Genomic DNA, 57,671 nt, shown 5'->3' on the forward strand with positions numbered 1-57,671 from the left:
TTGTCGCTGGCGATAGATTTTTGGAATTCGCTGGGGTTTCAATGCCCACGGGGATTTGTGCCTCCAACATGGTATGGCAATGCTTATTTGCGAAAGCAGGTTCTGGCGCAATTTGATTTTTTTGAAGACCGCTTTTTCATTTATGCAAAAGGACGCAAATTTTTTTCGCCTGCGCTTAGTTTTGCGGGATTGCCTCGTCTTTCGCTTCAAGTGGCGCAAAGAGGTTCTTGTTTTGTTTTGCAAAATTTTTCCGGTGTTCCCCGGCTGGTTTTTCATCCTGTAGATTTTGAAACGCTAGGGGAAAAACGCATTTTGAATTTAATCCGTTTTGCAGGCGTTAAGCGTGAACAGGTTTATTATCGTTCGCTGCTTTGAAATTTTTTTGCAAATAAAAAACGGCGGTTCTTTTTGAACCGCCGTTTTCGCTTGAATCTATGTTAAGCTTTTTGAGAGCGTTTCGCCTTGAATTTGGCGACCTTTCCTTTTGCCTTGCTGAAAATCGCATTCGGCAGCCAGAAGAATGTGGGCACTAAATACATCGTAAGAATTGCCGAAATAATCAAACCGCCGACACTCGCCACGCCCATCGGTTGAGTGGATGTCGCAATATCGCCGCCGATGGCCAAAGCAAGCGGCATTTGGGCAATAACGGAAGCCGCTGAAGCCAACATAATCGGTTGGAATTTTTCTTTTCCTGCGGTGATAATTGCGGAGCGACGTCCCATTTTTCCAGAGCGTAGGTTGGCGTTTGCGGAGTCCAGCAATAGAATGGCGTTGTTCACCACCACGCCGATCAGCATAACGATGGCCATAAATGCAATCATAGAAAGCGGGAATCCTGTCAAAACCAGAGCGAGAACGACACCGATAGCACCCATCGGAATTGTGGTCAGAATGACAAACGGTTGTGCGAAGGATTCTAGCAGGGCGACCAGAAGGATGTAGGTCAAGAGGATTGCCATGATGATGGCGACGGTAAATTCCTGCACCATGTCATTTTGCATATCCGCGTTGCCGCCGAATGAAAATTCGATGTCTTGCGGAATACCTTCCCAATTTTTAGACGCTTTCATCACATCGCTCATAATTTGTCCGGATGTATATCCTGGCAACAGGTTCATGCTGATTTCCACTTGGCGCTTTTTATATTGGCGCATAATTTGTGTCGGAGCTTGCGAGTTTTCCGTATCGAAGAGCGTCGTCATCGGCACGTAGCCTTTGGAGGTGAGAATCGGCAAGTCCAAAAGTTTTTGACGGGAATCGCGGTCGCTTTCTTGCAGACGCAGATAGATGTCGTATTCTTCGCCGTCTTCCGTATATTGGCTGACTTCCAAACCGCTCACATAAATGTATGCGGACAAAGAAGCTGATTGCATTGCCATTCCATAATCCGCCAGTGCCGAGCGATTCGGGATAAAGGCGATTTCGGATTTTCCCGCTTCATAGGAAGATTTTACTTCCGTAACGCCTTTGATGGATTTAACATATTCCGTCGCAATTTCGGACGCTTTCACTACGGAATCGCCATTCAGTCCACGAACCTGGAATGTTACGTCACCGGATTGGTTGCCGCCCATTTCCGTTGCCGAAGAACTCTTGATGGCGATATACAAATCGGGAATGTCCGCAAGAACTCCGCGCAGGGAGTCAATGATGTCGTCCGTATTTCGAATGCGGCCTTCTTTCTTATCGATGAGGGTAAGGCGCATTGTCGCCTGGTTTACGCTCGTATTGCCGGATTCGCCGCCGACGGTCGCGGAATAGCGCGCGAGTTCAGGAATACCCTGAATGCGGCTTTCAACTACTCGAGTGATGCTGTCCATCGTTTCCACATTGGTGCCAGAGGGCATTTCCAAGGTGATTTTGATGACGCCTTCATCGCTTTTAGGCATGAGTTCTACCGACATGAACTTGGTAACCAGCAGGAACGTGCCGTAAATCAACGCGATTAGAACAAAGGTCTGGAAAATCACGCCGGGAATGGAAAGGGCGAAGGATAGAGTTTTCAGGTAGATTTTGCGTAATTTATCAATGATAATTGGGAAAATGCTGAATGCACGGGCGATAATCGAAGGCTTTTCTTCCACAATTGTGCCATCGGCGTTTTTCTTCTTGCCTTTAAAGAGATAAGCGGCCATCAAAGGAGTCAAGGTAAAGGTCAAGAGGAGCGAAACGACCGTCGCAAAAACCATCGTCAAACCGTAGTTCCTAAAGAACGAACCGGCAATGGATTTCATAAAGGCAATCGGCACAAACACGCAAACATTGGTCAGAGTCGAAGCCATGATAGCGACCATGATTTCGCTGGTGCCCTTATAGGCAGCTTCTTTGGGATCAAGCCCTTGCTCTAGCTTCATGGCGATATTTTCTAGAACGACGATGGAGTTGGTCACAAGCAGACCCACCGCACTCGAAAGCGCCATCAACGTCATCAAGTTGATCGAGAAGCCCGCGAAATACATCAGCGTAAACGCACCGACAACCGAAATCGGCATGGTCACAGCAGCAATGAACATCGTGGAGAACTTGCCGAGGAAGAGGAGCAAAATCACGGCTGTGAGGACAATAGCAATCATGATATTGTTAATCACGTTGTCAAGCGATTCCTGCACTTTTTCCGCTTGGTTGTACACGAGTGTCAGCTTATAACCATCTGGAAGCGAGGCGTTGATCTGATCAACTTTTCGCAGCACGTTGTTCGCTACAGCCACGACGCTCGCATCGCTTCTCTTTTTAATATCAAATCCGATGGAGTTCTCGCCGTTATAGCGGGAGTAAGAGGTGATATCTTCAATGGTGTCTTTGACAGTTGCAATATCTCCCAATTTGATGACGCCTGTCGAGGTGGGAATATCCATCTGGCGAATTTCTTCTAGGCTGGTAAATTTACCTGTGGTTCTAGAACCGGTATTCTTTCGGATTCCACGAATATCGCCTGCCGGATAATTCAAGTTTGCCGCTTGCAAGATGCCCATGACAGTCGCCGGATCCACATTTCGGGAAAGCATATCGTCTTTGCGGAGTTCTACAGCGATTTGCCGGATTGTTCCACCGAAAAGATCCACGCTGGCTACGCCCGAAGTCGCCGTCAGGAGCGGTTTGATTTCGTCTTCTGCTTTTTGTCGCAATTCCGTAGAAGAAACCGGACCTGTAAAAGCGAAGTTCATGATGGCACTGGCGTTAATGTCCATTTTGGAAATAATCGGCTCTTCCACGGCATCCGGGAAGTCTGCCGAAGCCTGGCTGATTTTATCGCGCACGTCGGCTGCTGCTACGTCCACGTCCACGCCCATTTCGAACATAATGACGAAAATGGCATAATGTTCTCGGCCATAGGCTTTGACGTAGTCGATACCGTCGATGAGTTCCACTTCGTCTTCAATCGGTTTGATGACGGTGGATTCCAATTCTTCTGGGCTGGCTCCTGTATATCGGACCGTTGCCGTTACTACCGGCACTTCAAAGTCCGGCAACATGTTGACAGGCATCATTGAATAGGTATAAATACCGAACACAACGACGGTCAAAATGACCATCAACATGGTAATAGGTTTATAGATACTTGCCTTAATCATGCAAAATTCTCCAATCGCCGCTTATTCCAGAATAAGCACTTTATCGCCGTCGTTCATTTTGGAAACGCCTTCGGTAATCACCTTATCGTTCAGTTCAATGCCCGAAAGTATCTGCGTAAAATCATTGCCGACAATTCCTAAACGGACAATTTTCCGCTTGGCTTTTCCGTTTTCATCTACAATCCAGGCGAAGTTTACGCCGTCTTTATAGACAACAGCATCGTTCGGAATGCTGACACCCTTCACGTCGCGTGCATGGATTTTGGCTTTGAGATACATGCCGGGCAAGAGCTTGCGGCCTTTGTTCGGGAATGTAATTTCCACCGGGAAGAATCGCGTCTTGGTGTCGGCGGCGAGCGGAATCATGCTAACGCGACCCTTCAGCGTTTCGCCGTTTAAGTTGATGGTTGCTTCGGCCCCTTTCTTGAAAAGTCCGATGTCCTGAGTGGTGACGTTGAGTTTCAAAATCACTTGATCCAGCTTGGCAATGGTGAACAGTGCCGATCCAACGCTGGGGACCTCACCGACTTTGAAGCGTACATCAGTCACGGTTCCTGCTGCCGGAGCCAAAACGAGAGTGGCGCGGCGAGCTTGTTCCAGCTGCATCTTGGCAATGCTCAGTTGCGTTTCCGTGTTGTCGATGTCCTGTTGGGAAATTCCACCTTTGGCTTGCACTTCTTTCATGCGTTCCAGGGATTTTTCCATCAGTTTTACTTGGGCTTCGGCCTGTTGATAGCTGGAGTTGTCGCCCGTAAAGACGTATTCGGCAAGAACCTGATCTTTTTGAACGCTAGATCCTACTTGCACGTTGATTTTGGCAATCGGGTCCGACATTTTGGCAATGGCGTCGGTCTGGTTGGAGCCTTCGACAGTGCCGTTGAACTCTCTAAAATCGGCGAGGGTTTCATTTGCTGCTGTGACAATGCGAACCGGTTTGCCTTTTTGCGCCTGGATTTCTTCAAGGGTCGGTGCTGCCTGCTTGGCTTCTTCCTTTTCTCCGCAGGCGGCGAGGAGCATGGCGAGTGCGGTTGTGGCAATCCATTTTTTATTGACAATCTGCTTCATAGAATACTCTCCTAATATTCTCCGGTGGCTTTGAGCATGGCGTTGTAAGCCTTATTCCAATCAACGATCGCGGAAAGATAATCCAAACGAGCGTTTTTGAGACTCATGTTTGCGTCCAAAAAGTTTAGCTGAGTTTCGCGGCCAGCTTTGTATGCCGCTTCGGTCATATCCAGATTTTTTTGTGCGAGATCGACGCGGCGCTGCTGGATTTCAATCTGGTTTTGGGCGTCTTCCAGCGTATTCTTTGCCGATTCCATTTCCAGCTGAATCCCGCGTTCCGCCGTTTCCTTTTGAATTTGCGTTTTGCGCAGGTCCGTTTTCGCTTGGACGACGGCTTCTCGGGTTTGCATGCCGTTAAAGAGGTTCATCGAAAAATTCAAATAAATCTTTTTTGAAATGTTTTTATCCCAGTCGGGAGCGGACCATTTGAAAAAGTCGTTCTGCCCATCCTGATAGGTGATAGAACCCCCGAGAACAAGGGTCGGCTTGTATCCGCCTTGTTCAATATCGATATTTTCTTCGTACATTTTGGCACTTTCGTCCAACTGCGCCAATTCCCGGCGCCGTTGCCGCACATTGCTCATCACGGTGTCCGGTGCCGCATAACCGTTTTTCGGGTCGCGCAAATCACCGGTGAACTCCGCTTCGGCATCCCAAGGAAGTCCCATCGTGTTCAGCAGGGCGTTGCGAGCGACGACGCGGTTCTTTTGCGTTTTTTGCAGGTTCGTGCGAAGTTCGTCCATGGAAATCTGGACCCGGATCAGATCCAGTTCGGTGGCGAGTCCGCTTTGGACGGCTTGCGTGACGTAATCCAAGTTTTCTTGGAGCTGATCGATGGTCGATTGCAAAATGACGATGGCCGAATCCAGATAGATGAGCTCGTCAAAAGCGACTTCGACATTGTACCGCACGTCTTGTTTCGCGGTTTCCAAGTTAAGCTCGTTTACCCGCTTGTAAGCTTTAGCGATCCGGGTTCCTGCCGAAACTTTTCCCTGTGCATAGAGGACTTGCGTCGCTGTAATGCCGATTTGGGTTCCCCAACGGTATCCACCCATAGCCGCAAGCGCATAGGAGTAATTATCGAGAATGCCGGCTAGCAATTTTTCATTTTTTGTAGCGGCATCGTCAAGCATATTGCTGATGGCGGAATTTTTTTCTACATCGTCTAGGCCGAATGTGCGCGCATAAGTGGCGCTCAAATCGACTGTGGGAAGGGCGTTGCCGTATGCCGCCGTTACTTGGGATTCTGCTGATTCTAAATTCTGCACGGCGGTTTTAATGTCGGGAGAATTTTCCAAAGCAATCCGGACAGCATCGTCACGCGTATAAGCCGACTTTGCAAACACGGGCATGGCTATGACCGCGCTTGAAAGGATTAGTAATTTTACGGTTCGATTCATTCGTTGTTCTTTGCTTTTGAGGTTTTATTAAGGCGGTGTTAAATTAGAAAAACTTTAGTTACAAAAAAGGGCGAAATTTCCCTATTTACCGCACGGAATGATGAGGCGCACAAAATAAAGATGAATGGAAAAATGTTGATGTTGAACGTTTGTTTAACAAATAGGTGAAATTTTGCGTATAAGCCCCCCAAAAAAAAGGCCTCCGCGTTTTAAAGCAATGTCTCGCTGGTATTTTTTTGTTTTGGGGTCCAACAGTCGGGTTCAAACTCTTTTTTGTCGATCCTTTTTTCCAAAAACTTTCCACGAAGACAGAGCAAATAACCGAGAACCAGCGACGCCAACACCGCAAGTCCAAGGGCTAACGAATAAGGCAATCCAAAGCCGACTGGAGCTCCTTTCAGGTTTTCGGGGCTGACCCAGAAAATGTAAGCGCAGACGATAAACGTCATGAACATACAGGGAATGAGGGCTATCCAAAAATTCCGCTTTTTCGCCCGCAGGTAAACGACTGTTACGCACAAGCTGCAAACCGCCATGACTTGATTCGACCAGCTGAAGTAATTCCACAGGATGTTGAAGCCGTCCTTGTTCAGGTTGCTCCAGAAAATAAGAATGGCGCAAATGGCAAAGAGCGGCACGGTGAGAAACAACCGTTTTTTCATGCTGGTTTGATCGATGTTGCAAAGTTCGGCGATAATCAGGCGAAGGCTGCGCAGACTGGTGTCTCCGCTGGTAATGGCGAGGATGATGACGCCCACGACAACCAGAATCGAAATGGGTGCAACAGGAATGACGGTGGAAACTAGCTCGCTCAAGATACGGACACCGGAAGCCCCCATTAAAAGTTCGGGCATTTTATTGTAGATGAACATTCCGCCGGCAGCCCAAATCATGCCGATAAGGCCTTCGATAATCATCATTCCGTAAAAAGTCTGGCGTCCCGTGCGTTCGGATTTTTCGGTTCTGGCGACAATGGGGCTTTGGGTACTGTGAAATCCGCTGATAATACCGCAAGCGATAGTGACAAAAAGCATGGGAATAATCGGCTGGTGCGCAGGATGTTTGTGGAAGTTGCTCGCCAAATCGCTTAAGTTGAATTCTTCCAGAGTATTGATTTCCGGAGCGATGCCGATAAGGATTCCGATGCTCGCCAAAATGAGCAGCCCTCCGAAAATCGGATAAATGCGCCCGATAATCTTGTCGATGGGAAAGAACGTGCTTGCAAAATAATAGGCGAAAATAATCGCAACGGCAATCCAGAAAATCGTCTGCGACGGATTGCCTTCTCCGACGATGATCGGCGTATTGATAAGGCCTGCCGGCGTGTTGGTAAAAACGGCTCCGACGAAAATCAGTGCCACGGAAATCAGAATCATTACCAGTTTGGAAGGTCCCTTTCGCAAAAATTTCCGGGCAAGGGAAGGAACATTCATGCCGTCGTTTCTCATACTGATCATTCCCGAAAAATAATCGTGTACGGCACCGCCAAAGACATTTCCAATGGGGAGTAGAATAAAAACAATCGCCCCGAATTTAATGCCGAGAATCACTCCGATGACGGGTCCGATTCCGGCGATATTCAAAAGTTGAACGAGCATATTTTTCCAGTGGGGAAGAACCATGCGGTCAACGCCGTCGGGATGTTTTGTGGCGGGAGTCTGTCTGTCGTCTGGCCGGAATACGCGTTCTACGAATTTCCCGTAAGTAAAATAGCCCCCGATCAAGATGGCGATGCCGATAAGGAATGTAATCATTTTATTTGCCTTGAAAATTTTAACGCTTGGGAAAAAGTTTTCCGAGAAGCGCACAAAATCTAGAAAATTTGGGGACGGAGCTTGAAAAATGGAATCGAGTCTGGCGATAGAAAAGGTTTTCATGGACAAAACTTCGTGATGATAACGCTTTCCTTTTAAAATTACTGCTAAAATGAGCATTATTTGTGACGTTGTCTGTGGACAATGTATAAATCAAAAAATCGGCAATTTGTTTTCCGCTGGGCTTATTTTTTCCAACGTGTTTTAGGAGAGTCTTATGCAAAAACTTTCTTGCTTGGTTATTGTATTATTTTCCCTTTTTTCCTTGGCGAATGCGGCTCGGCAAATGGAGCGCTTGGATCGCGGGCTTGTCGCCGTCAAGACGAATGATGGCGTCTTTTTGAGCTGGAGAATGTTTGGCACGGATGCGGAATCAATCGCCTTTAACTTGTATAGGGATGGAAAAAAGGTCAATGCGCAGCCTATTACAAATTCGACAAATTTTGTGGATGCTGCCGGAGCGTTAACTTCTCGGTATGAAGTTCGAACGGTGGAAGGCGGCGTTGAAAAAGAAGCGGACAAATCGGTGAATGTATGGGAAAGTCAAAAATGGACGATTCCTTTGGATAGGCCTGCGGGCGGGAGCAATGCGAGCGGAAGTTATACCTATTCGCCAAATGACATTGCGGTCGGCGATTTGGACGGAGACGGGGAATACGAGCTGGTTCTCAAATGGGATCCGAGCAATTCCAAGGACAATTCGCAAAAAGGATATACGGGAAATGTGATTGTCGATGCCTATAAATTGGACGGAACAAAACTTTGGAGAATCGATTTGGGCAAAAATATCCGGGCGGGAGCGCACTATACGCAAATTCTTGTCGGCGATTATGACTTGGATGGATTTGCCGAAGTCGCGATGAAAACGGCTCCCGGGACAAAAGACGGTTCCGGAAAATATCTTTCTAAAGGTCCGGCGGCAAATGACGACGATGGCGCGGATTATCGAAACAGCAGCGGTTATGTTTTGAGCGGAAATGAATATCTGACGGTTTTCAATGGCAAAACCGGAGTCGAAATGGCGACTGTCCTTTACAATCCGGCGCGTGGCACGGTGAAAAGCTGGGGCGATAGTTACGGAAATCGAGTGGATCGATTTTTGGCGACGAACGCTTATTTGGACGGCGTAAAGCCCAGTATGGTTTTTCAGCGCGGCTATTATACGCGAATGGCGATTACGGCTTATGATTGGGACGGTACAACCCTTTCGCAACGTTGGTATTACAACGCGGCGACGTCCGGGCAAGAATGCTATGGCCAGGGAAATCACAACATCTCTGCGGGCGATGTGGATGGAGACGGCTTTGATGAAATTATTGAAGGCAGCTGTGCAGTCGATCACGATGGAAAATTCATGTATCGTACAGGGCTTGGCCATGGCGATGCCATCCACTTGGGCGATTTGGATCCCGACAACGAAGGCCTTGAAGTCTGGCAGGTTCACGAAGACAAACCGTATGGTTATGAACTGCACGATGCGCGCACGGGAAAATTGCTCTGGCGTGAAACCAGTTCCGGAGATAACGGTCGCGGTGTTGCCGCCGATGTGGATTCGACTTCGAGAGGACATGAAATGTGGAGTGCTGCGAATTGGAACACCTATTCGGCGAAAGGAAAAATTTTGGCATCGTCCAGACCGGCTTACAATTTCCGCGTGTATTGGGATGGCGATTTGCTGGATGAACTTTTGGATGGGGTGACGATCAGCAAATGGAATAGCAGCACTTCAAAAAGCGAAACTCTGATGAAGCTGGACGGCAGCTCTTGCAATTCGACCAAAGCGACGCCGAATCTTTCTGCGGATATTTTGGGCGACTGGCGAGAAGAAATCATTACGCATGATGATTCGCATTTGTTCCTGTACACGACGACGATATTGACGGATCACCGGGTTTACACGCTCATGCACGATCCGATTTATCGTTTAGGAATTTCATGGCAGAATACCGCATACAACCAGCCGCCGCATTTGGGATTTTGGCTGGGTTCGGGGAGCATCCCCAAGCCGGATATAGAACTTGTCGGGGAAATCCTTCCGCCATCCATTGCCAAGAACGGAGCGGGTTCCTCTCGCCAGATCATTGTTTTGGGCGATTCGATTGTCCCGTTTGCTTATGCCTATTCGCATTGCTCTGGAGCGGAAGCCGCAGGATTTCCCAAAGGGATTGTTACGCAATTGGAAGGTGGGAAAATTCATATTTCGGGAACTCCGCAAGAAGTTGGAACATTCCCTTTTACGGTTAAAACTCTTGGCGGTGAAGGCGAAGCGGCGACGTTGTCTGGCGTGCTGACAGTTCTTCCGCAGCTGGAATGGGTGAAGTCGGGAAAAATCCTTTCTTATGTGAATGCGGCGTTTCCCGAAGAAGGCTCAGGAGAATATGAAGAAACGAATGCGGGATGGATAGACAGCGGTTATTACAATTTCACAAACAGCAAAGAAAGTTTTGGCGTGTGGAAGATATTTTCTCCCGAAGAAAAAGAGGCGGTTTTAACGATTCGTTTTGCAAATGGTGGAACGGTAGAACGACCAATGCTTTTAACGTGGAACGATTCTGTCATGGGGAAAGTGGCATTCCCTGCTACGGGTTGGACGGCTTATGATTCCGTGGCCATTTCGGTTCCGATTCGTCAAGGCGCGAACACGATGAGGTTGGCATCGATGACGGAGGATGGCGGCCCCAATGTGGATGAATTCGGCTTTGATGTGGCGGGAATTCGGCTATGGAATGCGGCAGATTCCTCTCTAATTCCAGAATCTTTCAATAGAATTGCCGATAAAATGATTCCCGCTTTGCTTTCTGTGTCCAGAAATGGCATTGCTTACACTCTTTCGGATGCACAAGAAGCTTCTCTTTCTGTATTTGATATTCACGGGAAAATAAGATTCGTTCAAAAAGTTCAAGGATGCGGAATGATTTCTGACAAGTGGAATGCGCTCCCGGCGGGACGTTACGTCGTGACTTTGCGAAAGAATGGGGTCCTGATTTCTAAAATGGCGGTGAAGAGATAAAATTCCGTTTTCTAAAAATTGGTTTTCAAAAATGGGAATGATGGACAATCTTCTACCAAATACTCTCAAATATTTTTCAAAGCAGCCTTTTTCTTTCACAAGGTAAACTTGGTTATCAGTTATTAGTTTTCAGTTCCAACGGTCCCTGAGCCTGCCGAAGAGCGCTAACCTTCAAGAATTTCGCTGCCATTTTCCGTTTCTAGACTACGGTAAAATTTTGTGCTGCGCTGGTTTACGGGCGCACCGATTTCTGAATTTTTTCTTGGATTTGCGCTTCGGCATTTTTTACAGCGCTTTCTTTAACGCTGTCGATTGTCGCATGGATTTTGTGAGAAACCGAGGCCTTTACGGAATCTTGAAAGTTTTGCGCCTTTTCGGAAATTCCTGTTTTTTGAATGGAATATGAATAGAGAGAGTAGGCGAGGGAAGAGTCGCGTTCCGATTTCAAATTTCCGCTCAATGGGAGAAGGTAGAGCGTCGAAAGCAAAATAACGCAGGGAATCAGGGCTTTGATGGCTCCCAGGATTCCGCCGCCGAGACTATTCAAAAGGGAAAAATGCCGCTTGATGAATTTGTTGATAAAGTGTCCCAAAATGCGGAGCGAAATGAACGGAATGAAAAATCCCAGTGCGCGCGAGAAAATGATAATCGTTGTTGCGGAAAGTTCCAGGTTTTCCGAAAGAAGCGGTTGCAGGATTTCCGGAAAGTAAATGACGCCGATGGCCCCGCCTATCCAAGCGGCTAAATGAATAAGCGTCTTGGCCAGACCAAAATACAGACCCAGTCCGACAAGGATAAGCAAAAAGGAGCCGCAAAAAATGTCAATCCAGTTGGCGGTCATTTTATTTGCAAATTAAAGCGGTGATAAAGGAGGCGAGAAGCGCTCCAGAAGCTACGCCTATGGCTACTCCGATTTTCAAAATTTGCAATTTGGAATTTTTGGGCAGATGGGGTAGCGGTTCGTTTCGCATCGTTGCCGAGAGCCATTCCCGCATGGGAATGTCGAGTTGGCGCGGGTAGCCTTCCATAATTTGAGCCAGAGAATCCGCGGCTTCTTTGGTGGACCGGAAACGATCCTGCGGCCTTTTCTCCAGGCATTTTAAAATCCAATAGCGCAACCTGTAAGGAACTTGTGGTGGAAAATTCTTGATTTTTAATTTCAGATTTAAAATATACTGCGATGTCAGTTCCATCGATTCGCCGCGAAAGGGATTGCTGCCCATGACCATTTCGCAAACGATAATTCCCAGGCTGAAAATGTCGGATGCGTAAGTGACAGTGTAACCTCGGACTTGCTCTGGGCTCATGTAGGCGGCGGTTCCGAGAACGCTTCCCGGGATGGTCATGTCTTGCCCCGGATTGGCATCGCGGGCGATTCCGAAATCGAGCAGGCGAACGCAACCGTTTTTTTCGACCATCATATTGGAAGGTTTCAAATCCCGATGGATAATCTGGTTTGCATGGACGCAGATGAGGGTGCGTAAAATTTCGTGGGTCAGGTAGAGAACCACCCAAATAGGCGGCCTGTTTTGTACGTCGAGAATCTGCCGAAAAGTGACGCCATCTACATATTCCATTGCCAAAGCGAGTTTGCCTGTGCGTTCTTGCCATAGGGCGTAAGGATGCACAATGTTCGGGTGGTGCAAAGCGGCGAGCAAAACGCATTCCCGCTTGAACCGGGCGATCAAATCTTCATATCCGCGAAGGCTCGGCAACATCTGTTTCACGACGACCCGGCGGCAAAGCGAAGGATCGTCGCAGAGCCAAATATCGCCCATGGCACCTTGTCCGATTTTTTTCAGTGGCGTGTAGCCTCCGATTTTTGTCGGCTTGGAGCGTTTGCGAGTCGCCGTTCCGTCCTTTGTTCCGCTTTGAGTGGTGTCTTCCAGAATTGCCATAACGCTTGCAAATATATAAAATCGCCGAATTGGATTTTGTCAAATTTGACATTTTGGCAGAAAACCACGATGTGATTGTAAAACATTTTTTCACAAGGAAATGAATGCCGTTCCTTTATATAAATTTGGCACTGGATGGATGTGAGAAGGCCTCTTCTAAAAATTACTTTGATTAAAAATTGCGCGTGCTTCGACTAGTCCGACAAGCTCACTAACCGGCGGTCCCTGAGCCTGCCGAAGGACAGCAACCCGATGATGTGTCATGAACGATTTTTTTGAAAATGAATTTTTATAAGTGGCCTAAAGGAGTTTTTGGTGAAATTGAAATTTGGCTTGCGTATCGGTTTGCTCTTTGGGGGATGCTTTTGCTTCTCTTTGCTTGCGGCTTGCGGTTCGGATTCTTCGTCAGGAGCGGATTCCAATGGTTCCGAGCTTTCGTCGAGTGCTGACTTGCCGATTGCGGAATCCTCCTCTTCGGGAGATGACTTGTCCTCCTCTTCGGCTCTTTCTTCCTCCTCTCTATTCGTTCATCAAAAAGGATTTTCTCCGTGTCAGTTCAATTTTGGGGCAGGCTGGCAGGCCGCTCATGAAGATTCCGCATTCTACGATGGACTCGATTATATTTCCGTCTGGCTCGGCGACAACGACTACTTCAATTCTTTTGAAGAGAGAATGTTTGATATGACGCGGGTCGTTCATGCGACGCCGATGATTTATGCTTATGTTATTGCGGAATTTGGCAAGGATCACGGGCTGGACGATTGCGACGTGAAGGATTCCCAAAATTTGTGCACCGATGGGGCCGAGCTTATGCGGCAGTATTTCCAAGATTCGATTCTTTATCGTTACCGGCAATATGCGGCAGGATTTCGCGAACATATTGAAATTTTTTATCCAGAACAAAATCCGGATACAATCCAGTTCATTTGGCTTATTGAACCAGATTATTATCAGTATTCAGAGAGCGGTTCCAATCAAAAAATGGCGTTTGATAGTATAGAACAGAGGAATGGCGGCATTCCCGATGCACAAATGGGGCTCTATTTCGCGCAGATTGTCGATACGATTCGAGCGTATTTGCCGGGTTCCAAAATCGCGATTGATATTTCGCCCTGGATTGCAGATGTTACCGAAGAACCGGATAAAATGGCGAATTGGTATGCGAATTTCGATTTGTCTAAAGTGGATTTTGCGAGTACTTCCGGCGGGCGAACTGCGGCAGCAAATGAACGGATTCGTTCTTCGAATAAGGCGACGTGGGCGGGAGTGGCTCAACTTTTGCAGCGTCCGATTCTCGCCGATGCAGGCTACGATGCGGGTGGTTATGGAACCGGTTACAATAAAGCGTGGGGTGTTGTGGAAAATTTGAATGCCCGCATTGCCGACGGCGTTATCGGGGTGACTCAAATGGATCCGGATTCGCTTTATCATGTCCGGGCGACAATAGCGAGAAATCAGTTGAATGCCATTCCCTGGTGCGCGGAATAAATTTGGGAAATTAGAAAAGTCGTTTCCAAAAATTGCTTGCATTAGAGTGGCTAGTTGTCAGTTTTTAGAGGTTGGGGATGAAATGCGCTACTTCCTCATCACTTAATATCGGTTGCTGTGCTTCGATAGGCTCAGCAGCCGCTTGCTGAACCGTCCTCGTAATGACGCTCTCTTTTCGTCATTGCGAACCCCGCAGGGGTTATACGACACTTGGTAACTTTGTTACCTTAGTGGAGTTATACTCGAAGTGTAGAAGCAATCCTTTTTCCGCAGCCAAGATTGCTTCGTCGCTTTTGACGGAATGCCTAGGGGGTTTACGCGCCTCAAAACGACTAGCAACAATAAAGTGTATGGTTGGTGAGCCTCGATAGGCGCAGCGGTCGCTTGTTGAACCGCTTTATATCATTTTGCCGCTTGAAAAGTCCGAACTTCAATATAAAAACCGCAAGAAAAATCCTGCCAAAATGCAGGTTTCAAATTTTTGGGCGTGAAATAGGGAGTAAATAGGGCTATTCTTCGCCGAAAGTCAGGATGAATTGCGAGATGGTGCGATCCCATTCGTAACGGAATTGGTAGGCGTTTCGCACGAGATAATTCCAACTGTCCTGGTTGCTGCAATAAAGCTGTTCCGCGTTTTTCAGCTTGCGGATCATCTGGTCGGGTGCGGCGGAATCGTTGACGAGCAGAGCATTGGCTGTCGAAAAGTCCGCATCGTAGTTGGAAAGCAAATTGGAACATCCGACATCCCGGCCTGTCAGGGGAACCGTTCCGCAGGCGAGGGATTTTAAAATCATGCTGGCGGACGGTTCGGTCGGGTTGGCGGCAAAAAGAATGTCGGCGCCGGCGAGAGTGGCGCGTACGGAAAGGTTATTGTTGGGAGGAATGTCGAACACCGCCATGTGGGAATTTTCTTGGCTAGCGACCGCTGTGTAATAATCCCATTTAGGACTGTTTTTCGGCGCTTTGACTACGACGAAGATGTTCAATTTGTTGATGTCGCCCAGAAGGGTTGCCAGCGTTTCGGAGGTTTTGCCGGATTCCGGACCTAGGGCGCAATACATGACCAGGCGGTTTTCAAAATCGACACCCAGGCTGGATGCCAGCGCGTCTCTCGCCTGTTTTTTGGCGACTTCTATCGGCAGATTCGTATTCAGGTTGAAGTCCCAGAAAGGGTAGTTTAGGCCGAACTGAATCCCTTTCAGTTTTTCCTTGTTCCGAACGAGAAAACCGGAAAGCCCGCCGCCCAAATGATTGTTGACGATTCCGTCGCAATAGCCGGGCGAAGGCAGAATCACTTTTTTCGCATAGAATACGCCGGCTTTGAGCAAGCTGACTTTTCCCCAAAATTCGTAACCGTTCATATTGAAATCGACCCGAGGCAGTCCAATCCGCTCGATTTCGCTTTCTTTGACGTGAAAATCGTAAGTGATGTTGTGAATGGTGAAGAAAAAGGGGATTTTGCCGAAGGATTCCGAGTAGGTCGTTTTGGCGATGGGAGCGATTAAAGCTCCTGCCCAGTCTTGTCCACAAAAGGTTGTCGGATCAAAATGGATGGCGTCCGCATAAGCGAGAGCCGCCGATGCCAGATAAGAAAAACGCAGGTGGTTGTCGCCGTAGGGGAATTTATTTTCGCCGTAGATGTCTGGCCGATTAAAGTAGTCGTCGTAGCGAATGTATGCGTAAAGGGGATTCGTTCCTGTCCACACCTCAAAGGGCATATTGCGCAGTTTTTCAATTCCTTTGAATACGCACCGGAAATTTTCCAATTCTCCCATAAGTCTGGGATAAAAGGGGGATATGGTTAAAATTTGCGTGCCCGCACGGGAAAATGCTTGGGTGAGCTGATTGACCGCTCCTGCTAGGGGACTTGGTTTTAACCATTCGCCGGCTTCCGGGCTGACAGAAAGAAACTTCAAAACGATCTCCAAAAAATTATTTACGAAACGGATGTCGCTGCAATGAAAAATTTAATTAAATTACGGAAAGGAAAATTTGAATTTTGCTTTTTTTCCGATAAAGGGTTAGAAAATGAAAACAAAAAATTTGATCGTTCTCATGGCCGCGTCTGCGGTTCTGCTTGCCGGCTGTAAAGGCGCCAACGAAAAGCGTGGAGACAGCTATTTGGAAGAGGGGCGTTATCAGAATGCCATCAATTCTTACTTGACCGCTAAGGGAAAGGGGAATGTTTCAAACGAATTTTACGATAATTTTACGCTGGCGATTGCCAAAAGAGCGGAAGTGGAAAGTAAAAAGGATCCGCAGAGCAGCTTGATTCACGGATTCTTTGAACAGGCGATTCAGAATCTGGGCAAGGTGCAGAGTGCCGAAAAAGCGGTGGCAATCGGCGAAGCCCTGTCCGCAGTCGGTCTGAACCAGATTTCTTCGGAAGGAGTGGAACTCGGTGCCGTTATTGACGGATTTGCCAAAATTGACACTTCCATTTCGCTGATCAATCGTCTTGGTGGCGACGCTTCCAAGGTGAAGGCGTTTAGGACGCAGGCGGAGAACGTCTATGTTTCCCGTACTCTTCCGGAAGCCTTGGAAGAAAGCGATCCGGTTGTCAAGGAATACAACTTGTTGGCGATTGAACTCATCGCGCCGAATAATGCGGATTTGCAGAAAGCGCATAACGCGAGCCGTATTGCGACCCGTCCGTATTTTCTCATCTTTGGCGAAAATATCCCGAACAAGTCCCCGCTGGTGGACAAATGGGGCTATGTAATGGCTTTCCCGAGCATCAAAATCGGGGCGACTTCCCTTTCTGGCGAACTCCAGTTCTGGGCTTCGACCGGAAACAACACCGAATTGGATCCGGCTTTGATCAAGCTGGTTTCGGTGAAGGGCGATTCCGTTTTTGCCAGCGGCAACAAGGGCTGGTGCGAAGCGGAAGTCATTGTCGGCAAGAAGGGCCAGGAAAAAGTGGAAAAGAAGCAGAAACCGTTTACCGGCAAGGGAAAATTGATGAACGAATTCCTGTGCTCGGTGAATGTTTCGTTCTCTTATCCCAAGGACTTTGTCCCGGATTATGTAGAATATAAAGACCAATTTGGCGTGGGTCGCAAGTATCTCGGCCAGTAATTCCGATTTTATTTGGGCAAAGGCGTCGCAAATGCGGCGCCTTTCTGTTTTTGCAAAAACGTTTTTTGTATTTTTGAGGACGATTTTTTACCCATCCTCAAAATAGGTATTGTTCACTTGTTCTTTCGCGTAATCGTTTTTCTGCTTGTTTTGGTTGCTTTCCCCATGGCGCAGCTTTTGGATGTTCCCGAAGAATTTACGACGCCTACAACGGTTCGCCATGTCCGTGCAGAAGGGCTGGTGAATATGGATGAACGCTCCGTATTGAGCCGGGTCAGTGTTCGGGATGGCCAGGCTTTTCAACCGTCCGCATTGACGGAAAAAGTGCAAAAGAGTGTTTCGGATTTGTTTGAAACCGGTTTTTTTGACGACGTGACCGCTTGGATAGATTACCAACCGGGCAATGAAAATAAAGTGGACCTGGTTTTTCGCGTTGTGGAACTGCCCGCTTTGGATACGGTCTATATCGAAGGCTGCGATGAAATTTCCGAAGAAGATGTCCGATTGAAAATTTCCCTTTTGCAAGGGCGTGTTTATAGCAAGAGCGGCTTGGAGCGGGATAGGCAAAATATTTTGTCGTATTATCGGGGCGAGGGCTATCTGCTGGCGGAGGTTGGTTTTCGGGAGACTCCGGTTTCGGATCATGAAAACTCCGTCACTTTTATTGTGCGCGAAGGCCCCAAGGTTCAAGTGGATTCCATTGTGATTACGGGAAACGACCACGTTCCGGCGACGGAAATTACCGACCACATGCTGACCAAGCGTTCGCATTGGTGGGGAGATGGCGAATTTAAGGAAATGCTGTTCGAAGCGGACCGCGATACGGTGTTGAACGCCATCCGGCATTTTGGCTATCTGGATGCGGAACTCAAGGAATATCGCGCGGAATATTTGCCGGATTCCAGCTGCAATTTCTATCTGGGGCGCACTGTTCCGAAAGGCCGCAAGCTGGAACTGCTTTACGGTCAGTTGAATCAAGCGATTTCCGATACGGCGAACATCATGAATCGTCTGGCGGGGCGCGTCAAGGAAAAATCGGCGCACTACTATCGTGAACATCGGACGAATTTTAATTCGGTTGCTCAGGCGGTTCCCGTGTTTGACGTGCAGGACGAAGAGACGGCTGTGATGATTTTGAACGGCATCATCACTTATGAAGAGCTGCGGAAAATTTGGCTGAAGAACTTGCCCAAGGACAAGAAGTGGAAAAATGCGAAGATTGTGGAGCTGATGCAGAAGGTCAGTAAAAAACGTTATGACGAAAAATTGCTGACCCGTTACACTCTAGAAGAAGTGTTCACCGCACTGACTCCTTACGACAGCGTCACCACGTCAAAATATGTGCGCATTTATATCGATGTGAATGAGGGGCAGCGCTATTATGCGGGTGGCGTGCATTTTACGGGCAATGAAGTGCTTACCGACAAAATGCTTTCCCGCAGCGTGTACCTGGACAGCGGAGAGGTCTTTGACTATTACGCATACGAGGCGACCCGAAAAGGAATTATCGACGCCTATCGGGAAGACGGCTATCTTTTTGCTCAATACGACGAAACGCGCAGCTTTGTAAATGACAGCGTGGTGACCTTGGAATATCGGCTTCGCGAAGGGCTTCCCGCCCAGATCCATCGGGTGAATATCATTGGCAATACGAAAACGAAGGACAAGGTGATCCGCCGCGAAGTGCGCTTGTATCCGGGAGACACCTACCGCCAGTCGGCGATGGAGCGCAGCTTCCGCGAAATCATGCAGCTGAATTATTTTGACATGGTTTATCCGGACATCCAGGTTGTGGGCGATCAACAGGTGGATTTGAGTTTCCGGGTTGCCGAAAAGGAAGCGGGAACGGGACAGTTCAGTGCGGGCCTCGCTTATAGCCAGAGCGACGGATTGACGGGAACATTCGGCGTTTCCATTCCGAACTGCTGCATGGGCGACGGCCAGAGCGCATCGCTGAATGTGGAATACGGCGAAGACAAAAAGAGCGCGTCGATCAGCTTTATGGAACCCTGGTTCTTGGATTATCCAATCACCCTTGGAACGAGTTTGAGTTACGCCTGGTGGCATCGCGACGACGATCCGAACATTACACGTTACGGCGGATCCATCTATGTCGGAAAGCGTTTGAAGTGGCCGGACGATTATTTCTACGGGCAAATCGGCTACAGCTGGATGATGAACAAGCAGGGACCGAATGTGGATGGCAGCCTTGTCCGTTATTCGGGCAAAGAATCGGCGTTTACGTTCAAGCTCGTCCGCGACGACAAGAACTTGCCGCAGTTCCCGACGGATGGTTCGCGCTACGTGCTTTCGGTACAATGGGCGGATGAAAAAATCGGCAGTGATTTCAACTTTGTGAAAACGGATTTGACGGTCAAGTGGTGGTTCCCGCTTATCGGCGATCGTTTGGCTTTGGCGCTGACGAACGAATACGGCTTTATGGTCGGCGACCCGCTGCAATACAGGACGCTTTACCAGATGGGCGGCGTTTTGGGCTACGACGGCATGATGCGCGGTTACAGTTCGGGTTCCATCGGCTATCGTCGTTTGGGGCGCAGTTACCAGTATATCGGCGCGGAACTCCAGTGGGGAATTGTTCCGAATACGTTCTACTTGCTTCCGCTCTTCTTTGACGCCGGCAATGTTTTCGGCAAGCGCTACGATCCCGATACGAAAGTTTCAAAGAACCAGCCGAATCCGCTTACGGAATGGGATCCGTCTAGCTTGAAGCGGGACTTTGGATTTGGTTTCCGGGTCATTGTGCCGATGCTCGGCATTATCGGATTTGATTTTGCTTGGCCGTTGGATGTGGGCGAAACCTATTCCGGCTATGACCGCACCAGTGTCGGCGACATGGAATTCAACTTTGTCATTGGGCAGGGATTCTAATGCGTAAAAAATCGATTGTCTTTCTTTTCTGCGTTTTGCTTTTTAGCGTTCTTCCGGGATTTGCCGAAGACGGTTTGCGGGTCGCCCACGTCGATTCCAAATTGATTTTCGACGGTTACAAGGGCACGAAAAAAGCGCAGGAAGAATACGACCGGCAGGTCGCCAAATGGGAACAGCAGGCGAACCTGTTGCAAAAGGAACTGGCGGCCATCAAGGAAAAACTCGCCAAGCAATCGCTTATGCTTTCCGACGAAAAACGGAAGGAACTCGAAGCGGATTACGCCAAAAAAGATACGGAGTTGAAAGAATTTATCGACCGCGTGTATGGCCGAACGGGCGAGCTGATTACGGAAAACGAAAAGGTCAGCGCTCCGATTATCTCATTGATTAAAAAGGCGGTCACGGAAATCGCTTTGCAGGAAGGCTACGACATGGTTGTCGATCGGGCGACCGGAGCCGTCCTCTTTTGGAAAGACGAAAACGATTTGACGAAAAAAGTGCTCGACTATCTGAATTCGCACTAGGGATGACGGCGAAAATCCCTGACACGGAAACGATTTAACGGAAAATTTTGCTTTGGGCGAGCCCCGCTTCGGCGGGTCGGTGTTTCACACTGGCGAAAAAAAAACGTTCGTTCCTCCGCCCGTCATTGCGAGGAGCGATAGCGGCCCATGAGCCTTGGAAGCTCTGCTTCCTTTAGGCGAATTGTCCCTTCCAGGGATACTTCCACTATGGAATCGGAGATTCCCAGTTTCAGGGATGCAAAGCCATAGCAATTCATATGGGCCCCTCGTCATTGCGAGGCGCGATAACGCCGTGGCAATCCAAGCCAGCGGTACGTCATTGCGAGCAAGGCCCCATGAGCCTTGGAAGCTCTGCTTCCTTTAGGCGAATTGTGCAAAGCCGAAGCAATCCCTGCGACCCTCCCGTCATTGCGAGGCGCAGAGCGCCGTGGCAATCTGTTTCTTTTTCGAGAATTTTTTGCAAACTTTACACCGTCATGGAACAAAGGAGATGCGATGCGGTTCAAGGAAGCGGCGGAAAAGTGGTTTGAAAAGAAGGCGGCGCTTTGGAGCGAGAGTTCCCGGGCGAAATACGGGAATATTTTGCAAAAGTATTTGTTGCCGTATTTTGGCGAAGTGGAGTTGATCGGTTTCGATTCGGCTCTCGTGCGAAATTTTGCGGAAAGCGCTCTCGGACATTTGGCAATTCCAACGCGGCGTTTCGTGCTGGCGACCTTGCAGCAGATTTTGAAAGTGTCGCTTTCGCCGGAAGATTTCAATGCATTAGACTTTCCCCACGCTGGGGCGATTCGGAAGGGGGAAGCGGTTCCCCTCTCGCCAGAGGAACTGGCCGCGCTGATTCGTGCGCTGGAAAAGAACGAAAACCCACGATATGAAAATTCGGCCCGGAGCCTCTTGCTGATTGCATTCACCGGGATGCGTCTGGGCGAAGCCTGCGCCCTGAAATTTTCGGACTTCGACTTTGTGCGGAAGACCATTAAAATTCACGGGACGCTGGAACGTTTGCCCAATGAAAATGTCTCCGCCGATATAACGAAGGAAAGGCGAGAAATTGTGAAAGCCTCAAATTGGAATGCGCTGGAAAAATCCGAGAAAAATAAAGTTGCCGACCAATCCGCGGAAACAGAAACGTGCGAAAATATAAAGCCCCCGAAGACCGTCCGCAAGCTCTGCCCGCCGAAAAGCGAAAGCGGGCATCGGGAAATCCCCATCCCGGAAAATCTGCTCCAATGGCTGAAGAAAATGGCGAGGGAAAATCCCCCGGACAGTTTTCTGGTGAAGCACGACCAGCGGACTTTGCAGAACCACTTTAAAAAGTTCCTGAAGGCGGCGGGAATTGAAGTGGACGCCCACATCCACACCCTGCGGCACAGCTTCGCCACCCATGCGCTGACTTCCGATACGGATTTGAAAACTCTCTCGGTGCTTCTCGGCCATGCCAGCACCCACACCACGCTGGATTTTTACGTGCATCCTACTTTCGAGAGCAAGCGGCGCGTGCAGGAAGCGTTCTGGGAGTTCGTGAAGAACCCGAAGCAGGCGCAAAATCCTGCTCCGCAAAGAAATTGTGATTATTGGAACGAAAATTTTGGAAAATCGGGAGGTTCCGGGCGCAAGCCGGCCCAACGGTGAATCTCGCAGAAGTGCGCTTCTGCGAAAGTTTTCATCAACAACAAGCAAAATATAAGTCGGATTTGTGAACTTGTCTATACGCAAAGGATAAAAATTCCTACCGGTTCTTTGCAAATTTGACGGAAATCAACTCCGAGGACACGAATCCTAACCCCGGCAAGCGGATTTCCCTGCCGGAAGTGTTCCAACCTGTCCCCTTTTTGCTCGGTGGTGGCTCCGAGTCGGGAAAAGTCGCATTCAAAACCTCTTCCCGAAATGTTTTTTTCGCAGAAGCGCACTTCTGCGAAAATAGGGAAAAATAAATGGCAGAACAAATCACTTGGTCTTCTGAAACGGTACTTTTTATCGGAGCCGGCGCGACCGCCCTTTTGGGCATGCCGCAGAGCGACTTGCAAACCAAGATTTTCCGTGGATTTGCAGAAAGAAAGTCTACGGATACTCTCGAGGACATCCTTTCCGACAGCACGCCTCAAAAAATTTTCGGAAAGACCCCTCCGTTCAAAGGGCGAGACCTTAAAATCATGGCTGCCTTCATCCGTTTTCTGGGCGACGACCTAAAAAAGGACTGGAATACCGTCGATGAGGAGGATATCAAAAACGGACGGATCGTATTTGGCGACGACACCGACGAAAAACTGCTCAGAAGCCGCATCATGGAACTCCGCCGCGAGTACGACTGGAACGCCCTGAAACAGATTATACAGGTCTGCCCCCACGACGAAAGGGAAGACAACCTGATTCGCGACATCTACACCATGATAGACATGAAATTGCGCGACAGGCAAGGGATAACCGTCCGGTTAAAAAATGAGAAAGGGACCCCGTCCGAAGTCATCATCGAGCCGAACCGCCTGCCCAAGGCGAGGAACTGTCTGGTGCTGTTCACCTGCATCCTCTTTGCGAACGCCTGGTACGGCCTGAGCAAGGGCGAAAACGCGGAGATGTTTCAGAAATATGTGAACTTCATGGAATCTCTCGCCCGCCTGATGCAAAAGGAAGGCGGTCGCCTTGCCGACAAGGGCTACGAATTCAACACGCCCGCCTTCTACAGGCTTTCGAACGCCGTTGTCACCCTGAATTTTGAGACGGTGTTTTTGTGGCTGCTGTTCAACGCCAACCGCAAGGTGAACCATGCCGGTTACTATCTGCCGCAGACGGCGCAGAAGGTGGAACAGTGGCTGGACTTTGGCGTGCCGGGCAAGAGCCGTAAAATCTCGCCGGACGATAATGCCAGAAAGCCGGGCGAATTTTCCTATTCGCAAAGCGAAACTTCCGTTTTCCGCGGCAACGAATACAGAACGCCGGGCTCCCCCATAGGCAGAATCGGCAGCTTCCTCTTTGCCCACGGCTGCTGCAACTGGCGCGAATGTCCCGCCTGCGGACGGATGATGTATTATCTGGGGGACGAGTGGGGCTACAAGTCTCGGCATGTGAACCCGCCTTTCCCCGTCCCCCTGTTTGAAAACAACGATTTCAACCGTACCGCAAAAGAAAAGGAATGGAAAGCGAAACTCCGCTACGACTCTCTGGAGTGCATTTCGTGCGGGGCGGAAACCAGAGCCTGCGATGCTCCCATGATCATGCAGACCATGATAAAGGGAATGCCCACTTCCTTTTTGGAGGAGGTCCAGCGGGAATCCCGGGTATTGCTCCGCAAGGCAAGGCACGTGGTTTTGTTCGGCTACCAGCTGCCGCCAGACGATATCCTTTGGCAGGAGGCTTTTTCCGAGGCCATCCGTTACCGCAAGGATACGGACGATGCCGCCTATTGCACCGTGGTGGTAGGGCATTGGGGAGACAGGCGTTGGCTCTATGGCGACGAGATGATGGAATACGTTAAAAAGTACCGCTATACCAAGGATGCCGTGAGTTATGGGGTAAAGGCCATCGTAAACGCGGTCTCCATTTTCGGCAAGGAATATGTGCGGGCCTGGTGCGGTGGGATTCCGCAGGTGTTTGCCGACGGCGATGAAGCCGCAGTTAAGGAAATTCTGTTCCCGAACCATTTTGTGAACTGGAAGGGAACGAGGCTGGAAAAATAGGGACTAAAAATACCAAGGAGAATATATGGCATATATAATTGAAGGCTTCGTGGAAAATCTCTCTTCGGACGGGGCGTTCTTTATCAAAGGGACGGAAGGGTATTGTCTGGAAAAAGAAGACAAGGCCTACAATGTGTTTTGGAAAAATCCGGAGAACGACTCCGGAAAATCCGGGGACGCGGAAAGTGATGCTGAAAATGCGGGCGTTATTCCGCAAAAGGACTTTTGGCTAAAAATTATCCCGGATGGGCGACAATGGGAATTTCAATTGCTTGCGTCCGCCAAGGCGAATCACCAAAAGGTGAGAGTGGAAGTGAATGCCGATTCAATCCATAATTTGAAATCGGCAACGGTAACCAAAGTAACTTTGTTATAAAACAGGAGACAACATCATGCAAAAACTTAAAACCCTTTTCCTGCAACTAGCTCTGTTCGCCTCCTTCAGTTTCGGGGCGGCGTGGACGGGTTCCAACAGCGAGCCGGAAAACATGAAAAAGATAGACGGCAAGAGCTTTTACGTGATTACCACGCCGGAGGAACTTGCCTGGATTGCGGCGCAGGTGAATAACGGCAACAACGCCATTAACGCCGTGCTTGCCAACGACATTGTGTTTGGCGCTAACACCTCGACCGTCAATACGACAAGTGCCTGGACGCCTATCGGGAAAGATTCCACCCATACCTTCAAGGGAATTTTGGATGGCGCTGGTTTTTCGATTTATGGAGTTTACACAAAAGGAAGCAACTATGGCGGCTTGGTAGGTGTTTTGGCGAAAGAAGGCGTTGTGCGGAATGTGAATATGAAAAAGGCTTCCATTAACGCCTTAAACTATGCCGGTGGTCTGGTGGCATATAATTTCGGCACGGTGAGCGGCTGCACGAACAGCGGAAGCGTCTCCTCCAACTACTCCTACTCAGGCGGCATCGCGGGATACAACACTGGCACAGTGAGCAACTGCACGAACAGCGGAAGCATCTCCGCCTCCTCCAAGTACTCAGGCGGCATCGCGGGATACAATAGCGGATCTTCGGCCATCATTCGGAATTCCTATTCCGTGGCTACTTCACTCAGTACTACATACGCACTCCGCGGCGGCCTTGTCGGTGAAAATAAAAGTTCCGCCCAAGTCATCAACTGCTATTACGACTCGGATAAACTCACCGGCCTTAGCGCCATCGGTAGCAATTCGGCGACCGCCACCAATGCCACCGGCTTGACCACCGCCAATATGCAGCGCGACCAGTTCGCCTGGATTCTGAACACCACCAACGGCACTGAGGCGAACAGCAAAACTTGGAGCCGGAACGGCGGCTATCCGATTTTTGCGAACGCAAGCAATTTGCCTATCTATAAAGTCATATTCAACGACGACGGCACTACCTCCAACCGCTATACCAATTACCAAGGGCTTGTCACCTTCCCCAGCGACCCGGAACCCGCCGAGGGCTATATGTTCAGCGGCTGGTTCAACAGCAGCAACGTCAAGGTCAAATCCTCCACGGTCTTTTCCGCCGACCAGACCGTAAACGCCGTCTATATCGAAGCGTCCAATGTCTATTTCGCCGTCCGCTTCTTCAACGCCGACACGACCCTTCTCGATTCGCAGTCCGTGCAATATGGCAAAACTCCCGCCTATGCGGGCACGCCCACCCTCCCCAGCACCGCGGAGTTCTCTTACGCCTTCGCCGGCTGGCACGTGGAACCCACCGCCGCCACCGAGGACTTCGACTATTACGCCACTTACACGCAGACGACCAACTCCTACACAGTCACGTTCCTGGATTATGACGGCACTAAGTTGCAGGAATCCTCCTACCTCTACGGCGCGACTCCGGGCTATGCGAAAACGCCCACCCGCGCTTCGACGGTCGCCTACGACTACACTTTCGCCGGCTGGAATCCCGCCGTGGTCAAGGTCGTCGCCAATGCGGAATACAAAGCGATTTACGATTCGACTCTTGTGAAATACACGGTCACGTTCATGAACGGTTCGGAAGTGTTCGCCACGCAGCAGGTCGCCTACGGCACCGCCGCCACGGCTCCCGATCCGGCTCCTACCCGGAATGGTTACAAGTTCATCGGTTGGACGCCGAGCTTTGCGAAAATCGTGAGTGACCTGACCGTTTCCGCGCTTTTCGAGGAGCTGATTCTGCGCTCGATTTTCATCTACGGCGATTCGGGGGAAATCCTCGATACGGCGAAAGTGGTAGAGGACGAAAAATTCGTCCTCCCCGAAGCCCCGCAAAAGGATGGTTACGAATTTGTGGGCTGGTATGACGGCGACGGCAACAAGCTGGGAATGCCCGGCGACACGATTACCGTCACGGGCGATTTGAAGATTACCGCGAAGTATGAGGAAATCAAGCTCTCTTCCAGCTCCGCGAACTCCAGTTCTTCCGTAGCACAAAGTTCTTCGAGTGCAATCGCTTCCAGCTCCTCGGCGATGCAGAGTTCTTCGAGCATGATCGCTTCCAGTTCTTCCGTATCATCGAGTTCGTTCGGCATTATGTCATCCAGCTCGGCGGTTGTGCAATCCAGCTCTTCGGCGGTGCAGAGTTCTTCGAGCGTGATTGCATCCAGCTCCTCGGAAGCTCCTAGTTCTTCGAGCGGAGTGTCGAGTTCTTCCAGTTCCGAAGATCCGGATGCTCTCCACTTTAGCGCGCATCCCCGCTTCAATCTCCACGTTCAAAACCGCACTCTCCAAATCCAGAACGCCCGCATCGGCTCCGCCTTTGCAGTACTCGATTTGCAAGGCCGCGTGCTGCGTCGCGGTGTGGTGAACTCCCCGGAATTTTCCATAGAATTGCAGAACGCTGGCGCATACATCGTCCGCATAGATTCTCAAGTCCAGAAAATCCGTGTGAAATAAGAAACAGAAACGCTATAAAATACTGGAGATATTAAGGTATATTGTAGTGGACCTGCCCAACTTCGTGAAGGAGCGCGGCGAGCTGTCCGGTCCCGAATCCCGGGAGGACCTTTGGCTCTACCTCCTCACCCACGCCGGCGAAAGGGGAAACGTCCGGGACTTCGGCGACCCCCTGGCCAGCGGCGCATTGGAACGTATCCGCGTGGGTTCGGCGCAGGACGAACTGTTGAAGGAGCAGGCGAAGGAAATGGTGACTCAGGACGAAATCGATGTGCGCATCGCCGACGGCGTTCTGCGGGGACGCGAGGAAGGACGCGCTGAAGGCTCCCTGTCTGCAAAACGGGAAATCGCCACGGCGATGCTGCGAGAAAACTTGCTGACCGAAGCCGAGATTGCCAGACATTTCGGCCTATCCCTTGCGGAAATCGAAGCGCTCAAGAGAACGCTCTAGTTTCGGATGGCGGGTTATGAAGACTGCCAAGCGAAAAATTAAGGTAGGCGTTGATCAGTTCTCAGTTACCAGTTGTTAGTCTGCTTTGACTAGTTTGACAACCGGTCCCTGCCCTTCGGCAGGCTCAGGATCCGCTGGTTGGTGAGCTTGTCGAACTAGTCGAACTAGCTGAAGGGCACAAACCAAGGTTCAGCAGCTGCTTTGCTAACTTCTCGAATCACGGAGACTCAGGAGACCGCCGTCCCTCTTTGTTCTCTCCAAGACCTTTTTCGCCTATTTCGTTGGGTTTTATATGTTGAATGTAAAGCGGCTAGAATCCGCTTTCCTTATATCTACTTCAACTCTCAACTCCCCGCTGACCTTTGACCACGCCCCACAAATTATTATTTAGGATTATTGCGCCGTATTTTGAAGCGTCCCCATTTTCGATTCCTATTTTCGTGTTCATCGGACATTTTTTCAATTATATTTAAAATGTGAAAAAAATAGATGGACGTACTCAACTGCTCGCCATCTTCGGAAACCCTGTCGGTCATAGCAAGTCGCCTTGTATGCATAATGCGGTTTTTGAAAAGCTGGGCATCAATGCGGCGTATGTACCGCTTTCTCCGGAGCCTTCCGAGTTAGGATTGGCCATTCAAGGTTTCCGCGCCATGAAGTTTTTGGGCGCCAACGTAACGATTCCCTTTAAAGAAAAGGTCGGAACTTTTTTGGACGGCGTTTCGGAAATTTCCCGGTTTACGGGGAGCGTGAACACGCTTTATTGGGAAAATGGAATTGTCGGCGGCAGGCTTTTGGGCACGACGACGGATCCTTACGGGGCACTTTGCGATTTGGAAGAACACGGAATCCATTTGAAAGGTCTGCGTGTGGCGATTCTTGGAAATGGCGGTGCGGCTCGGGCGATTGCGTTCGCCATGCTTTCGGAAGGCATTGCCGGTTTGACAATCGTCGCTCGAAGCAAAGAACGTGGTGCGGAACTTGCCGATGCGCTTTCTTCCGCGTTTCCGCAAAAAGCGGTCGGGCATATTTTATTTGGCGAGTTTGGAAAGATTCGTGAAGACGTGGATTTGGTGCTGAATGCGACGAGCGTAGGTATGGTTCCGAACGAGGGGCTTTCTCCGCTGGCGAAAGAAATGCTTTCCCCCCGCTTCGCAGTGTGCGACATCGTTTATAATCCGAAAGAAACTCGGCTTTTGCGGGAAGCGAAAGCGGCGGGTTGCAAAACAATCGGAGGCAGTGCCATGCTGGTGTATCAGGGCGCGAAAAGTTTCGAATTCTGGTTTCCGGGGAAAAAGGCCGACGTAAAAACGATGAAAGCGGCTGTGGATTTTGTGGAGGAAATGTGATGTTTGCTTTGAAGAAAACGATTTATTTTACCGGTTTTATGGCGAGCGGAAAAAGCCGCATTGGCAGGAGCATTGCCGAACGCTTGCATGCGACTTTTGTGGATACGGACGCGCTGATTGTTGAACGTCAAGGGAAAAGCATTTCAGAAATTTTTGAAGAAGAGGGCGAAGCGGCTTTCCGAAAAATGGAATTGCAGGTCATTCGAGAAATCGCCGAAGATATGACGCCGAAAGTTGTGGCGTTGGGAGGCGGCACGCTGACGCAGCCATCCGTTGTTTCCCTGATTCGTCAGACAGGCTTGATTGTGCGGCTGTGGGCGAAACCGGAAGTCCTTTCGGAACGGATTGGGCGCAAGGACACGCGTCCGCTGATGTCGGGGCTTTCTCCCGAAGAACGCCTGGAAAAAATCAAGAAGATGCTTGCGGAAAGGGAACCGCATTATGCCTTGGCCGATTTTAGCGTGGAAAGTACGAACGATTCCGAGGAAGTGGTGATTGCCGCCGTTCTTCGCGGACTGAAATTCTGGGGAACGCGAGCCGTTTATGTAGAACCTTCCGGCGGTTCGCATTATCCGATTTTTATTGGCCACCGGCTGATTTCGCAGTTTTCGACTCTCCTTTCCGGTCTGCGTTTGGCTCCGAAGGATTCCTTTCTGGTTTGTACGGATACGACGATTGCCAAAGCGCAGTCCCGCAATTTGGGGATGCTGAAGCACGAAGCGGGGGATTGCCCGGCGTTCAAGTTTCGGGCCGGCGAGATATTCAAGAATTTATCCAGCCTGAATCAACTCTACACGTTTATGCTGCGTCGCCGTTATAGCCGCAAGTCGTGCTTGCTCCAGTTCTCGGGCGGCGTCGTCGGCGATATGGCGGGTTTTGCCGCGGCGACTTATCAACGCGGAATCGATTTTGTGCAAATCCCGACCACGCTGCTCTCGATGGTCGATAGCTCTGTCGGCGGCAAGGTGGCGGTGAACCACCCCGAAGGCAAAAATATGATCGGCGCGTTTTACCAGCCCAAAGCGGTCGTGTGCGACCTGGACGTTCTCCAGACCCTTCCGCCTTCGGAATATCTGGCGGGGCTTGCCGAAGTACTCAAATACGGCGTTATTTACGACGAGAAATTTTTCGCTTATCTCGAAGAAAATGTGCAGAAAATTCTTGCGCGGGATTCCGAAGCCTTGACGCATATTGTGCGGCGCAGCTGCGAAATCAAGGCGGAAGTCGTCGGCATTGACGAAAAGGAACAAGGACTTCGGGCGATTCTCAATTACGGGCACACCTTTGGACACGCGATTGAAAACTTGCACCACTATGAATTTTCGCATGGAATCGGCGTGAGCTTGGGTATGCGGGTGGCGGCACGTCTCGCTGTTTTGCGCCGTATGATTTCCAAAGAGGAAGAGGATCGGCAGACGGCTCTTTTGGACGCTTTTGGATTTCCCAAAACGGTGGACGGCGTTCAGGCGGATGCGGCCTGGAATGCGATGGCCATCGATAAGAAAGTCGAAAAGAACAATCGGGTGTATATTCTCCCGGTGAAAATCGGCGAGGTGAAAAAAGTTGCCAATGTCGAAGAATCGCTGGTGAAAGAAGCTTGGAAAGCGGTATTGCCGGAGGTTAGCGGATGAGTATTTTGGTCACGGGCGGAACGGGAGCTCTGGGATTTCACATTCTGACATCGGTCACGAGAAACGGCGAAAAACTTTACAGCTTTAGCGACGAGCAGCCGCAGCCGTGGCAAAAAGTTTCCGATGTGAATTACCGGACGGGAGATTTGCTGAATTACAAGGATTTGGCTTCGGTCATCAAAGAAGCGAATCCGCGGGCGATTTACCATTTGGCGAGCCAGTCCAGCGTGGGGCTTTCTTACAAGAAGCCTTACGAAACCCTCAGCACGAATTTGCTGGGAACGCAGAATTTGCTGGAAGCCGCACGGCAGATTGTGCCGGAAGCCAAAATACTGCTTTTGAGTTCCAGCGAAGTTTATGGGCGTTCTTCGGAAACACTTCTGACGACTTTGCACAAGGAGTCCGATCGCCCGAATCCGCTGACTTCTTATGCGACATCCAAGGCTTGCATGGAACTTTTGGGGAATCAGTTCGCCAATGCTTATGGAATGCACATTGTGATGATTCGCCCGTTTTATTTTACGGGACCGCATCATAGCCGTCGGTTTTTGATTCCGTCGATTGCGAGCCAGTTGGTGAAAATCAAAAAATACGGGGCCGAACCGATTATTTATTCGGGCAGTCTGGATGTGAGCCGAGATGTCTTGGACGTGCGGGACGTGGCTCGCGGTTTGATTCAGGTGCTGCAAGCGGGCAAGGCGGGGGAGATTTACAATATCTGTTCTGGAAAATCCTACACATTCCGGGAATTGACAGAAACGTTGCTCGAAATTGCCGATGTCGATGTGGATTTTTGTTTTGATCCGGCAAAGGAACGCTCTTTGGATATTCCTCTTTTGATTGGCGACCCCCAAAAAATTATGGATTTGGGCTGGAAACCGATGATTACGATTGAAGACTGCCTGCAGGATTTGTACAATGAAATGGTCGTCCGCCTGAAAATGGAAAGGGCGATGAAGTAAAAAGCAATGGATTGAGGGGAAATGCGCGGGGGAGTCGACTCGTGTGTGAATGCGTGTATTCGCTTTATCGAAAAAGGTGGAATTTTTGGCGAAATGGAAACGCAAAAAGAAAATTTCGTCCGGTCATGTAGAAGTCTTTTGCGCGAAAACTGACCACTGACGACTGACTTTTTGCCACTCGCAAAGGCATCGATTTGAAAATTTTCGGGAATTATATACGATCTTCCACCAAATACTCTCAATTAAAAATTTTTTCAAAGTGTGAACATCTTTTTCGCAAAGTGGAACTCTTTTTTTTCAATACAGGAATTTCTTTTTCACAAGGAAAATTTCTTCTCGCAGACTGCGAGGAGCTCGCTTGCGCAGCGGGCGGAAGGGATAAGGGGGCTTCAGAGTTGCGAAGGCCAGCCCCCTTTTCCCTTCACCCTATCCCCCGCCACGCTTGGCGGTGGGAAGTTTTGGTTTTGTGGGGTGGAATAAGATGTGTTACGTCGCGAGAGGGGAAACTCGGTTATCAGTTATCAGTTCCGACTCCCAACTCCCAACTCCCAACTACCTCCTCCTGCTCACTAGTCGCTAACCATGGTTCGACAACCGGTTGCTGAGCCTGTCGAAGCACACCAACCAAGCAAATCGAGGTGGAATTTTATATATAAATCCCAAATTTTCCGGTCAAAGTTCACAATATGGCAAAAAACACTTGACGATGTATGTTTTTTTTTACATTGAAGAAAGCGAAAATGCAGGAGATTCTCATGAAAAAATTTTCCTTTCTCGTCCTTTGTATTGTGACTTGCCTTGTGCTTTCGGGCTGTGCCGTCGGCTGGCATAAACAGGGCGTCAGCGAGTATGAAACCGAAAATGCCCTTGCCCAGTGCGAATACGAAGCGGGCAAAGATCACGTAGAACGCGGCGACTTTGTTTCCAACTGCATGAAGCGTCAGGGTTTTCGATGGTATTGATTTTTTAGCACTAAAAATATTGTCGGGAGATGGAAATGAACAAGGCTTTTCAACTCGTTTTCTTTTGTGCAATGCTGATGTTCGCCTCGTGTGCAACTGTCCGGACGGACAGCAGCGAGCGTGAAGTCACTTACCATAATCGAACAAATATTGTGAATTACGGAGCGGAACACGCCGAAATCATTGGCCCCGTTTTATGGGAAGAGAACGCGAACTGTTCCAAAATTTCATTTTTGGCATTCGCCATTTCGAGAAATCCGAATATCGACGATATCATTAACATTGTGATGGAGGAGCACAAAAATACGACGACCCGATCGGTGCGTTGCAAATATTCCGGCCTTGCTGTGAGCTATGAAACCTTAAGTGTTGAAGAAGCTACCAAATGGCATGATATCGGGGATTCCGCTTTGTTCGTGAAGGATAAGGGTACAGGAAAAGAGCAAAAAGTGGAGACTCCGATTGGGGCGTATATATGGGCGGGAATTGCTTCGGTTGCAGCGACGGTTTTCATTATTTTGTTTGTAAACGATTAGCGTTTCATTAGGTTTTTCGTAGAAGTAGCTTTATGAATTTTCGATTTTGCATTCCGATTTTTTTCGCGGCACCACTGTTTGCCGGTGAAATGTGTGCCACCCTTTGCACTACCTGTTCTGCAAATCCGATGGATTCGGTATGCAGCGGAATAGATTCTTTGTGCTATTGCAGCGACGTTCTCGATAGCATTCGGCAAGTGGAAATTCGGGAAGCCCGAGCTAGGGAATTTGCTGTGGCAAAGCTCTCGAAAGGGATGGACCTCCTGTGTCGCCGAAAATTCTGTTCGCTAGACTTGCAATTCTGCGGAGATTCCCTTGTCAAAATTCAAACGGCGAAGACCCCGCTGCGCATAAAATCCAAGGCGCACAACGACTCTACAAAAATCGAGGAACCCGAGGAGCCGCTTTTAACGCAGACCAAGGAATGTCGGAACTTTTGCCGCCTTTGCCCGGAAGAAAAGCGGAATGATTCGAATTGCGTCCAGATTGAAAACATCTGCGGTTGCCAGGCATTTGCTGAACAAACGGAACGCCTTGCTCAAAAGGCCAAAGCGGATAGCCTTCAAAAGCTGGAAGGATGGATTGCACGAAACCGAAACATCAAAGCTTCGGCGGACTCCGTCCTCAAATTTCAAAAGGAAAGCGGCGACTCTCTTTTTATGGTAACGTTCGCGACCAAGGATTTCCAAATTCTGGACATTCGTAAAACCGAAATTTCCTCCCCGAAACCGCCACAAGATACGGTGACGAGTCGGGCGATTGTCGCTCTTCAGGATAGTGCACCTGACTCTAGCGGTATTTTGAAGGAAAGCACCGTTTCCCATTTCGACACGGTCGGAACGAATGGGGTTCCCCAGACGGAAATGCGGATTTTTTACCAGGGAATTTCAATCGAGTTTCAGACCGATTTCGACAACTACGAAATAATCAACCCTTCGATAGGCTATTTGGCGCGCTGGTATTTTTATTCCAACGGTTCCTTCCAGACGGGGCTGAACTCCGCCTACACATACGCGAATCTTGAAGAAGAACGGGACTATTACGACTACAACTATGGCAACCTCTATTCCTTCGATGTGGATTTCGAATACACATACCACAAAATTTCAGTGGAAATTCCGCTGCTTTTGCGGCTGGGAATCCCGCTTGGAAGTGTTTTCGACGTTTTCGTCAGTCTGGATGTCCACGTTGTAAAGCCCATCTACAGCTGGATTGATGCTTACGGAGAGCATTTCGGGAACCACGAAGGTACATACGTTTGGTCGGAAGAAAGTACATCTAGCAACAGGGCTTTTGGGTGGAACCATTGGGAATTCATGTTTTATTTCGGTTTCGGCATCAATATTTCGAGGCACGTTTCCCTTCAGGGGCAGTGTCTGATAGAGTCCGCGGAAACATCGAACAGCCTGGGTCCCATCGACAACGAAGGCATCTGGCGATTCAGCATGGACTTCGCCTTTTAAGGAGGAATGATGCGACTTCTATTTTTATCCTTTTTTGCGCTTTTCCTTTTCGCCTGCACTACCGAATCCCCCTTCGAATCCGTACAGGAAGATATTGAAGACGAAATCTCTTGGGACATTGACCGGGATGTCGAACTCTACAAATCGAGTTCCAGCTACCAGAGCGAATCGGAGAAATGCAGACTCGGTACTTCCGCTTATTCGGATTCCTGGTGCTGCTATAATTACGGTTACCAGTGCTACACGTATTCTTCTTCTTCCAGCTACCAGAGCGAATCGGAAAAATGCAGACTCGGTACTTCCGCTTATTCGGATTCCTATTGCTGCTCCACTTACGGCTATCAGTGCAAAAGCTATCTGGAATCGTCAAAAAGCATGAAGTTCTGCCTGACATATTTTGAAACCGAAAACAATTGGGATGGCTTGGGCGTTGGCGACCCGGAAATTTCCTTTACCATTTACGCCATAACTTCTGCCGGGCAATCCTCGACGATTTATACGGGAAAGTTGCTGGATAAAGATAATACGAAATTTTGGAGCGGAAATTCTTGTACGACAAAAACAATCCCCGCTTTGACCCAAACGATAAAAGTATGTCCAACAGTCATAGATGAAGACGTGTCTTCCGACGGCGACGACAATTACAGTTCGAGAATGTGTTACAGCGTTTCCAGTATCGGCTATCTGAAAGACTATGACGAGCAAGAGCAGAGCGATTACTGGAATTCCGATTGCACGGTAAAATGGGAATGGTATTTGTATTGACGGGCTGCAAGCAGTTTCCATTTACAACTCTCAACTTCCAACTCCTGACTTCTCATTTCTAAAAATGAGCCGAAATTTCCTATATTTTCGCCCACTATGATGTTTTCGCAATTGACAGAATCTCTGGAATCGACCCTTAAGAACCTGCGTGGGCAGGGCACTCTTTCCGAAGAAAACGTGGCGGATTCGCTGCGGGAAGTCCGTCGGGCATTTTTGGAAGCGGACGTGAGCTTCAATGTGACCCGCGATTTTGTAAAAGCGGTCAAAGAAAAGGCGATGGGCAGGGAAGTGCTGACTTCGGTGACGCCGGGGCAGCAGATTGTGAAAATCATCCACGATGAGCTGGTGCAGGTGATGGGCGGCGATACGCGGGAACTCGCGCTTTCGGGAAAACCGCCCGTGGGCATTATGATGGTCGGTCTGCAAGGTTCGGGAAAGACGACCTTCGCCGCCAAAATTTCGCTCTACTTGCGAAGCAAGCGCAAAAAGAAACCGCTCCTGGTCGCCGCCGACGTTTACCGCCCGGCTGCCATCAAGCAGTTGCAGGTTCTCGGAAAATCCATTGGCATTCCCGTTTATGACGAGGGCGAAGGCAATCCGGTCGAAATTATCAAGCACGGTTACGAATACGCCGAACAGAACGGCTTTGACGTGGTGATTTACGATACGGCGGGCCGTTTGCAAATCGACGAGAAGTTGATGCAGGAGCTGGAACAGGCGCGTGAAGCGGTGCACCCGGAAGAAATCCTGTTCGTAGCCGATGCGATGATCGGTCAGGAAGCGGTGAACGTCGCACAGACATTCTTTGACCGGTTGAATTTTACCGGGGTCTGCCTTTCCAAGATGGACGGTGATGCTCGGGGCGGTGCGGCTCTTTCGATTAAAAGAAGTACGGGAGTTCCGATTTGCTTTATCGGTGTGGGCGAAAAACCGAACGAAATAGACCTGTTCCATCCGGATCGCATGGCGAGTCGGATTCTCGGCATGGGCGACGTCGTTTCTCTAGTGGAAAAAGCGCAGTCGGTGATTGACGAACGGGACGCGAAGGATTTGAAAAAGAAGATCCTGAACAACACTTTCGACTTGGACGATTTTTTGCGCCAGCTGCGCACGATTAAAAAATTGGGTCGCATCAAGGATATTCTGGGGCTGATTCCGGGATTGAACAAGCTCCCGCTGGACAAGATCAATGAAAAGGAAATGGTCTATGTCGAGGCGATTCTCAGTTCGATGACGGAAAAGGAAAGAAAACACCCGAATATTATCAATGGCAGCCGCAAAGCGCGTATCGCCAAAGGCTCGGGAACGGACGCCGCCCGGGTCAATCAGGTGCTGCGCCAGTTTGAAGAGATGAAGGAAATGTTCAAAAAAATCGGTTCGTTCGCCCGAAAGCAAAACGGAGGCAATCCGGTCGGGTCGAATTACACCCCGCCGAAAAAGAAAAAAAAGAAGCGTTGAATTTGAACTAGGTCACATTCAGAAATTTTTTTCTCTTTACGGAAAACAGGATAGGAGTTAATTTTGGAAATATGATGAAAATGACAAAATTTTTGACACTTGCCGCAACTCTTTTTGCCGCATCTTCTTTTGCGGAAGACGGTATGTTCTCCGATGCTCTTCCGAAAAATTGGAATGCCGACGTGCTCGCTTCTGCACAGTTTACGCGCCAACATTACAGCAACTGGAACAATGGGGCCGACGGGGTGAACACGAACGTCTGGATCCTGAAATACGATGCCGACGTAATCGGCCATTTTTCGCATTTCGACTGGCGTTCCGTGGTGAAACTGGAATGGGGACAGACCTATATGAAAGGCTTGGGAACCCGCAAGTCCAACGACAAGATTTTTATTGAAACGACGGTCGCTGAAAACGATTTCAAACCGTTTGAACCTTATGCGGGCCTTCGTTTTGAATCCCAGTTCGCCAAGAGCTACACCTATACGGATTCGACAAAAACGCCAATTTCCTGCTTTATGGATCCGGGCTACTTTACGCAGATGTTGGGTGTTTCGTTTGCCCCGAATGACAACTTTAGACAGAGTATCGCCTTTGCGAATCGGATGACCATTTCGGACGGTTACGGCTGGGCCGACGATGCCGATACGAAAAAGATTGAAACTTTCAAGGACGAACCGGGTTTGGAAAGCGTGACGGAATACAAAGTCGCCCTTTCCTCTTTGGCTTCTTTCAAAACTCGCCTGTGGGCTTTCGTGAATTTCAAGGGTGTTGATGAAATCGATGGCAAGTGGGAAAACCGTTTGGACGTAACGATTGCTCCGCTTATCGTTTTGAGCGTTGGCGTGGATGTGGCTTATGACAAGGACATTGATGAAGATACGCAATATCGCGATGCGGTGACCCTTGGCATTACATGGCGCTGGTTCTAAGAAACGGAATAGATGGATTCAAAAAATGAAGGTTTTGCGCCTTCATTTTTTTTGTACTTCCTGAGGTGAATGCGGAGGCAAAATGTTAAAGAATCATCAGGAATGTTCCGGCTCCAAGTAGCACGAGCCCACAAACGGCGCGGGCGTTCAGCGGTTCCCCCAGAAAAAAGAAAGCAAACAAAACGGACAGGATGATGCTCGCTTTATCGATGGGAACAACTTTGGAAACCTCTCCCAGTTGGAGCGCTTTATAGAAGAATAACCAGGATGCGCCTGTGGCTAGCCCCGATAGGATGAGAAAAAGGAAACTACGGTAGGAAATGCTGGAAATTCCGGAATGCGCGCGTGTCAAAAAGACGATTCCCCAGGAAAGGAATAGCACAATGGTGGTCCGGATGGCGGTTGCCAAATGGGAATTGACATTTTCAATGCCAATTTTTGCCAGGATGGAAGTCAGAGCCGCAAAAACAGCGGAAAGAATTGCATAGAGTAGCCACATAAAAATCTCTGCAAAACGGATAAAAAATAATGGGAACAAAAATAATAAAAATGGAAAAGCTGCATTTTGCCGCCCTTCGACTAGTTCGACAAGTGGCTGCTGAGTTTGTCGAAGCATTTGCCTAAGCCATTTTTAGAGAGACCTTGCTTTTTGTGAGTACTCGCTAGCTCTCTTGTCTAAAATTTCTATTTTTGGATTCCGAAATTCACCTTTAGCGCAAGGTATTTTTATGATGATTCTTCGTGGTTCTCCGGCCCTTTCGGCCTTCCGCATTCAAAAGCTTTTTTCCGATTTTCAGCAGGACGCTCTTCCTGTCAAGGGAATCTATGCGGAATTTATCCATGTCGTCGATTTGGAAAAGGAACTTTCCGCCGAAAAAAAGGAAACCCTTGAAAAAATCCTGACTTACGGTCCGTCGATGGAAGCCCGGAATCCGGAGGGCACTCTTTTTGTGGTGGCTCCCCGTCCAGGAACGATTAGCCCGTGGAGTTCCAAGGCGACGGATATCGCCCACATTTGCGGCCTTGCGGAGGTCAAGCGCATTGAACGCGCGGTCGCTTATTACATCGATTTTAATGGCGGGGTCACGGCGGAAGTTTCTCAAAAGGTGAAAGCGGCGATTCACGACCGCATGACGCAGAAAGTGCTCGCTTCCTTCGACCAGTTGGGAGTCCTCTTTATGCACGAGGAACCCAAGAAGCTGGTGGAAATTCCGATTCTTACAGAAGGCAGGGACGCTCTCGCTCGCGCGGACAAGGAAATGGGGCTCGCCCTTTCGGAACCGGAAAAGGATTATCTGATAAGCAGTTTCAAGGCTCTCCATCGTAATCCGACGGATGTGGAGCTTTACATGTTTGCCGAGATGAATTCCGAACATTGCCGCCACAAGGTTTTCGGGGCGGAGTGGACGATTGATGGCGAAAAGAAGGATCTTTCGCTCTTCCAGATGATTCAGAATACCTACAAGCTGCATTCGACGAATATCCTTTCGGCCTATAAGGACAATGCGGCGGTGATGGATGGTGCCGCGAAAGCGGGCCGCTATTATGCGAACCCCAAGACGAACAAGTACGAGTGGCACGAAGAACCGATTCCCGTGCTGATGAAAGTGGAAACGCATAACCACCCGACGGCGATTTCTCCGTTTCCGGGAGCGGCCACGGGAAGTGGCGGCGAAATTCGGGACGAAGGCGCGACAGGGCGCGGATCTAAGCCGAAGGCGGGTCTTACGGGCTACAGCGTTTCAAATTTGAAAATTCCGGGATATGTGCAGCCGTGGGAAAAGGATTTTGGAAAGCCTTCCCGCATAGCGTCTCCGCTGGACATTATGATTGAAGGGCCTCTGGGCGGTGCTGCGTTCAACAATGAATTTGGCCGTCCGAATATTCTGGGTTACTTCCGCACGTTCGAAGAGGAAGTGCCATCGGCAAAGGGCAAAGAGGTGCGCGGCTACCACAAGCCGATTATGCTGGCTGGCGGGCTTGGGAATATCAAGCAGGAATTTATTGCGAAAGGACGCATCCAGCCGGGCGACGCTCTGATTGCTTTGGGCGGCCCTGCCATGTTGATTGGTCTTGGCGGCGGTGCGGCGAGTTCCGTGACGAGCGGGAGCGGCAACGAGGATTTGGATTTTGCGAGCGTGCAGCGCGGAAACCCCGAAATGCAGCGGCGTTGCCAGGAAGTCATCGATCGTTGCTGGGCATTGGAAAAAGAAAATCCGATTGCCTTTATTCACGATGTGGGCGCGGGTGGACTTTCCAACGCTTTCCCGGAGCTTGTTCATGATGGCAATGTGGGCGGCAAATTTGAACTGCGCAAAGTTCCCAATGACGAGCCGGGCATGAGCCCGTATGAAATTTGGAGTAACGAATCGCAGGAACGTTATGTGATTGCCGTTCCGCAGGACAAGCTCCCGATTTTTGACGAAATCTGCAAGCGCGAGCGCTGCCCATATTCCGTGGTGGGAACTGCCGTGGAAGAGAACCACTTGACTCTTTCCGATTCGCATTTTGGAAACACGCCGGTGGATATGCCGCTCAACGTGCTTCTTGGAAAGCCGCCGCGCATGATTCGCGACAATCATTCGGTCAAGCGTCCGCTTTCGTCGGAGCCGGTGCTGAAGAATCGTTCGGTAAAAGAAATTGCCGAACGGGTGCTGGCGAATCCGAGCGTTGCTGACAAGACATTCCTGATTACGATTGGCGACCGCTCCGTTACGGGCATGATTGCTCGGGATCAGATGGTAGGCCCGTGGCAGGTTCCCGTTGCCGATGTGGCCGTGACGACGGCGACTCTGGATTCTTATGAAGGCGAAGCGATGAGCATTGGCGAACGCGCCCCGCTGGCGTTGATTTCTCCGGCAGCGAGCGCGCGGATGGCGGTAGCGGAAGCGATAACGAATATGGCTGCCGCAAGCATTGCCGACATGGGTCGCATCAATTTGTCCGCAAACTGGATGGCTTCCCCGAATTACGAGGGCGACGGTGCGGATCTTTACGAAGCGGTCAAGGCGATTGGCATGGAACTTTGCCCGGAATTAGGCATTACGATTCCCGTCGGCAAGGATTCGATGAGCATGAGCACGGTTTGGGAAAACGAAAGTGGAAAGCACAACGTGACGGCTCCGATTTCGGTGGTCATCAGTGCGTTTGCTCCCGTTGCTGACGCCCGCATAACGCTGACGCCGGTCCTTTTGAAACGTCCGTCCCGCTTGCTGTTGGTGGATCTTGCTCGCGGTAAAAATCGCATGGGCGCGTCCATTGCTGCGCAGGTCTTCTGCGAATTGGGCAATGCCGCTCCCGATGTGGAAAATGCCAAGGAACTTCGCGCATTCTTTGAAACCATCCAGAATTTGAACAAGAGCGGAAAGATTCTCGCTTACCATGATAAGAGCGATGGCGGACTTTTCGTGACGGCTCTGGAAATGGCGTTTGCGGGACATACCGGTGTCACTCTGGATATTCCGGCGCTTTGCGGCAACGCTGTGGAAATCCTTTTTAACGAGGAACTCGGTGCGGTTCTGCAAGTTGCTGACGAAAATGTCGAAGAGATCAAGGCGGCGTTTGCTGCTGCGGGACTTGGCGAGTGCGTCTCGGACATCGGTACGCTGAACGATTCTTACGAATTCATCGTCGGCGATTACAAGGTCGGCATTTCGGAACTTCGCGCTATTTGGAGCGACACGACGCATCGCATTGCCGCTCTCCGCGATAATCCGGCTTGCGCCGAAAGCGAATACCAGCTGAAGCTCGAAAAGGACGACCCGGGCATTACGCCGAAAGTCACTTTCGATATGCAGATGAAAAAGGATTATGCCAGCCGCCCGAAAATGGCAGTGCTCCGCGAACAGGGGGTGAATGGCGAAGTGGAAATGGCGGCGGCGTTTGATCGTGCCGGATTTGAATCCATCGACGTTCATATGACGGACATCCTTTCCGGACGCGTTTCTTTGGCGGACTTCCAAGGACTGGTCGCTTGCGGTGGATTTAGCTATGGCGACGTTCTCGGTGCAGGCGAAGGCTGGGCAAAGAGCATTCTCTTTAACGAAAAGGCCCGCAAGGAATTTGAAAACTTCTTCCATCGCAAGGACACTTTTACTTTGGGAGTTTGCAACGGCTGCCAGATGGTTTCCAATTTGAAGGATCTGATCCCGGGCGCGGAACATTGGCCGCGTTTTGTACAGAACCTTTCGGAGCGTTTTGAAGCCCGCTTTGTGAGCCTCAAGGTCGAGGATACGCCGTCCATTCTTTTGAAGGGCATGGCCGGATCGGTGCTGCCGATTGCGGTGGCGCATGGGGAAGGCCGCGCGGAATTTGCCAGCCGTCAAGACGCGGAGACCTGCGTCGCTTCTGGGCTTGTCAGTCTTCGTTATGTCGATGGCAATCATCAGTACACGGAACGTTATCCGTTGAATCCGAATGGTTCGCCTTTTGGCATTACGGGGCTTACGAGCAAGGACGGTCGCGCGCTGATTATGATGCCGCATCCCGAACGCGTGTTCCGCACGGTTCAATACAGCTGGCATCCAGCGGATTGGGGCGAAGACGGTCCTTGGATGAAACTCTTCCGCAATGCTCGCGAGTTTGTGGGATAGAGGAAGAGTCTCTCATTTGAATTTTTGAAGAAGCGGCGCCCTGCCGCTTTTTCTATTTCCGAATTTTGAAGTTTCACTCGGACACCCAAGACGGGGCGTATAATTGGCGCAGCAATCTTTGATTGCAGAGACCGTGGAGCCCCCTTCCCCAAAAAACAGGGAGATTTCAAAAAACTCTTGACAAAGTTTTTTTTTGTTTACATTTGTGGTTGCTTCAAAAATTCAACAAGAGAGAAAATATGAAAATCTTCACCTTGAAAAAAGCCGCCGCGGGCGCCGCTCTTTTGAGCCTTTTCGCCTGCGGAGACGACAGCAGCTCCAGCAGCAAGACCCCGGACATCTTCAGCACGAAGGACGACCTGCCCGAGTGCACCGAGAAAATCGCCGGGGACACCCTCTACGTGGAAAGCGATTCCGCGGACTACTTTTGCGATGGCGGCGAATGGGTCGTCGTCGGCGACACGACGGCGACGGATTCCTCGGACGTTTCCTCTTCGTCGGGAAAGAACCCGAGCAGCTCCTCGGCGGACAGCAGCGCAGCCGACACTCTTTCCAGTTCCTCGGCGGCGGATTCCCTTTCGAGCAGCTCCAGCGCTATCGTGTCCAGCAGTTCGGAGGCTGTTTCTTCTAGTTCCCCTCAGGTAAAACCGAACTGGACGTACTTGAACCCGGCGGTTTCCTACGGCGAGCTGACGGACGCTCGCGACGGCCAGGTCTACAAGACCGTGCAGATAGGGGAACAGATCTGGATGGCGGAGAACCTGAACTACGCCTACAATGAAGGAACAGCCCAAAGCTACTGTTACAATAACAGCGCGGATTCCTGCGCCAAATACGGCAGGCTCTACCTGTGGAGCGCGGCGATGGACTCTGCGGCGGTCTTCGGGGGCTGCGGATACGGTTCGACGTGCGGGGCAGGTTCAGCGACGACCGAGGTCCGGGGCGTTTGCCCGGCAGGTTGGCACCTGCCGAGCAGGGCGGAGTTCGAAACCCTGTTCGCCGCTGTCGGCGGACAGGATGTCGCCGGAACGGTCCTCAAGTCCACCAGCGGGTGGACGGATGATGGCAACGGTACGGACTCATACGGATTTTCCGCTCTCCCGGCTGGCATCCGCGACACCAGTGGCGACTTCTACAGCGCCGGCTACTACGCCGGCTTTTGGAGTGCCACGGAGGGCGGTAGCAACGACGCCTACTACATGGGCTTGTTCTACTACAACGACGGCGCGTACCTGCACAGTTACTACAAGTACAGCGGGTTTTCCGTCCGTTGTCTCCGGAACTCCTTCTCTAGTGCTGTTTCCAGTTCCAGCGCAGCGACGTCTTCCAGCAGTTCAAGCCCGGCGGTTTCCTACGGCAAGCTGACGGATGCCCGGGACGGCCAGGTCTACAAGACCGTGCAGATAGGGGGACAGGTATGGATGGCGGAGAACCTGAACTACGCCTACAATGAAGGAACAGCCAAAAGCTACTGCTACGAAAACAGCGCCGACTCCTGCGCCAAATACGGCAGGCTCTACCTGTGGAGCGCGGCGATGGACTCTGCGGCGGTCTTCGGCGATGGCGGCGGCTGCGGTGACGGTTTGTTTTGCGAGGCAGGTTCAGCGACGTTCGAGGTCCAGGGCGTTTGCCCGGCAGGTTGGCACCTGCCGCGCAAGGCGGAGTTCGAAACCCTGTTCGCCGCTGTCGGCGGGAAGATGGTCGCCGTCAAGGCGCTCAAGTCCACCAGTGGGTGGATGGAAGACGGCAACGGCACGGACGTCTACGGTTTTTCCGCGCTCCCTGCTGGCTACTACAACGATGGCAATTTCTTCAACGTCGGCTCGAACGCCACCTTCTGGAGTGCCACTGAGGGCAGTAGCAATTACGCCTACGCCTGGTACTTGAGTGCGGGCAGTGCGTACCTCAACGGCCTCAACAAGGGCAACGGTTCCGCAGTTCGTTGTCTCCGAAACTCCCCTTTGTGAGGTCTAAAGCCTGCCGCAGGCAGGCCAAAGACCTTACAAACCGCCGCTCAGGGGGAGCGTAGCTCCACCCCAGCGGCGCGGCAGCGATTCTGCTCCCCGGCCTTTATGGGGGGGGGGGCTTCAATGTTTCATCCTATCCATTGAACGCGAAAATAAGCAAAGCATCCACTTTCTTCGCGACAGCAGGTATTAGCGGGTTTGGGGTGCTTCCGCGTTCTATTTCCACAAAATTTTCCGTCCCTTCAAGGTGAATTGCCGCTATTTCAAGTTGGTCTGCGATTGGGTGGAATGCGGCCTCATCGCCATCTCCAGTTTACCGAATTTGGGTTCGTTCTCTCGCATCTGCCATTTCAAAGGGTTGAATTCCGCAAGAGGTTTTCGTGAAAATAGGCAAAATTCAGAAGGGCAGTGATTTCCTGTATTTTGTGCGGAATGCTTTCTCCCATAAGAATTTGCAATCCGAGCATGAACATGTTTCCGGCGGAGGCTTTCGTTAGAAACGGGAATTACAGATCGCGGATTTCTTCCTCGGAAAGGCCGGAGGCGTCCATGATGAGATTCAAAGACACCCCGCCATCCTTGAGCCGTTTGGCGATTCTCCGAGAGGCAATGATGTCGCCTTCCAGAAGACCTTCTTCCCGTCCTCTTTCCAAGCCTATCCCGATACCTTCGTCGCGACCCTCCTCATACTTCGCGGCGAGGGCCTTCTCTTCGGCGTCGGCGATGGTCTCGTAGCCGTAGGCTTCGGATGTCTTGATGAAGTCCATTTTGAATTCCTCTTTTTCCTCTCGGGGGAGAATCTTCTTCAAATATAGAAAAGTCTGCGTGAGGAAACTTTCTGCTTCCTCATGGCTCAGCTCCTTCAGCATCTTGACGGCGGTGCGCAGGTGGCTCTGCATCTTTTCGCCGTGGAAGACGTATTTCATCGCTACCAAAGCCAATGCGATTTTCGGGGAGATGTCCCGGATCTCGTCCGTGCTGAAACTGTCGCCGATGTCCACCAGCTCGAGGACGAACGGCAGGCCGATGCGGTGGTAGTATTCCGGATTGTCCGGGAACATGGTTCTCACGTCCAGGTTCCAGCGTTCCCTGCCGTTGTAGAAGACAAGACGATGGCGACGGTGGGGATATTCCTCTGGTTTTTGACCATAATGTGATACCAGTACTTGACTAGCTGGGCGACGACATTCGAATCCTTGGAGGACTTGTGTTCCTCGAGGATGCCGACGAGGAGGTCGGCGGAACACTTCTTTTTCTCTCCCTCTTTTTCGTTCTCCCCGTTTTCGCCTGTATTTTCGATTTCTTCCCCGGCGATTCTGACGGTGAACGCGAGGTCCGCGTAGCCGAAGGTTTCCGTGTCGCTGAAGGATTCGGAGATTTCGGTGAGGGTCGAGAGGTCGACCGTTTTCAGGAACTCGGCGAGGCTTTCGTTGTGCCTGGCGGCGAGCCTCAAAAGTTCCGCGGCCCGGTCGGGGGCCTTGAAGACGGAGCGGAAGTAGGAGTTGTGCGGGGTGCGGGCGGTTTCGGTCATGATGTTCCTCTTGGATGCGGGCTTTCCCCATTGAAAGTCCTATTCCTTTAAACGTTCGAACTGCCGATTTTTCCACCCCGATTTGTGTAAAATGTTGTTTGCGAGGTCCGTCCGTTGTCTCCGGGACTCCCGTTTGTGAGGTCTAAAGCCTGCCTTTGGTAGGCCAAAGACCTTGCAAACCGCCGCTCAGGGGGAGCGGAGCTCCACCCAAGCGGCGTACGCATTTTTCTCACGAAGAAAGACTTTCTGCATCTTTAGTCCTATCCTCTTCGCTTTTCAAATACCGATGGACTTTGCAGGGATTGCCGAAGGCGATGCAGAATGCCGGAATGTCATGGGTGACCACGCTTCCTGCCCCGATTACAGCGCCATCTCCGATTTGGACGCCGGGCAAAATAATGGAACCTCCGCCAATCCACACGTCGTTTCCGATGGTGATTGGCTTGGCCAGGCAGATTTTACGCCGTTCCAAATAGTCGGTAGGATGGGTGGCCGCATAAATCTGGACGTTGGGAGCAATCCAGCAGTTGTTTCCGATTCGCACTTCCGCGCTGTCCAGGATGGTCACGTTGAAATTGAGAAAAGTTTTGTCCCCGATAAAAATATTTTCCCCGCAATCGCAATGAAATGGCGGTTCCAAGTGGGCGTCCTTTCCAAAGTGCCCGAACAAATTCTGAAAAATTTTTTCCCGTTTTTCGTATTCTTCCGGAAAGGAGAGGTTCAACTGCTGGACAAGTTGCTGGGTGCGCAGTCTTTTTTGAAGGGCTTCTTCGCTTTGGGAGCTAAAATGCACGCCATAGATGCGGCGGAGAATTTCTTCTGGCATTTTTTCGGATGGGTTCATCGGATTTCCTTGGAAAGGGGTTTGCTCCAAAATATAAAATTGGATAGGCTCGGGATTTTATTTTCAAAGGATGATTTGCATTTGCTTCTAGGCTGCTTCTAAAAATCGCTCTGGTAATGCTTCGACAAGCTCAGCAACCATGCTTCGACTAGTTCGACAAGCGGTTACCGAGCTTGCCGAGGTGCACTAATCGGCGGTCCCTGAGTTTATCGAAGGGCAGCAAACTCACTAACCACTAATTTGAAAAAAGGATTTTCTATATAAATTAACATTCCTTTGAAAATGAATTTAGAGCTTTGCGAAAAGAATTTGATACGAGGAATCTGGATCGAAGGGAAAATTTTCAATCCAAGAAACCCCTTTTTCCAAAGGCTGAAGCTCCTTTTTCTTTTTTCGTGATTTTTTGTTTTCAAAAGTGCTTTTTCTTTGATGGATGAATTCCTGTTTTGAACTTTTATAAAATGGGAATTTTTATATTTTAATCTCGTATGCTTACGACTCCTTTAAGCCCTCAACTTATTTCGCTTCCCAAGATTTTAGATGATCGGGGAAATTTGAGCTTTATCGAGTCGGAACGCCATATTCCCTTTCGGGTGAAACGTTGCTATTGGATTTACGATGTTCCGGGCGGGCAAATCCGCGGAAGCCATGCTTTTCAAAAACAGCACGAATTGATTATCGCTCTTTCTGGCAGCTTTGACGTTCTTTTGCACGACGGAAAAAAAGAAAGCCGTTACTCTCTGCGACGCTCGTATTTTGGCTTGTATGTGCCGCCTTTGCATTTTCGCACGTTGGATAATTTTTCGACCAATTCGGTGGCTTTAGTTTTGAGTTCGGAATGCTACGACCCAAAGGATTACATTTGGGATTTTGAAGAATTTAAAAAGGCGGCTTTATGCGAAATTTAATCGGAGGTTGTCGTCTTCTGGAATTTCCTCGTTCGGTGGAACGTTCGGGCTCTTTGACACCTTTGGAAAATTTTAAAGGGATCCCGTTTGAAATCCGGCGCGTGTTTTACCTTTATGATATTCCTAGCGGAGAAAATCGTGGCGGTCATGCGCATAAACTTTGCCACCAGATTTTGGTGGCGGCTTCCGGTTCTTTTGATGCTAAAATAGATGATGGCGTTCATTCGCAAATCGTACATTTGGATAGGCCCTTTTACGGGATTTATGTGCCGCCTGGCATTTGGGCCGAAGAATTGAATTTTTCTTCGGGGTCGATTTGCCTTGTTTTCGCATCGCATCCTTATGAAGAATCCGATTATATTCGCGATTATGCGCTGTTTACAAAATATGCGGCGGAGCGGAGGCGAGGATGATTGATTATCTGGATTTGAAACGGGTAACGGAATCCTTTGAACCGGAACTTTCTTCGGTGATTCGGCGGGTGACGGAAAGCGGGTGGTATATTCGCGGGAAAGAGTGCGAAAAATTTGAAGAAAATTTTAAAGCGTTTTGCGGAACGGCGTTTTGTGTTGGCGTTGCAAATGGATTGGAAGCGCTGATTCTCATTTTTCGGGCGTATATCGCTTTGGGAAAATTGCGAGCGGGTGATTCCGTTATCGTCCCTGCAAACACTTATATAGCAACGATTCTGGCACTCACGGAAAACGGATTGCATCCCGTGCTTGTCGAACCAGACGAAGAAACTTTTAATCTTTCTTTAGAAAATTGTGAACGCGCCTATTCGCAAAATTCCCGCATTCAGGCAATTTTAGCGGTGCATTTGTATGGCCGAGTGATTCCGGGCGAAGAACTTGCGGAATTTGCAGAGTCGCATCATTTGCTTTTGGTGGAAGATGCTGCACAGGGGCACGGCGCAAGGCAAAAAGGAATTTGCGCAGGAGCGTTCGGAGATGCCGCCGCTTTCAGTTTTTATCCGGGGAAAAATCTGGGGGCCTTGGGGGACGGCGGTGCTGTCACCACCTCCGACGAAGAACTCGCTCGGATGATTCGCGTGTTATCGAATTATGGTAGCGAAAAAAAATATGTTAATTCTGTTAAGGGATTAAATTCCCGGCTTGATGAAATGCAGGCGGCGATTCTTTCATGCAAATTAACACGGCTGAATTTGGATAATCAAGTTCGTCAGAAAATAGCGAATCGTTATTTGCGTGAAATTCAAAATCCGTGGATAAAATTGCCTTCGCCGGGTGCTTCTGGCGAACACGTTTGGCATATTTTTGCGCTGCGTTCCGAAAAACGCCATGCGCTTCAGGAGCATTTAAAAAAATGGGGAATCAACACTTTGGTGCATTACCCGGTTCCGCCGCACAAGCAAAAAGCCTATGCGGAATGGAATTCTCTTTCGTTTCCTATAACCGAAAGTATTGCCAATACGGAACTCAGCATCCCGCTTTATCCGCAGCTTTCTTCCGAAGAAATTTCCCAAATTATTGAGGCCGTCAATGCGTTTGGTGCGTAGAGTTTTCAAAAAATTTTGGGCATATTGCCGGCGGGCTTTTTACCGTTTCATTTCGGATGCCAAAGTGAAAGGCTCGCCGATTTGTGCGGCACCTCTTTTGACGCAAGGATTGGGAACGGTTATTTTTGAAAAGGATGTTCACATTGGTCTTGCTAACGATACGGATTTTTGGGCATCCTATGTTTTTTTGAATTCCCGGACATCGGAATCCCAAATCGCTTTCGGGGAAGGTTCTTGGTTGGGAAATCATTTTGTCGCGATTTCGGAAGGCCCGGGAATTTTCATTGGCAAGAATGTTTTGATAGGCACTCATGTAGAAATTTACGATTCGGATTTTCATGCGGTGCATACGGAAAGTCGGCTGGTTTCAAAGCCCAAAAAAGTCGCCGTGAAAATCGGCAATCGCGTTTGGATAGGGAATAACGCAACTATTCTCAAGGGAACGGAAATCGGGGAAAACTGCGTTGTTGCTGCCGGTGCGGTCGTTTCTGGAAAATTTCCTGCGAATGTGATTTTGGGCGGAGTTCCTGCAAAAATAATTGGAGAAGTCCATGTCTGAAATTTCCATTCGCCTTTATGCGCCAAGCGATGCGGAACGCTGGAATCGATTTATACGTGAATCGCGGAATGGAAATTTTCTATTTGAACGCGGTTATATGGATTATCACGCCGATCGTTTTCCGGACTGTTCCTTTGTTTTTTGCCGTGGCGAAGAATGGTGCGCAGTTCTTCCGGGGACGCTTTCTTCGGATGGCGTATTCAGTTCTCATGCCGGTCTTACTTTTGGCGGTTTTATTTTGGATAATTCTATGGGGATTGCGGATGTGGAAATTTTATTTTCCCTTTTGGATGCCGAGTTGCGCCGATTGAATGCGGTAAAGGTCGTGTACAAACCGATTCCCTGGATTTTTGCGACTCGGCCTTCGCAAGAAGATTTGTATTGGCTCTTTCGCAAGAATGCCATTTTGCGAGCCAGGCTGATTTCGAGCGCGCTAGAACCCAAGGAAATGCAGCCGTCGTCCAAGAAAAAATATTATTTGCGCAAAGGTGAACGATCGGGACTGGTTTTTTCGGAATCTTCGGATTTTTCTGCCTTCTGGGACTTGCTCGATTCTTGTTTGCAGCAGGGGCATGGAGTACACCCCGTTCATTCTAAAGCGGAATTGGAAATGCTTGCGTCCCGCTTTCCCCAGAATATCAAGTTGCTTGTGGTAAAAAAAGATGGCGAATTGCTTGCGGGGAGCGTTGTTTACGTTTCTAACCGCGTTGCGCATTCCCAATATCTGGCAAGTTCTGCAAAGGGGCGTTCTTTGCATGCGATGGATTTTTTGATGTTGAATGAAATCAATTATTTTCCGGAGCAGCGCTTTTTTGATTGGGGAACATCGAACGAGGAACAGGGACGCGTTTTGAATGCGGGGCTTTCCCATCAAAAGGAAACTTATGCGGGGCGTGGCGTAGCTTTTGACATTTACGAGTATGCACTATGAAAATGGATATTTTTTGGAAACAGTCGGCCCGTTCGGGAATGGCGACTTTCATTCGGATGGCGTGCGCATTTGCGGTCAATAAATTTTTAGCGGTAGTTGCAGGTCCTGTGGGCTTTGCCATTGTGGGGCAATTGCAGAATCTTATCAACATCGGGCAAGGGACTTCTTCGCTTGCAATGCAAAATGGCTGGGTCAGTTTAACGGCTCGGCACCGAGACGATGAATCTCGTTTAAATTCGATATGGCGAGGCGGATTTCGGATTTGTGTTTACGCATCGATGGCTACAGCGATTTTCTTTGTGCTGTTTGCTTTTTTAGCCCCGCTATCGGCGTTTTTCCCAGGAGTTCCTGAACGCTATATGCAGGCGGCGATTCTCTTTGCTGTTCCTGGCATGATTGCATTGACTCTCGTTTCGGTTTGCTCTTCGGTGATGAATGGTTTTTCGGATTATCGGCGTTGGTCGATAATTATTGCGGGTTCTGCTATTTTAAATGCTCTCTGGGTGATTTTATTCATCCACTTTCAAATTCTTTCCATTCTTTCCGCCGTTGCGACGCAGTCGATTGTCTCTGCCATATTCGCTTTGATCGTTGCTCTCCGTGGCGGATTTACATACAAACGATTTCGCGCGGGAATTACTGCGAATTACGGCATTTGGCGCAGCTATGCGTTAATGGGGCTGATCCCGATGATTTTAACTCCGGCTTTGTATATGTTTATGCGTTCTTTTTTGGGAAATCGTTTTGGTTGGGATGCGGCGGGCTTTTGGCAAGGCGCGCTCCGTATTTCAGATTTTTTTAACGTCGGTTTTTCATCGGTCCTAGGGGTCGTTCTGCTGCCGCGTTTATCGGCTGCAAAGGAACAGATTGCATTTCGTCAGACGCTATTCTCGCTACTTGTCCGGGTGATGCTTATTGCTTTGGCTTTGTGCGGACTTCTTTTTATTCTTCGGGATTATGTCATTCTGTTTGCGCTTTCCGACCATTTCTTGCCGCTTTCTTCGCTCTTGCCGTGGCAAATTGTCGGCGATTTTTTCAAGTCGGGTTGCTGGTGCTTGGGACTTGCGCTTGTCGCCCGTAAAGAAACGGTTTCTTTTTTAACGGTGGAAATTGTTTCGGATCTGCTTTTTGTCGCATTCACGGTTTTAGGAACGACCTGGTTCGGGTATCGTTCTCCGTTTTTTGCTTATGCGCTTGAAAATGCGATTTGCTTTGTGTTGCTTCTTGTCATGACGCGGAGTCTCTCGTGGAAAAACCTCTAGTTTCTGTTCTGCTGCCCAGCTACAATCATGCCCGCTTTGTGGAAAGCGCGGTGCGCTCCGTGATGGAACAGCAGGGCGTTTCTTTTGAATTGATAGTCATCGATGACGGCAGCACGGACGATTCTCCGCAGATTCTTGAAGCTTTGCAAAAGGAATTGGGATTTCGCTATATTCACAGGGAAAATCGCGGCCTTGTTCGCACTCTGAACGAATTGCTTTCTTTGGCGAATGGAAAATATTTTTGTTCGTTTTCTTCGGACGATCGGATGGCTCCGGGGCGTCTTGCCGTTCAAAGCGCTTATTTGGAATCGCATCCGGAAAAAATAGCGTGCTTCGGTCTGATTCAGTTGATGGATGCCGATGAAAAAATCAATCCGAATCCGGATTCCCGTTACCTTCGTTCAGTTCCGCAGGTTTCTTTTGAAGAGTTTTTTTTGGGAAAAAAGGAATTGAATGGTTGTACGGAGATGTTGCGATTGGAAGAGTTAAAAAAAATGGGAGGCTATGACGAGCGTTTTCCCTTTGAAGATTTTCCGTTGTGGCTAAAAATTTTGAAGGCGAATGGCCCGCAGGCAGTATTGTCGCATATTTGTACTTATTATCGCATTCATGGGAAAAATATGTCTTCGGATGGGCATCTGATGTATGGGACGTTTTTAAAAGTTCTTGAAGATTATCGAGATATTCCTTTGTATAAAAAGGCCGTTAGGATTTGGAAATCCCACTGCTTTTCCAATTTGGCGTATCACAATAAAGTAGAGGCGTTTCGCCGGTTGCCGGAACTGGCTTCGTTTTCTTTGCCTTTTTTAAAACGCTTTCCGAAACTTTTTATTCCGCGCTGTCTTTTAAAACATTAAAACGGCGAACGATTTTTTGCAGGGTTTTACGCCATCCCAAATTATAAAAATTGGTTAGAATGGAAAGCGGCGCATGGAGAATCTTGGCGATTTTTTGAGGGAAATGCTTGTAAATCCATTGGCGACAGCGAATGCTTTTTTGCAAAATAGGGGGACGCCAGCTGCTTGAAAAGTGATGGATGCTGAAAGTATTTGGCGAAATGCAAATTTGCCCATTGGTAAAATTTTTTGGAGAAAAATAATCTTCTGAAAAAATTTCAAGTTGCATATTTTGAAAAGTTTCAGCAAGAATGTTTGGAATGACTAAAAAATCCACATCGCTTTCTTTGTATTCAAAAAAATGCGTCTGGTAAAATTGCAATGCTTTTTCAACAGCGGGAAAGTGCGCTTCTGCGCCGAACGTCGCTGCTTCAATGCGGTGCGAACCATTCTCGTACCCAAAAAAATAAGGCCGATTCGTCAAAGGATCAAAGGAACGGAGGGCTTCTACATCGGAATCCAAATAGATTCCTCCTTCGGAATAGACGGCGTACAAACGAACGGCATCGGCAGCAAAAGCCCAGCGATTTTCTTCCAGAGCTTTGTTTATCCAAGGCATTTGGATTTGGCGAGCTTTATCGTAATCCCAAAGGATAAATTCGTATTCCGGCATAAAGCGCTTCCAGCTTTGGATGCATGTGTTTACCAATGCGGGAAAAGATTCTTTGGAAAACCAGCAATAATGGATTTTATGCGGAATCATTTTAGCCTTTGCAAAATAAAATTCAAAAAACGCAAACCGCCAAAAGAACAGAGGACGGCGACTTTATTCCGCCATCTAGTGTGGATGTCTAACAAGGATTGCTTTCGCAGACGGCGAATCCAGTCAAAAGCGCGGGAACGGACGTTGGCAAATTCGGCGGAATCCGGTGTGCGCATCAAAATGCTGAAACTGGCACTCAACAAAAGACTTTCGGCGGCTTTTTTTACCCGAATGGAAATGTCCTGAAAAGAATTCAGATTCTTTTCAGCAATGGCAAGTAGCTCCGCTTTTTTTAAATCGTAAGCGGACGATAAAATGCTTCCTTTGTGTTTCCTGTAAAAATAAAGGGGTGCTTTGCAGATGGCTATTGTTTGCGCTTCCCAAAGAATTGCGGGAATTACAGCCATATCTTCAAAGAAAATTCCTTTGGGAAATTTTCGGTTCTGCCAAAGGCTTTTATGAAAAAGCTTGTTCCATGCGGAATGGTCGGGAATGCGGTTCTGGTAAAATGCTCTTATAAGAGCCTCTTCGCTGGAAATTTTTTCTGGGCGATTTGTGATTTGATTAAAAATGTCTTTGTTGGGAATTTCCCTAAAATTTTTTTTCCCGCAGACGGCGACCAAAGAATGTCTTTGTATAGCTGCGGAATGTAGCACTTGTAAAAAATGGACGTTCAAGATGTCGTCACTATCAACAAAGGTAATCCAGTTTCCGCTTGCTGCTAAAATTCCCGTATTGCGGGCTTCCGAAAGGCCTGAGTTCTTTTGAGAGATAAGATGAAATCGGGAATCGCGGCGAACAAATTCTTCGGCTATCCATTGGCTTTTATCCGTACTGCCGTCGTCAATAAGAATCGCTTCAAAATTTTTAAAAGTCTGTGCCGAAACGCTTTCTAAACAGAGAGCGAGAAACTTTTCCGTATTGAAAATGGGAATGATGACGCTAATTTCCGGCATGTTGGGATTTGTTGCGATTTGGGGCAAGGCTTCCCCAAGCGACTTGTACGAAGGCTCCGGCGCGAACAAGAGTCGCTTGTGCATCTTCATAATCTTTTAAAATCCGATTGAAGGCGAAGGGATCCCGTTTTTGCTTTTTTTCGAGAATGTTCTGTTTAAATTCGGCGACTCGGGCGAGTTTATCGCAGGAATTGCCGAGTGCATCTACATAGGCGGGGATGGCGTTTAAAAATTCCTTTTCTTCGGGGAAGAACTTCCCAGATTGTCTTGGATGAATTGCTTTTGCAAAATCGCTTTTTCTTTGACCTCTCCCATAAATCGCTGGATGCGGATATAGTCCACTTGAGGCCAGATAAGGCTAAATGGCCAAAGTTTTTTCCAACTGAACTTGAACATCGATTCGTGGGCGGCATTTTTCGCCTTAATCAGTTCTTTCAAATTTTCAAAAACCGCGTCCGAGAGTCTTTTTTGCATTTTTTTACCTTTTCTTTTTTCAAGAAAATATACATTATACAAAACTCGTTCAACTGTAGGAGAAATTATGGATTCCAAAAAGATGAAGCTTATTTTAGCTGTTTCCATCGTGGTCAATATCGCCTTGATTGTGATTATGCTCGTGCTGAAAAACGGCTACAAGGAGCAGGCGCAAGTGGCTTATAAAGCGGCAACGACTGCCTATACGAATCAGGTCTCCAAGGTTGTCAATGCGCAGAATGCGTTTATCAAAAATGGCAATCTTCTGTGGCAGCTGATTTTTGAAGCCACTTCGCAAAATCTTTCTAAAGAGGCGTTTGACGCTCGGATCGCCGCACTGGACTCTGCGAAGGTGCTGAATCCCCAGACGAATGGAAACGAAACAGCGCTTTCTTGTGGAACCGATTGCCTTGTCAAGTTTACTTTCAAAGGCGGAAATTTTGCCGGGGTCGATTACAAGGCTCTGTCTTCAGTTTCTCCGTCTGCAATGTTCTCTGTTTCTAAACCCGCCCCGTTCGATTTTCAAGCCAAGTAAGGAGGCTCTATGAAACTCAAATACATTATGATTGCATCGTTGGCGTTAAACCTCGCCATTTTCGCGCTTCTTTTTATGCAGAAAGGCGCATACGTTTCGCAAGCCGAAGAAGCCTATCAGAAAAAAACGGAAGCGTATTACAAGCAAGCGCTGAACATTGTGGACGGGCAGAATTCTGTTATCGAAAACAATGCGGTTCTTTGGAACATCGCCTGCACTGCCAATCAACAGGCTAAAACGTCCAAGGATTTTGCGACAATTGAAAAACGGCTTGCCAGTACACTCTTCTCTGCCAAGGTTTCGGGAACTCCGGATGGAAACGGCAAACTCCGCACTCTCTCCTGGAACAGCGATTATTATATCGTCGCTCGTTTTGACAAGTCGAATAAGTTCCTGGGCGTGAATGTGGATGCGCTTTTGGGAAATGCCGCGGCTTTAATGCCGGACTCCGACGAAGAAGCAACCGAAGAATAGAGCGGATAAATTCTTGCAAAAGATCTGTCTTCAAGGCAGGTCTTTTTTTTATTTTCTAGCTTAGCTTTATTGTTTACAAAAGATTCTTTATCTGCGAAAATCGAAAGGGTCCAGGAAAATTTTAAGCATCTAAAAATTCCCTCCATTTTCTAAAAAAGCCCTTCCGTAAAAAATGGTACTTGAATAGAAAATAAATGCGAGTCCATTTTCCAAAATGCATAGTGTCAGAAAAATTTTGCAGTTTTATTTTTGTGTGTGGTTGAGAATATAGAATGATGGAAAAAGTAAATTCCCTTCTCCATTGATGATTTCGGCATTGTGGACAACAAGATTGTTTGTTTTTAGCGATTCCATGCAGACGGCGATTTTATTCTCTTTTCATCTGTCGTCTTGGTCGGAAAGAAAAATGTATTCGCCTCGGGCGTGTTTTAAGGCGTTTTCCAGATTATAAATGGGAGAATGAATGGTGTTTTTTTTCAAATAATTGAATTCGATGATCGTGAAATGATTTGATGATTTCGATGGTATTGTCCGTTGAAGAATCGTCGGAAATGATAACTTCGTCTTCTAAAGAAAGCTGAAGCAAAATGCTTTTTAATTGTTCGCGAATAAATTTTGCGCCGTTGTAAGTTGCCATGCAAACGGAAATCATCGAGTACCCTTATGGATGAAAAATGGAAAAATTGAACGCTTGAAATTTGGCGTTGAATTTCCGCTACGTTTTTTCTTTGGTGTCGGGATTTTGTGCGGCAAATTGAAGCTCTTCCTGGGCGGCTTTCAAGTCGTCTTCCGTGATGTCCTTGGGGTCAAAGACGACGACTTTATTGCGTCCGGTTTGCTTGCCGTTGTAAAGGGCTCGGTCTGCCAGATTGATGCTGTGGTCCATACCGAGGCGCTTGTCGTATTCGGCAACGCCAAGAGTGATGGTGACGTGCTGTTGCTGGCCAGCAAATTCAATTTTCCGATTTTCGATGCTGCGGCGCAGACGTTCTGCAACGAGAGAGGCTCCTTGCAGCGGGGTTTCTGGAAGCATGACCAGAAATTCTTCTCCGCCCCATCGGGAAACGACATCCTGTTTGCGCAACTGGTCGCGTAGGGTTTCGGCAACGGTTTTAAGAACCAGATCGCCGCAAATATGCCCGAACTTGTCGTTGAAATCCTTGAACTTGTCGATATCAACAAAGAGAATGGAGAAGTTGCGATTGGTTCGTTCATAGCGATAAATTTCGTTTTGAATTTTTCCGCGGATGTCTCGCCGGTTGGGGAGTTTTGTCAATTCGTCGATTCGGGAAATAATTTGGAGCTGCTGGTTCATTTTGTTCAGCTCTTCGGTTCGCTTTAGAACTTCTTGTTCCAAGTGCGCCTGATGCTCGGCGAGTGCGTTGATTTCTTTTTGAATGGTTAAACGCATTTTGTCGAACACGCGAGCCAGAACATGGATTTCGTTTTGCTTGTCTCCCGTAATGCCGCTGGATTCTTCATAATGTCCGTCGGCGATAATCAGCATTTTTTTGATCAGTTTTTGCAGCGGCTTTTCTATGCTGAAGAATAGCCAAAGGGTGATGCACAGGGTAGCGATAAGGAACACAAGGCCGATATAGATGAAAATTTGGAAATACGCTTGAGCGGGTGCCATGACTTCGCTTTTAGACTGGAGTGCTAAAACGCCAAATTTGGTTTTGGGATCGTATTCGTAGTTGATCAGGTAATCTTTTCCGTCGTTCAG

General features: G+C 49.1%; 47 protein-coding genes (2 of these 47 only partly in view). 31 read left to right on the top strand and 16 right to left on the bottom strand.

Annotated features, from left to right (window positions below; all coding sequences use genetic code 11):
* Nucleotides 1-375 carry the 3' portion of a DUF2334 domain-containing protein gene (locus tag BGX14_RS11800; protein ID WP_158223315.1) on the top strand. 333 nt of this gene lie to the left of the window's left edge, so only the last 375 of its 708 coding nucleotides appear in the window; its start codon lies beyond the left edge, outside the window; it ends in the stop codon at nt 373-375.
* A 62-nt stretch (nt 376-437) separates the two neighbouring features.
* On the opposite strand, the gene BGX14_RS11805 is transcribed toward BGX14_RS11800, so the two are convergent.
* The 4 genes from BGX14_RS11805 to BGX14_RS11820 all read right to left on the bottom strand — a co-directional run bounded on the left by BGX14_RS11805 (nt 438) and on the right by BGX14_RS11820 (nt 7,794).
* Complete coding sequence (locus BGX14_RS11805; protein ID WP_095879993.1) at nt 438-3,575, bottom strand: efflux RND transporter permease subunit; 3,138 nt, start codon at nt 3,573-3,575, stop codon at nt 438-440.
* A gap of 21 nt (nt 3,576-3,596) precedes the next feature.
* Nucleotides 3,597-4,640 carry an efflux RND transporter periplasmic adaptor subunit gene (locus tag BGX14_RS11810; protein ID WP_073303049.1) on the bottom strand — a complete coding sequence of 348 codons (1,044 nt, stop codon included), beginning with the start codon at nt 4,638-4,640 and terminating at the stop codon, nt 3,597-3,599.
* Between the two features lie 11 nt (nt 4,641-4,651).
* Entirely contained in the window at nt 4,652-6,040 is a 1,389-nt protein-coding gene (locus tag BGX14_RS11815) for a TolC family protein (protein WP_095879994.1), read from the bottom strand.
* A gap of 209 nt (nt 6,041-6,249) precedes the next feature.
* Nucleotides 6,250-7,794: a carbon starvation protein A gene (locus tag BGX14_RS11820; protein WP_095880364.1), complete on the bottom strand. Its 1,545-nt coding sequence runs from the start codon at nt 7,792-7,794 to the stop codon at nt 6,250-6,252.
* A gap of 277 nt (nt 7,795-8,071) precedes the next feature.
* On the opposite strand from BGX14_RS11820, the gene BGX14_RS16350 reads away from it, so the two are divergent.
* The gene (locus BGX14_RS16350; protein ID WP_158223316.1) at nt 8,072-10,864 is read left to right on the top strand and encodes a hypothetical protein; all 2,793 of its coding nucleotides are present in this window, start codon (nt 8,072-8,074) and stop codon (nt 10,862-10,864) included.
* A gap of 232 nt (nt 10,865-11,096) precedes the next feature.
* Here the strand turns inward: BGX14_RS16350 and BGX14_RS11830 are convergent, their stop codons facing one another.
* Nucleotides 11,097-11,705 (bottom strand): CvpA family protein, encoded by a 609-nt coding sequence (locus BGX14_RS11830; RefSeq protein ID WP_073303042.1) that lies wholly within the window; start codon nt 11,703-11,705, stop codon nt 11,097-11,099.
* A 1-nt stretch (nt 11,706) separates the two neighbouring features.
* Nucleotides 11,707-12,762 carry a serine/threonine-protein kinase gene (locus BGX14_RS11835; protein ID WP_095879995.1) on the bottom strand — a complete coding sequence of 352 codons (1,056 nt, stop codon included), beginning with the start codon at nt 12,760-12,762 and terminating at the stop codon, nt 11,707-11,709.
* A gap of 315 nt (nt 12,763-13,077) precedes the next feature.
* On the opposite strand from BGX14_RS11835, the gene BGX14_RS11840 reads away from it, so the two are divergent.
* Nucleotides 13,078-14,250: a hypothetical protein gene (locus BGX14_RS11840; protein WP_095879996.1), complete on the top strand. Its 1,173-nt coding sequence runs from the start codon at nt 13,078-13,080 to the stop codon at nt 14,248-14,250.
* Nucleotides 14,251-14,759: 509 nt separating this feature from the next.
* Here BGX14_RS11840 and BGX14_RS11845 read toward each other — a convergent pair.
* Nucleotides 14,760-16,166 carry a glycogen/starch synthase gene (locus BGX14_RS11845; protein ID WP_073303135.1) on the bottom strand — a complete coding sequence of 469 codons (1,407 nt, stop codon included), beginning with the start codon at nt 16,164-16,166 and terminating at the stop codon, nt 14,760-14,762.
* 112 nt (nt 16,167-16,278) lie between these two features.
* Here BGX14_RS11845 and BGX14_RS11850 point away from each other — a divergent pair, with 112 nt between their 5' ends.
* The 17 genes from BGX14_RS11850 (at nt 16,279) to BGX14_RS11940 (ending at nt 37,794) form a co-directional block, all read left to right on the top strand.
* Nucleotides 16,279-17,328, top strand: a complete 1,050-nt coding sequence (locus BGX14_RS11850) for a hypothetical protein (RefSeq protein ID WP_073303039.1) — start codon at nt 16,279-16,281, stop codon at nt 17,326-17,328.
* Nucleotides 17,329-17,493: 165 nt separating this feature from the next.
* Nucleotides 17,494-20,217, top strand: a complete 2,724-nt coding sequence (locus BGX14_RS11855) for an outer membrane protein assembly factor (RefSeq protein ID WP_095880365.1) — start codon at nt 17,494-17,496, stop codon at nt 20,215-20,217.
* Nucleotides 20,217-20,741 carry an OmpH family outer membrane protein gene (locus tag BGX14_RS11860; protein ID WP_073303038.1) on the top strand — a complete coding sequence of 175 codons (525 nt, stop codon included), beginning with the start codon at nt 20,217-20,219 and terminating at the stop codon, nt 20,739-20,741. The genes BGX14_RS11855 and BGX14_RS11860 overlap by 1 nt, the downstream gene beginning before the upstream one ends.
* A 495-nt stretch (nt 20,742-21,236) precedes the next feature.
* Nucleotides 21,237-22,373 carry a site-specific integrase gene (locus BGX14_RS11865; protein ID WP_095879997.1) on the top strand — a complete coding sequence of 379 codons (1,137 nt, stop codon included), beginning with the start codon at nt 21,237-21,239 and terminating at the stop codon, nt 22,371-22,373.
* A 302-nt stretch (nt 22,374-22,675) separates the two neighbouring features.
* Nucleotides 22,676-24,415 carry a hypothetical protein gene (locus tag BGX14_RS11875; protein WP_095879999.1) on the top strand — a complete coding sequence of 580 codons (1,740 nt, stop codon included), beginning with the start codon at nt 22,676-22,678 and terminating at the stop codon, nt 24,413-24,415.
* Nucleotides 24,416-24,440: 25 nt separating this feature from the next.
* Nucleotides 24,441-24,791, top strand: coding sequence for a hypothetical protein (locus BGX14_RS11880; protein WP_095880000.1), 351 nt, complete (start codon nt 24,441-24,443; stop codon nt 24,789-24,791).
* A gap of 16 nt (nt 24,792-24,807) precedes the next feature.
* A complete protein-coding gene (locus BGX14_RS11885) occupies nt 24,808-27,285 on the top strand; it encodes an InlB B-repeat-containing protein (RefSeq protein WP_095880001.1) in 2,478 nt (825 codons plus the stop codon).
* A gap of 46 nt (nt 27,286-27,331) precedes the next feature.
* Nucleotides 27,332-27,736, top strand: a complete 405-nt coding sequence (locus BGX14_RS11890; protein ID WP_073303032.1) for a hypothetical protein — start codon at nt 27,332-27,334, stop codon at nt 27,734-27,736.
* 476 nt (nt 27,737-28,212) lie between these two features.
* Nucleotides 28,213-29,085, top strand: a complete 873-nt coding sequence (gene aroE / locus BGX14_RS11895; protein WP_073303030.1) for a shikimate dehydrogenase — start codon at nt 28,213-28,215, stop codon at nt 29,083-29,085.
* Nucleotides 29,085-30,716: a 3-dehydroquinate synthase gene (gene aroB / locus BGX14_RS11900; protein ID WP_233126538.1), complete on the top strand. Its 1,632-nt coding sequence runs from the start codon at nt 29,085-29,087 to the stop codon at nt 30,714-30,716. The genes aroE and aroB overlap by 1 nt, the downstream gene beginning before the upstream one ends.
* Entirely contained in the window at nt 30,713-31,678 is a 966-nt protein-coding gene (locus tag BGX14_RS11905; RefSeq protein WP_073303028.1) for a GDP-mannose 4,6-dehydratase, read from the top strand. Before aroB ends, BGX14_RS11905 begins: the two co-directional genes overlap by 4 nt.
* A gap of 755 nt (nt 31,679-32,433) precedes the next feature.
* Nucleotides 32,434-32,640: a hypothetical protein gene (locus BGX14_RS11915; protein ID WP_073303128.1), complete on the top strand. Its 207-nt coding sequence runs from the start codon at nt 32,434-32,436 to the stop codon at nt 32,638-32,640.
* Nucleotides 32,641-32,675: 35 nt separating this feature from the next.
* Entirely contained in the window at nt 32,676-33,176 is a 501-nt protein-coding gene (locus BGX14_RS11920; protein WP_143394235.1) for a hypothetical protein, read from the top strand.
* Nucleotides 33,177-33,208: 32 nt separating this feature from the next.
* Nucleotides 33,209-34,639, top strand: coding sequence for a hypothetical protein (locus BGX14_RS11925; RefSeq protein ID WP_095880004.1), 1,431 nt, complete (start codon nt 33,209-33,211; stop codon nt 34,637-34,639).
* A 6-nt stretch (nt 34,640-34,645) separates the two neighbouring features.
* The gene (locus BGX14_RS11930; RefSeq protein WP_095880005.1) at nt 34,646-35,404 is read left to right on the top strand and encodes a hypothetical protein; all 759 of its coding nucleotides are present in this window, start codon (nt 34,646-34,648) and stop codon (nt 35,402-35,404) included.
* 96 nt (nt 35,405-35,500) lie between these two features.
* Nucleotides 35,501-36,862: a signal recognition particle protein gene (ffh, locus tag BGX14_RS11935; protein ID WP_233126539.1), complete on the top strand. Its 1,362-nt coding sequence runs from the start codon at nt 35,501-35,503 to the stop codon at nt 36,860-36,862.
* 71 nt (nt 36,863-36,933) lie between these two features.
* Nucleotides 36,934-37,794 carry a DUF3078 domain-containing protein gene (locus BGX14_RS11940; RefSeq protein ID WP_233126540.1) on the top strand — a complete coding sequence of 287 codons (861 nt, stop codon included), beginning with the start codon at nt 36,934-36,936 and terminating at the stop codon, nt 37,792-37,794.
* Nucleotides 37,795-37,879: 85 nt separating this feature from the next.
* On the opposite strand, the gene BGX14_RS11945 is transcribed toward BGX14_RS11940, so the two are convergent.
* Nucleotides 37,880-38,293, bottom strand: coding sequence for an EamA family transporter (locus tag BGX14_RS11945; protein WP_073303017.1), 414 nt, complete (start codon nt 38,291-38,293; stop codon nt 37,880-37,882).
* 229 nt (nt 38,294-38,522) lie between these two features.
* Between BGX14_RS11945 and purL the strand changes: the two genes are divergently transcribed.
* Both purL and BGX14_RS11955 read left to right on the top strand, forming a co-directional pair.
* Complete coding sequence (gene purL / locus BGX14_RS11950; protein ID WP_095880006.1) at nt 38,523-42,386, top strand: phosphoribosylformylglycinamidine synthase; 3,864 nt, start codon at nt 38,523-38,525, stop codon at nt 42,384-42,386.
* Nucleotides 42,387-42,625: 239 nt separating this feature from the next.
* A complete protein-coding gene (locus BGX14_RS11955) occupies nt 42,626-44,353 on the top strand; it encodes a fibrobacter succinogenes major paralogous domain-containing protein (protein ID WP_095880007.1) in 1,728 nt (575 codons plus the stop codon).
* Between the two features lie 506 nt (nt 44,354-44,859).
* Here BGX14_RS11955 and BGX14_RS11960 read toward each other — a convergent pair.
* The 3 genes from BGX14_RS11960 to BGX14_RS16355 all read right to left on the bottom strand — a co-directional run bounded on the left by BGX14_RS11960 (nt 44,860) and on the right by BGX14_RS16355 (nt 46,728).
* Nucleotides 44,860-45,423: a hypothetical protein gene (locus tag BGX14_RS11960; RefSeq protein ID WP_095880008.1), complete on the bottom strand. Its 564-nt coding sequence runs from the start codon at nt 45,421-45,423 to the stop codon at nt 44,860-44,862.
* A complete protein-coding gene (locus tag BGX14_RS11965) occupies nt 45,420-45,884 on the bottom strand; it encodes a hypothetical protein (protein ID WP_095880009.1) in 465 nt (154 codons plus the stop codon). Before BGX14_RS11965 ends, BGX14_RS11960 begins: the two co-directional genes overlap by 4 nt.
* A gap of 229 nt (nt 45,885-46,113) precedes the next feature.
* A complete protein-coding gene (locus tag BGX14_RS16355; protein ID WP_198951210.1) occupies nt 46,114-46,728 on the bottom strand; it encodes a sugar O-acetyltransferase in 615 nt (204 codons plus the stop codon).
* Between the two features lie 488 nt (nt 46,729-47,216).
* On the opposite strand from BGX14_RS16355, the gene BGX14_RS11975 reads away from it, so the two are divergent.
* From BGX14_RS11975 to BGX14_RS12005, 7 genes are read left to right on the top strand one after another with little or no spacing between them, the layout of a single operon-like run.
* Nucleotides 47,217-47,636 (top strand): FdtA/QdtA family cupin domain-containing protein, encoded by a 420-nt coding sequence (locus BGX14_RS11975; protein ID WP_073303009.1) that lies wholly within the window; start codon nt 47,217-47,219, stop codon nt 47,634-47,636.
* The gene (locus tag BGX14_RS11980; protein WP_073303007.1) at nt 47,624-48,049 is read left to right on the top strand and encodes an FdtA/QdtA family cupin domain-containing protein; all 426 of its coding nucleotides are present in this window, start codon (nt 47,624-47,626) and stop codon (nt 48,047-48,049) included. Before BGX14_RS11975 ends, BGX14_RS11980 begins: the two co-directional genes overlap by 13 nt.
* A complete protein-coding gene (locus BGX14_RS11985; RefSeq protein ID WP_073303005.1) occupies nt 48,046-49,155 on the top strand; it encodes a DegT/DnrJ/EryC1/StrS aminotransferase family protein in 1,110 nt (369 codons plus the stop codon). Before BGX14_RS11980 ends, BGX14_RS11985 begins: the two co-directional genes overlap by 4 nt.
* Nucleotides 49,139-49,714 carry an acyltransferase gene (locus BGX14_RS11990; protein WP_095880010.1) on the top strand — a complete coding sequence of 192 codons (576 nt, stop codon included), beginning with the start codon at nt 49,139-49,141 and terminating at the stop codon, nt 49,712-49,714. The genes BGX14_RS11985 and BGX14_RS11990 overlap by 17 nt, the downstream gene beginning before the upstream one ends.
* Nucleotides 49,707-50,645 carry a GNAT family N-acetyltransferase gene (locus BGX14_RS11995; RefSeq protein WP_073303001.1) on the top strand — a complete coding sequence of 313 codons (939 nt, stop codon included), beginning with the start codon at nt 49,707-49,709 and terminating at the stop codon, nt 50,643-50,645. The genes BGX14_RS11990 and BGX14_RS11995 overlap by 8 nt, the downstream gene beginning before the upstream one ends.
* Nucleotides 50,642-51,907, top strand: a complete 1,266-nt coding sequence (locus BGX14_RS12000; protein WP_083545670.1) for an O-antigen translocase — start codon at nt 50,642-50,644, stop codon at nt 51,905-51,907. The genes BGX14_RS11995 and BGX14_RS12000 overlap by 4 nt, the downstream gene beginning before the upstream one ends.
* Nucleotides 51,892-52,764, top strand: a complete 873-nt coding sequence (locus BGX14_RS12005; protein ID WP_073302999.1) for a glycosyltransferase family A protein — start codon at nt 51,892-51,894, stop codon at nt 52,762-52,764. Before BGX14_RS12000 ends, BGX14_RS12005 begins: the two co-directional genes overlap by 16 nt.
* On the opposite strand, the gene BGX14_RS12010 is transcribed toward BGX14_RS12005, so the two are convergent.
* From BGX14_RS12010 to BGX14_RS12020, 3 genes are all read right to left on the bottom strand, one after another.
* Nucleotides 52,736-53,506: a glycosyltransferase family 32 protein gene (locus BGX14_RS12010; protein ID WP_095880011.1), complete on the bottom strand. Its 771-nt coding sequence runs from the start codon at nt 53,504-53,506 to the stop codon at nt 52,736-52,738. The two genes, BGX14_RS12005 and BGX14_RS12010, sit on opposite strands and share 29 nt — an antisense overlap.
* Nucleotides 53,503-54,552: a glycosyltransferase family 2 protein gene (locus tag BGX14_RS12015; protein ID WP_095880012.1), complete on the bottom strand. Its 1,050-nt coding sequence runs from the start codon at nt 54,550-54,552 to the stop codon at nt 53,503-53,505. Before BGX14_RS12015 ends, BGX14_RS12010 begins: the two co-directional genes overlap by 4 nt.
* 135 nt (nt 54,553-54,687) lie before the next feature.
* Nucleotides 54,688-54,936 carry a hypothetical protein gene (locus BGX14_RS12020; protein ID WP_143394236.1) on the bottom strand — a complete coding sequence of 83 codons (249 nt, stop codon included), beginning with the start codon at nt 54,934-54,936 and terminating at the stop codon, nt 54,688-54,690.
* 67 nt (nt 54,937-55,003) lie between these two features.
* Between BGX14_RS12020 and BGX14_RS12025 the strand changes: the two genes are divergently transcribed.
* Both BGX14_RS12025 and BGX14_RS12030 read left to right on the top strand, forming a co-directional pair.
* Complete coding sequence (locus BGX14_RS12025; RefSeq protein WP_095880014.1) at nt 55,004-55,471, top strand: hypothetical protein; 468 nt, start codon at nt 55,004-55,006, stop codon at nt 55,469-55,471.
* Between the two features lie 9 nt (nt 55,472-55,480).
* Nucleotides 55,481-55,945, top strand: a complete 465-nt coding sequence (locus BGX14_RS12030; RefSeq protein WP_078776381.1) for a hypothetical protein — start codon at nt 55,481-55,483, stop codon at nt 55,943-55,945.
* Nucleotides 55,946-56,390: 445 nt separating this feature from the next.
* On the opposite strand, the gene BGX14_RS12035 is transcribed toward BGX14_RS12030, so the two are convergent.
* Nucleotides 56,391-56,582 (bottom strand): glycosyltransferase, encoded by a 192-nt coding sequence (locus tag BGX14_RS12035; protein WP_198951211.1) that lies wholly within the window; start codon nt 56,580-56,582, stop codon nt 56,391-56,393.
* Nucleotides 56,583-56,660: 78 nt separating this feature from the next.
* Nucleotides 56,661-57,671, bottom strand: partial view of a diguanylate cyclase gene (locus BGX14_RS12040; protein WP_095880015.1) — the 3' portion only. It continues 774 nt past the right edge of the window; 1,011 of the gene's 1,785 nt are visible here — the last part of the coding sequence; its start codon lies off the right edge, out of view; it ends in the stop codon at nt 56,661-56,663.

This window comes from Fibrobacter sp. UWS1 (genome assembly GCF_002300445.1).
GTDB classification, from domain to species: Bacteria; Fibrobacterota; Fibrobacteria; order Fibrobacterales; family Fibrobacteraceae; genus Hallerella; species Hallerella intestinalis.

Bases quoted from the DNA above. Each gene is read 5' to 3' on its own strand.
- BGX14_RS12030 (WP_078776381.1), top strand. From the start codon at position 55,481: ATGAAACTCAAATACATTATGATTGCATCGTTGGCGTTAAACCTCGCC.
- BGX14_RS12020 (WP_143394236.1), bottom strand. From the start codon at position 54,936: ATGCAAAAAAGACTCTCGGACGCGGTTTTTGAAAATTTGAAAGAACTG.
- BGX14_RS11915 (WP_073303128.1), top strand. From the start codon at position 32,434: ATGAAAAAATTTTCCTTTCTCGTCCTTTGTATTGTGACTTGCCTTGTG.
- BGX14_RS11995 (WP_073303001.1), top strand. From the start codon at position 49,707: ATGTCTGAAATTTCCATTCGCCTTTATGCGCCAAGCGATGCGGAACGC.
- BGX14_RS12010 (WP_095880011.1), bottom strand. From the start codon at position 53,506: ATGATTCCGCATAAAATCCATTATTGCTGGTTTTCCAAAGAATCTTTT.
- BGX14_RS11855 (WP_095880365.1), top strand. From the start codon at position 17,494: ATGGCGCAGCTTTTGGATGTTCCCGAAGAATTTACGACGCCTACAACG.
- BGX14_RS11975 (WP_073303009.1), top strand. From the start codon at position 47,217: ATGCTTACGACTCCTTTAAGCCCTCAACTTATTTCGCTTCCCAAGATT.
- BGX14_RS11830 (WP_073303042.1), bottom strand. From the start codon at position 11,705: ATGACCGCCAACTGGATTGACATTTTTTGCGGCTCCTTTTTGCTTATC.
- BGX14_RS11885 (WP_095880001.1), top strand. From the start codon at position 24,808: ATGCAAAAACTTAAAACCCTTTTCCTGCAACTAGCTCTGTTCGCCTCC.
- BGX14_RS12000 (WP_083545670.1), top strand. From the start codon at position 50,642: ATGAAAATGGATATTTTTTGGAAACAGTCGGCCCGTTCGGGAATGGCG.
- aroB (WP_233126538.1), top strand. From the start codon at position 29,085: ATGTTTGCTTTGAAGAAAACGATTTATTTTACCGGTTTTATGGCGAGC.
- purL (WP_095880006.1), top strand. From the start codon at position 38,523: ATGATGATTCTTCGTGGTTCTCCGGCCCTTTCGGCCTTCCGCATTCAA.
- BGX14_RS12025 (WP_095880014.1), top strand. From the start codon at position 55,004: ATGGATTCCAAAAAGATGAAGCTTATTTTAGCTGTTTCCATCGTGGTC.
- BGX14_RS11805 (WP_095879993.1), bottom strand. From the start codon at position 3,575: ATGATTAAGGCAAGTATCTATAAACCTATTACCATGTTGATGGTCATT.
- BGX14_RS11920 (WP_143394235.1), top strand. From the start codon at position 32,676: ATGAACAAGGCTTTTCAACTCGTTTTCTTTTGTGCAATGCTGATGTTC.
- BGX14_RS11925 (WP_095880004.1), top strand. From the start codon at position 33,209: ATGAATTTTCGATTTTGCATTCCGATTTTTTTCGCGGCACCACTGTTT.
- BGX14_RS11940 (WP_233126540.1), top strand. From the start codon at position 36,934: ATGATGAAAATGACAAAATTTTTGACACTTGCCGCAACTCTTTTTGCC.
- BGX14_RS11810 (WP_073303049.1), bottom strand. From the start codon at position 4,640: ATGAAGCAGATTGTCAATAAAAAATGGATTGCCACAACCGCACTCGCC.
- BGX14_RS11880 (WP_095880000.1), top strand. From the start codon at position 24,441: ATGGCATATATAATTGAAGGCTTCGTGGAAAATCTCTCTTCGGACGGG.
- BGX14_RS12015 (WP_095880012.1), bottom strand. From the start codon at position 54,552: ATGAAGATGCACAAGCGACTCTTGTTCGCGCCGGAGCCTTCGTACAAG.
- BGX14_RS16355 (WP_198951210.1), bottom strand. From the start codon at position 46,728: ATGAACCCATCCGAAAAAATGCCAGAAGAAATTCTCCGCCGCATCTAT.
- BGX14_RS11965 (WP_095880009.1), bottom strand. From the start codon at position 45,884: ATGACCGAAACCGCCCGCACCCCGCACAACTCCTACTTCCGCTCCGTC.
- BGX14_RS11865 (WP_095879997.1), top strand. From the start codon at position 21,237: ATGCGGTTCAAGGAAGCGGCGGAAAAGTGGTTTGAAAAGAAGGCGGCG.
- BGX14_RS11860 (WP_073303038.1), top strand. From the start codon at position 20,217: ATGCGTAAAAAATCGATTGTCTTTCTTTTCTGCGTTTTGCTTTTTAGC.
- BGX14_RS11875 (WP_095879999.1), top strand. From the start codon at position 22,676: ATGGCAGAACAAATCACTTGGTCTTCTGAAACGGTACTTTTTATCGGA.
- BGX14_RS11850 (WP_073303039.1), top strand. From the start codon at position 16,279: ATGAAAACAAAAAATTTGATCGTTCTCATGGCCGCGTCTGCGGTTCTG.
- BGX14_RS11930 (WP_095880005.1), top strand. From the start codon at position 34,646: ATGATGCGACTTCTATTTTTATCCTTTTTTGCGCTTTTCCTTTTCGCC.
- ffh (WP_233126539.1), top strand. From the start codon at position 35,501: ATGATGTTTTCGCAATTGACAGAATCTCTGGAATCGACCCTTAAGAAC.
- BGX14_RS11985 (WP_073303005.1), top strand. From the start codon at position 48,046: ATGATTGATTATCTGGATTTGAAACGGGTAACGGAATCCTTTGAACCG.
- BGX14_RS16350 (WP_158223316.1), top strand. From the start codon at position 8,072: ATGCAAAAACTTTCTTGCTTGGTTATTGTATTATTTTCCCTTTTTTCC.
- BGX14_RS11945 (WP_073303017.1), bottom strand. From the start codon at position 38,293: ATGTGGCTACTCTATGCAATTCTTTCCGCTGTTTTTGCGGCTCTGACT.
- BGX14_RS11820 (WP_095880364.1), bottom strand. From the start codon at position 7,794: ATGATTACATTCCTTATCGGCATCGCCATCTTGATCGGGGGCTATTTT.
- BGX14_RS12035 (WP_198951211.1), bottom strand. From the start codon at position 56,582: ATGGCAACTTACAACGGCGCAAAATTTATTCGCGAACAATTAAAAAGC.
- BGX14_RS11835 (WP_095879995.1), bottom strand. From the start codon at position 12,762: ATGGCAATTCTGGAAGACACCACTCAAAGCGGAACAAAGGACGGAACG.
- BGX14_RS11905 (WP_073303028.1), top strand. From the start codon at position 30,713: ATGAGTATTTTGGTCACGGGCGGAACGGGAGCTCTGGGATTTCACATT.
- BGX14_RS11990 (WP_095880010.1), top strand. From the start codon at position 49,139: ATGCGTTTGGTGCGTAGAGTTTTCAAAAAATTTTGGGCATATTGCCGG.
- BGX14_RS11955 (WP_095880007.1), top strand. From the start codon at position 42,626: ATGAAAATCTTCACCTTGAAAAAAGCCGCCGCGGGCGCCGCTCTTTTG.
- BGX14_RS11980 (WP_073303007.1), top strand. From the start codon at position 47,624: ATGCGAAATTTAATCGGAGGTTGTCGTCTTCTGGAATTTCCTCGTTCG.
- BGX14_RS11815 (WP_095879994.1), bottom strand. From the start codon at position 6,040: ATGAATCGAACCGTAAAATTACTAATCCTTTCAAGCGCGGTCATAGCC.